Origin of the sequence: Nitrospina gracilis Nb-211 (genome assembly GCF_021845525.1) — a bacterium.
Taxonomy (GTDB): domain Bacteria; phylum Nitrospinota; class Nitrospinia; order Nitrospinales; family Nitrospinaceae; genus Nitrospina; species Nitrospina gracilis_A.
The window spans coordinates 2,298,555-2,355,146 of sequence record NZ_JAKJKD010000001.1 but is presented as its reverse complement, the minus strand read 5'-3'; the positions used below and the strand labels follow the sequence as shown (position 1 = coordinate 2,355,146).

Here is a 56,592-nt window from a genome sequence, read left to right as displayed (position 1 = left end):
TGATGAGCCTCGTGTTTTTGAAGTCGTTCAACCACCTCCACAACTCGTTCAGAAAATAGAAACGGAGACACTCGCATTATGGGATTCACCTGCGGCCTCGTCGGCCTGCCCAACGTCGGCAAATCGGTCATCTTCAACGCCCTCACCAAAACCCAGGCGGAGTCCGGCAGTTACGCCTTCACCACGGTGGAAGCCAACGTCGGTGTGGTGGAGGTGCCCGATCCGCGCCTCGAAACCATCAACCAACTGGTCGAGGCCAAAAAGAAAACGCCGACCACGCTCCAGTTCGTGGACATCGCGGGGCTGGTGAAAGGTTCGTCGCGCGGCGAGGGTCTCGGCAATAAATTCCTCGGCAACATCCGCGAGGTGGACGCCATCGCCCACATCGTGCGTTGTTTCGATGATCCCAACGTCATGCACGTGCATCCCAAGGTGGACCCGGCCTACGACATCGACGTCATCAACATGGAGTTGATCGTCGCCGACATGGAGACGCTGGAGAAGCGCACGGTGAAGTTGGAGAAGACCGCCAAGAGCGGCGACAAGGACGCCAAGTGGCAGTTGGAGTTGATCCAGAAGCTGATGAGTACGCTGGAAGAAGAGAAGCCCGCGCGCTTCCTGCCGCTTGCCACCGTGCAGGAAGAGCGCTTCGTCAAGTCGCTCAACCTGCTCACCACCAAGCCCGTGCTCTACGTGTGCAACATCGACGATCCCGCGAGCGCCGACGACAACCCCCACGTGAAGGCCACGAAAGAGATCGCGCAGAAGGAAGGCGCGCCGGTGGTCGTGCTGGCGGGCAAGCTGGAGATGGAAATCATGGAGATCGACGACCCGGAAGAACAGCGGGTGTTCATGGAAGAGATGGGTCTCAAGGAAACGGGATTGCACCACATGATCAACGAAGGCTACCAGCTTCTGGACCTCTGCACGTTCTTCACCGTCGGCGAAAAGGAAAACCGCGCCTGGACCGTGCGCAAAAATTCGAAGGCGCCGCAGGCGGCGGGCAAGATCCATTCCGACATCGAACGCGGATTCATCCGCGCCGAAGTGTTTCACTTCGACGACCTGGTGAAGTACAAGTCCGAGCACGCCGTCAAGGAAGCGGGCAAGATGCGCCTCGAGGGCAAGGAATACATCGTGAAGGACGGCGACATCCTGCATTTCCGCTTCAACGTTTAAGCGCCGCAAAATCAGCCGTCAAGCCGGTATCTTCCGCTGCGCCGGGCCGAATGCGCTCACCTCACCTGCCTCCTGCGGTATAATCGGGGTGACGTGATGATTCCCCGAAGGAGTCTGCATGCCCCGGTTTCTGAACAAAAAACGAATCGCCCTCTTTTTCGGGTTTTTGATTCTGCTCGGCCTGCCGTTCACCATCATCCGCGACCTGCCTGTCGAGATCGAAACCGACACCCGCGAGCTGAACCCCTACAAGGAACCGGAAGACCCCGCCGCCGCGTATCTGCACAAGGCTTCGGACAATTATTTTTACCGCGAGTTCGACGCCGCCGCCGACAATTACATGAAAGCCATCGCCATCTTCGAAGATCGGCAGGACTGGCCCCGCGTGGCGACCACATACGAGTCGCTGGGCGATCTGTACGTGTGGGCGAACCGTTCCGGTGACGCCGAAAAAAGCTACCTCACCGCCGTCAAGTTCCACACGCAGAACAACGATGTGCTCGGCCAGGCCACGGCGCTCAAGGACATCGCCGACATGTACAGCAAGCTGGAGAATCTGGAGGAATCGGAAAGCTGGTACCTGAAATCGCTCGCGGTGCTGAAGGAGGAGAAGATCAATCGCGTCTTCGGCAACGTGCACGAAAACCTGGGCCAGTTGTATTGGAAGATGGAACGCACCACCGAAGCGATGGAATCCTTCATGCACGCGCGCGACACCTACGGCGCGCTCAATTACCGGATGGGATACGACCACATGGAAAACGTGCTGAAACGCCTGCAACGGGGCGGCGAGTCCACGCACAACCACAACGTGCCCGACAGCGTGAAAAACCCTTACCACAATCCACCCCCGGCACACCCGTGACCGGGACGGCATTCATTTAATAAATTTAAATCAAAAAATCAGGATTCGGCGGTGGGGGGCGTGTCTTCGCTGGCAGCGGCTTCGTCTGCCTGAGCCTCGTCTTCCCCTTCCTCTTCGGCGGGGTCGTCGTGGTCGTCGTGGTCTTCCAGAAACCGGTCTTTAATGGCCTCGATGTCGTGTTTCTGCTTGTGGACTTTTTTGAGCAGGGTTTTGAGTTCCGGTTCGGGAAACAGGTCGTTGAGGTCCTGATTCGCCTCCGGGAACAATTCGTTGAGGTTGATCTCCTCTTCCGTCTTCTGCGGCGCGGCGGGGGCTTCCTGCGTCAAAAATTCCGCCTGCTGGGACGGGGAGGCAGGTTCGGTGGGTTGCGATTCGGTGTCGGTCATGCGAGGCTCCCAAAAAACGTATTTCACCGTCATGGTACTGGAAATGCCGGGGAGTGACAACTAGCTTTTTGGCAGGCGCGCGAGGATGAGCGGGATGGCCTCAACGGCCAGCGCGCGGTCGAAATCGAGCAGGAACCGGATGACGCGCTTGATCTGATCCCAGTCCGGCTGTGGTTTGGAAAGCGCGCGCTCGACGCGTTCGATCTCATCCAGAATTTCCGCCTTGTCGCGCGATGACAGGTCCATGCGCTCCACCACGGCGCGCAACTCGTCGGCGGAATCGGGTGTTGGAGGTGCGGCGCTTTTCGGCGTGGGCTCGGCCGCAGGCGGCGCGGGAGCAGGGCCTGCCTGCTTTCGTGCTTTTTCCTTCTGCGTATTTTCCTGGGCGATCTCGACCACCTGCTCCAGAAGTTCGAAGCACAGGTCGATGTCGCTCACCAGTGCGATGCGGTCGTTGATCTCTTTCTGCGCGTCTTCGGGTTTGGAGAGAAGGAAGTCGGAGGCGAAACGGATTTCGTCGAACGCGGGCAGTTTTTTCGACGCGAACTCCTGGACGAAGCGGCGCGATTTCAAGTGCCACCCGGAGAAGCGCGCGTCGTGGCGGTTCATCGCCGATTGCTTCATCGCTTCGCCTTCGTTGCGAAGCTGCGACACGGTTTCCTGCCAGCGCTCGCTCATGACGTCAAAACCGGGCGAGGTAGATTCCCATGAAAACGGCAAAGACGATGGTGATCAGCGTCACCTGGCTGAGCGTGCGCATGGTATCCAGCGTGGGCCGCACTTCCTTTTTCGCCTCCTCCGGCTTGAGGTCGAGGTTGGAGATGCGCGGGCGCAGGGCGAAGGTGGTGTACACGCTGAGGAAAAACGCGGCGATCACGAAGATCAGCTTGATGCCGAGAATGTTGTAATAGCCGTCCTTCAGGTTCACCTGCTCGGTGTAGTTTTCCATCAGGTAATAGATGCCGGACCCGACGAGCAACAGCACCGACACGAACACCGTCGGCACCAGCACGTCGAGCAGTTTGTAGGTGATGGAGTTTTCGTCCATGGGCTGGCCTGCTTCCTGCTTGTCGAAGCGGGGCAGGATCAGGTACAGGCAGTACACACTGGCCCCCACCCCCACGGCGGCGGACATGAGGTGAACGAAGATGATGATGGAGTCGATCATGTTTCAGAGATTTTTCAGATAGTGCACCAAGAGACGAACGCCCACACCGGAGCCGCCTTTCGGCACATAGGGTTTTTCTTCGGATCCCCAGGCGGTGCCGGCGATGTCGAGGTGCGCCCACGGAAAGTCGCCGACGAACTGTTTGAGGAACGCGGCGGCGGTGATGGTGCCCGCACCGACACCCGCACCGGCGATGTTTTTGAGGTCGGCGATGTCGCTTTTGAGGGCTTTTTCGAATTCATCATACAACGGCAGTTGCCACAGGCGTTCGCCGGTCTCCGTGCCGCTGTCGATGAGGTGCTGGATCAGCTTGTCGTCGGTGCCGACCACGGCGGTGGCGGCGTGCCCCAAGGCCACGATCACCGCACCGGTTAAGGTTGCGAGATCGATCACCGCGCGCGGTTTGTATTTTTGCGCGTACACCAGCGCATCGGACAAAATCAGCCGCCCCTCGGCGTCGGTGTTCAGCACCTCGATGGTCTTGCCGTTGGAAGCGGTGAGGATGTCGCCGGGCTTGATGGCCGAGCCGCCGGGCATGTTTTCCGTTGCCGGCACCAGGCCGATCACGTTGACCGGCAGTTTCAGGCTGGCAACGGCCGCAAGAGTGCCGATGGCCACCGCGCCGCCGGACATGTCGAACTTCATCTCGTCCATGCTGGCCGGCGGTTTCAGCGAGATGCCGCCGGTGTCGAAGGTGATGCCCTTGCCGACGATCACCACCGGGGCCTGGCTTTTTTTACCGCCGAAGTATTCCATGATGATGAACTTCGGCGGTTCGTGACTGCCGCGCGCCACACCCAAGAGCGCGCCCATCTTCTTCTGTTGCATGTCTTTCTTTTCGAGCACGCGGCAGGTGAACCTGTGCTTGCGCGCCAGCTTCTTCGCCTGGTCGGCGAGGTAGCTTGGCGTGGCGGTGTTGCCGGGATGCGTCATGAGGTCGCGCGTGGTCATGACCGCCTCCGCCAGCTTTTCCGCCGACTGCACGCCCTTCTGGAATGCAGGCACTTTCGCCTTGGGCCCGACGAGAAACACGATCTCCTGGATTCTGCTGGGCGGGTCGTCTTCGTCTTTCTGCTTATAAGCGTCGAAGTGATAGAGCGCGAGGTGCGCGCCTTCCGCCAGCGCGTGGCCGACGGGGTTGCCGTACTTGTCCTTTTTGGATTTAGCCAGCTTGCCCGCATCGCCTTCCGGCAGGTGCAGGGCGATTTTTTTGTACCGCGATTTCTCGGCGAGCTTCACGCCGGTTCCCGCCGCCTGGCGCAATTGGTCTTCCTTGATGTCCTTGATCTTGCCGAGACCCACCAGGATCAATTGTTGTGCGCCCAAAAGCCCCATCACGTTGAGCGAGCAGGTCTGGTTGGGTTTGCCTTCAAAGCGCTTGGCCTTGTACGCGGCGGAGATGGCGCCGTTCAGCAGGCTGTCGATCTCTTTCACCACGCCTGCGGGTTTTTTCTCCGGGCAGAGCACGATCAGGCATTCGGTTTTGTGTTTTCGCACATCGTCCGTTTTGACACTGGTTTTGATCATGGTTGGGTCCAATCGGTTTGACGTTTCAAGGATTATGAAGAATCGATTGTATGGAATTTTAAACAGGCAGACAAGGGGAAAACCCGGCGGCTGTGTCCAAAGGGGCACGGTCTCCGTCAGGGGGAAAGCGGCGTCACTGCTGAATCAAATCCAGTGAGACGCCCCACTTTCCGTTCCGTTCCGGGTAGGCGGCTTTCCATTCGAACCCGGGAAAGCGGGGATTGCGCAGATAAAGGGTGTGGTGTTCGCGGTCCAGATAACTGAATACGAAATGCCCCCACCAGGGCAGGGGATCCAGGATGAAGTGTTTTTGAACGTAGCCTCCTTCTACATCGACGACCAATTGAACGGAGGCGGGCGGCGTGTGCGGGCCGCCCACGGACATGCAGGTGTCGCACGGATCCGAATACCGGATGGCCGTGGCTGTGAATGTGCCGTCCGGGGTTTCGGGGACGGGGACCAGCCAGAAATGGGATGGATACAATTTGGACCGGAAGGAAAAATAAACATTCGGTTTATTACGGACGCTTCCCGCGTAGTGAAAGGAGCCGGTTTCCAACCCGATTCCGGTGGACGGTGCAGCCTCCACCACTCTCCAGTTTTTGAGGGACAGCGTCATTCTGAAATTTCCCGGTGCTTTGCTTTCCTTTTCCGCGGGGCCGGGGTGTCCTGATGTTTTGGCGGAGGGGCCTGAATGCAAAGGTGGCTGGCCGGAGGCAGAGTGCAGGCCCTGGCAGGAGGTTAGCAACAGGCAGGCCGCTACCACCGCCGCGCCCGTTGTGGGTGCGGAGAACAGGGGTTCTCCCCGTAAGGCTGGGGTGTCAACCAGGCCCTGTGGACAGTGGACGGGATCGTTTTGGGAAGGTGGTCGCGAACGCATGGGCATCAAAACAGCTTCAGGCCGTTCAGGTTTTTGACCTGGTTTGTGACCGGGGCCTCTGGCTCCAATTGCGTTTCCGCCGGGAAACCGGATTGCCCCGCCGGTCCTTCCGCGTCGCTGGCCGCTGTTTCCGTATTTTCGAGGTATCTCATCAGTTTTTGCATGACGCTCCGGTTTCGAGCTTCCTCATTGATTTTCATGCATTCGGATTTGTCATCGACCCATAACACCAGTTCGTGGAGCGTTCCTTTCTCAAGCGCTTTTCGGCTGAGGGTGGGGGCCGCATCCGGAGGATTGCTTTCGATGCCCGGTTTTTTGATCACGATGTAATTGTTCTTTTTTCCGTCCAGGCACTGTTTTTCCAGACGGCAGAAAAAATATTCGAAGGAAAATCCCTGGGCGGCGTTGTGCGCCTGGATTTCATCACGGGCGTGGGTCAGCAGTCCGTTGTGTTCGATCAGGCCGGGCAGTTCCGGCGAACAGGTGTTCTCGTCAAAATGCGGTCCCCCGATGACCAGCGGCCAGGCCGTTCCGGGCGTACCCAGCAGGAGCGCGGTCAATGCGCATAAAATAAGCGGCTTGGCGGTGGACGGGTTTTGGGAGAGCCGGTTCACGGAATGCCTCAGGTTGGGGTGATGCGGTTGATCTTGTGTATGAACAGGTAGTTGATGGAATTATCGAGGCCGGTGATGATCAGAGACAGAACGCTGACGAGGACCGCGCCGAGGATCAGTCCGTAAATCATTTCCGTCACGATCTTTTTGTTTGAGAAATTCACGAAGGCTTTCAGCAGGCGCAGTGTTTCCGAAAAAAAGTCCAGCGTCCGCACCGAGTCGACTTTGACAAAAAAGTCGATCGCCAAAGCGAGGAGGAACACCGTGGCGACCCCGACCATGAGGGAATGGATCCAGAACGGGTCTTTGTGCAGGACCCGGACAAGGCTCGCCATCTCCAGCGTCTTGAACGCGCCCAGCAATACCGCGAAGAAATAACTGACGGCATTGTGAAACCGGATTTGAACATTGCTCTCCGAAACCAGGCGCCCCCACACGACAAACACAGCGGCCCAACACCCGAACAGAAACAGAAAGACGCCCAGATTGGTCACCAGTAGAAGGTGGATCTTGTTGGGGTCGATTTCCTGTTCCCCGACCACGCCGTGCAGGAAAATGCCGGACACCTCGTACGCCGCCTGCCTGACGAGGATTTCCAGGAGCACAAACACCACGGCCAGCAGGCAGGTCAGCCCCAGCACCCTGAGTACGAACAGGTTGGTCGGTCTTGTCGCGGAGGAAAGCGGCCGGTTGCGCCAGGAGGACAGCACCTCACTGCACAGTTGCCGGTATTGGGCGAAGGTGATCTGGTACTGGTGGCAGAGAAATTCAGGCGAGGTTCCGTTCAGGGCGGCGGCGATCACGGATGCCTTCTCCTCGTCGCTCAAGGTAGGAACGGTTTTGTCTTTCATCTCATTTCCATCAGGAAAAGGACTGGTGAGCCGCGCGTATGAAGACGGCGTTCCCAGTCACGAACCCAGTCCTTGGTGGGGGACGCGGGTGGGGAGCCGTCTTTTAGCTAAAACGAATACTGCTCAAGAATACTGCGGATAGACGGATCATGGGTTCCTGTTTGTTATAATTTTACAAAAATAAAATCATCCCGCCAAACTTTGTGGAAAGGTTCCGGCGGCATTAAATATGGAACAAGACGTTGTTGTGAATGATTCTGCCTGAAAAACGCATGCGTACGCCAAGGAGGCGGCGGTAATGTGTCTAGGAAAACAGGCGCGCGCCCGAAAGGTTCCGGCACGCGGGACACAGACGGAGAGGGACGGGGGTGTGGGTCATGAGTTTTGCCGCTTCCCGGTAAAGGAAGATGTATAATGGGGCCATTCCACAAACGCCAACGACATGGAGGGCCATGTTATGACGCGTTCGAAACGGATCTTATTCTGCCTGAACGCCTGGGCACTCTGCTTGTTGTTTTCAGCAGTGGCGGCGCAGGCGGTCGCCATCGAAGAATGCATCACGCCCTCAAGCGGAAGCAGTCCGGGCGATATCATTATCGCCCCGGACGGCACGGTGTGGTCCACCGAAACAACACCAACAAAATCGGCAAGCTGATTTCTTAACAAACAAAAGCGGCAGATTCAGGAGGTGGTTTTGTTTGCAGTCATAAAACGTATTCATTGGATATTCATTCTGGCGTGGGTTCTGCTCGGATTGGCCGCCTGCGGACAGCCGGAGAATTCCGGCGGCAAGGGTGCGGCAACGGCGGAATCCCTGAAGCAGCACGTCGAGTCGGCCATCGCCAAACTGGATGCGGCGAAGCTGAAAGACCTCGGGTTTGCGACGCCATACAACATGGCCGACAAGCAATTTGAGGCTCAATACGAAGTGAAGGTGGTCCGCCTTGAATCGGCCGGCAACAACGGCAAGCACGCGCAGGCGGAGGTTCAGTTGATCGGGAGCATGCAGGACCCGCGCACGGAGTTGTGGCTGACGGAGATGATCCAACTCAATTTTGCCCGACCGGGCGGGCGCGGGGAATGGAAACTGGTTTTGTACCGGGGGCAGGTCGAGGACTACCTGTCGCAGGTTGTCCCCGGGCAGGAGTTGCGCACGCTGTCCGATCCTTTGCAGGATTACCTTAAGTCCGCGTTCGCCACCGTGGCGGCGGCCGAACTGAAGTCCGAAGCATCCTGATCCATCTGCCGTCCAAGGCAGGTGTTGCTCATCACCCCCGATTTCATTCGGATTGCAGTTGGTGTGTCATTGCCAATCCGCCGTCGGATTGCCAGGCTTGCCCAAGGCAGAAAAGCCCCAATAAATCAGTTGACTATTAGGGGATCGCGGTTGAGAGCCGCAAATTTCGGGCGATGCCGGGCTGATGCAGGCGTCCTTCACCCCAAGGGGGACGAAATTACGGTTTTTCCATGGAGAAACGCCCCCGATCTGGTTGACAATAGGGTGTAGGCTCACTAGAATTTCTGGAAAAATCTCGCGAAATGTGAGATGGTATGAAGTCCTGAAAGCCAAATGGAATCGCCTCTTGGGCTGGATTCCAATCGAATGGATTGCATTGTTTTTTCAAAACTTACGTATATAAAGATTTTACAGGCAACTACAGGTAAAAGGAGATCCCCATGACGGTTGCGGAAGCGACAGAATCTCAGGCCACCGGGCAGGAAAAAGGGACCATCAAGATCACGGTCTGCATGAGCCTCAGTGGTCAGGCCGAGGGGGCCAAGGACGTTTACGCGGAATTTCAGAAACTGATCGACGAGCATCAGGGCTCGGCGGAGTTGTCCGAGCGCGGCGGTTGCGAAATGGGCCAGGTCGGATGCCGTGGTTATTGCAGTCGCGACGTGCTGGTGGACGTGTACGTGCCGGGTCAGCCGCGCGTTACTTACGAACGCGTGAAGGTCGCCAACGTTCCGCAGATTTTCAAGGACCACGTGCTGGGCGGCAAACCGTTTGCCAAGCTCGCGGCCAAGCCGGATTACTATGAAACGCTGGAGAAGCAGGCGCGGGTCGCGTTGAAGAATGGGGGCAACATCGATCCGGAAAGCATCGATGACTATATCAAGGTCGGCGGTTATGAAACCTTGAAAAAAGTGATGACCACCATGACGCCGGAACAGGTGCGCAAGGAAATCCGGCGCTCCGGTCTGCGCGGCAAGGGCGGCGGCGGATTCTTCACCGGCGACAAATGGGAAAAAACGGCAAACGCCCCGGGCGAGCGCAAGTACATCATGGTCAACGGCGACGAGGGCAACCCGGCGTCGTACATGGACCGCAGTATCATGGAAGGCTGTCCGCACCAGGTGCTGGAAGGTCTGCTGATCGGCGCGTACGCCATCGGCGCCACCGACGGCATCATCTACACCCGCTCGGACTACTCGATCGCCGTGCGCCGCCTGAACATGGCGCTGGAAGCGGCGCGCGAGCGCGGGTTCCTCGGCAAAAATATTCTGGGCACGGATTTCAGCATCGACTTTTACGTGCATGAAGGCATGGAAGCGTTTATCGGGGGCGAGTCGACGGCGCTCATGTCTTCCGTCGAAGGCAAACGCCCGTTCCCGAAAGCCCAGCCGCCGCATTCTTCCGAAAAGGGCGTCTTCGGCTACCCGACGAACCTGAACAACGCCGAGACCTGGGCGACGGTCACCGAGATCATGAAGCAGGGCGCGGACTGGTACCTGTCGATGGGTCCGGAGAATTCTCCGGGTTGTAAGGTTTGGGCCATCGCCGGCAACCTGAAATACGCCGGACTGATGGAATTCGACATGAACACCACCGTGGGCGAGATCATCAACGATTACTGCGGCGGCATTCTGAAGAAGAAGGACCTCAAGGTGGTGCACATCGGCGGTGTCACCGGCGGCTTCCTGCCCCCGGAAAAACTCGACACCAAGACCGACTACGAAAGCCTCATCGAGGCGGGCGCCATCATGGGTCAGGCCAGCCTGTCGGCGTACGACAACTCGGCCTGCGTCATCGACCTCACCCGTTTCTCCATCGGCTTCAACGAGTCGGAGACCTGCGGCAAGTGCACGCCGTGCCGTATCGGGCTGACGCTCATCAAGAACATGCTGGACGACATTGCCGAAGGCCGCGGCAAGATGGAGTACCTCGACAAACTGCAGGGCATGTGCGAGGAGATCAACGTCACCTCGCTGTGCGGCCTGGGTGAGACGGCGGTCAAATCGGTTCTCAGCGGACTGCGTTACTTCCGCAAGGAGTACGAGCGGCATATCGTCGATCAGGTGTGCGACGCGGCGATGTGTACCGGGCTGTACCGCTACGTGGTCAAGGAAGACGAGTGTGTGGCCTGCGGCGCGTGCATCAAGCCGTGCCCGACGGGCGCGATCACCGGCGGCACGAAGAAGGTCTCGGCGCACATTGACATGGACCTGTGCATCAACTGCAACGCCTGCTACCAGGCCTGCAACTTCCTGGCGATCGCCTGACCGCACTTCAATCATAAATACAAAACCCCGGAACCTTCGCGGTTCCGGGGTTTTTTTATGCCTGCCTGTTGCCTTGCGCGTTTTACGTTTTTTTAAAAGCGGAATTCTTTCAGACTGCGGAAACGTCCCGATTCCGTAAATAGTTTGAAGCTGTCCACACAGAAGTGGTTGCGCCGGAGGTCGAGGGTGGCGAGCGAAGAAAACCGCGGCGACTCGGCCAGCGCCTTGAAACCGGAATAGCGGATGCCGTTGCTGTTGAGGCGCAACTCGGTGACATTCGCCATGTTCTCCGAACAGGCGAGGGCAATGACGCCGTCGCTTTCCATCCACGTGTTCCACAGCTTGAGGGTTTTGAGTTTGGCGAAGTTGGGTGACTGCGCCAGGATCTTTCCGCCCTGGTTGCTGATGTCGTTGTGGCTGAGGTTCAATGCCTCCAGTTGCGTCAGCACGCGCGACGTGCCGAGCGCCTGCACCCCCGCGACCTTGATGTTCGTCTTCTCCAGGTTGAGCGCGGTGAGTCCCGTAAACGGTGCCTCGGCCAAAGCCAGCATGCCCTTGTCGCCGATCGGGTTGTCCATCAGGTTGAGCGATTTGAGATTTTTCAGGTGCTCCGACTGGCACAGCGCCACCAGTCCCATATGGTCGGCGAAGTTGTTGCGCAAGGACAGGTGTTCGATGGTTGCCATCTCGGGGCAGCGCGCGATGGCCTGAAGTCCCTTATTGCCGAGGCGCTGGCCGTTGAGGTTCAGCGTGCCGTCCCCGCCGTGCGTTTTGATCAATTGCCGGATGCGGAAATCCAGAAGCGTTTCCTCGCCTTCGCGGGTGAATTCGTTTTCGTGCGTGTAGAGGTCCTGCAGGTTGGCGAGGTTTTTGGAGTTTGCCAACGCCTTTGCGCCGTCGTTGTGAATCCAGTTGAAGTCGATCACCAATTTCTTCAGGCGCGCCATCGTGGGCGACTGAGCCAGCAGTTTGGCTCCGGCGTCGTCGATGCGGTTGAACCCGAGATTGAGCACTTCCACCGGGGAGAACACGCCGGTCTGAATCCAGTCGGAGAGCGTGTCGGTATTGATCTTGTTCTTGCGCAGGTTCAGCCAGCGCAGTTGCGGGTTGGCCGCGCCATCCGGAAACCGCGACAGGCGTTCCTCGCCGATGCGGTTGAGCTCCAGTTCGAGGAACTCCAGCTTCGGCAGTTTTTTCGATTTGATCAGGCGCAGTGCGCCGTCGTCGCCGATGCGGTTGTTGGTGAGATTGAGCAGTTTCAACTGCGCGAGGTTTGGCGATTGCGCCAGTGCCGCCGCGCCTTTATCAGTGATGGCATTCGAGTCCAGATGCAGGTGCGTGACGTTGGTCAGTGAAGCGCAATCAGCCAGCGCTTCGATGCCGGTATCGCCGATGTCGTTCCACGCCAGGTTGAGCACGCGCACGTGCGACAGGTCCTTGTGCCGCGCCAGGAACACCACCCCCGCATCGCCCAGCGAATCGTAACTCAAGTCGAGCGTTGCGTGGCGCAGGGCCAGCTTGTCCGCAATGGCCTGCACGGTGCGCAGTCCGTTGTTCTGGGCGTTGGTTTGGGCGTTGGTTTGGGAATCAGTCATCGTCGGCGGGAAAATCGAAACGGAATTCTTTGAGAGCCTGAAGCCGCGGCGATTCGCGCAGGCGTTCGAAGCCTTCTGGAGAAATCATGTTGTACGTCAGGTTGAGGACTTCCAGCTTTTTGAGCCCCGGCGACTCCGCCAGCGCTTCCATGCCTTCTTCGCCGATGCCGTTGGCATCGAGATGCAATGCTTTGAGGCGCGGCAGGTTGCGCGAGTGGGCCAGGGCCACGGCCCCGGCATCGCCGATCTTGTTGAACGACAGGTCCAGTGTTTCCAGCCGCGACAGGTTGGGCGATTCGGCAATCGCTTCCGCGCCTTCGGGACCGATTTTGTTTGAGTACAGGCTGAGATACCGCACGTTGTCCAGCTTGTCGCAGTCGGCCAGGTACTCCACGCCCTGACTTCCGATCCGGTTCTCGTACAGCCACAACTCCTGCACGCCCTGGAACAGGTCGCCCTCCACCAGTTCCTCCAGGTACGTGTCCTTGATCCAGCAGTTGTGCATATACAGAATTTCGACACCCGGCACGGCCAGGTTTTCGGCCACGTCGATGGCGATCTGCAAGTCGAAGCGCTTGTTGGACAGATCGAGCGTTTTCTTGTCCTTGCTCAGGCCCTTTTTGATCCAGCGCCGGATCCAGGTGATGTCGTCAACGTTCTGGTTTTTCGCCATATTCGTGCATGGGTGCGGTGGAAAATCTCAATTCTATAGATGTCCTATGAAAAGTAAAGGCCAAATCCGACGGCGCATTTGCCCGATTTTCCCGGCATGCCGATTCTGGTATGGTAGGCGCATGAACTTTGTACCGGCGCACATGGCCCTTCGGCGGGGCCTTTTGATGGCATGCCTGCTGGCGGTGGGCCTGCTTGCGGGCCCCGGCTGTTCCAACTCGTCAGACGCGGGCGGGGAGGAAAAAATCCTGCGTCTCGCCATCCATTCGGAGCCGCCCACGCTCGACTGGTCGCTCGCCACCGACAACGTGTCCTTCGATGTGTTGACCAACATCATGGAAGGCCTCACTCAGTACAACGAAAACCTGGAGCCGGTGCCGGCCATTGCTCACCGCTGGGAGTTTTCGGACGACGGCACCACCCTCACCTACCACCTGCGCGAGGATGTCTTCTGGACCGATGGCAAGCCCGTCACCGCGCACGATTTCGAATACGCGTGGAAACGTCTGCTGAACCCCGCCACCGCCGCCGAGTACGCCTACTTCCTGTTCGACGTGAAAAACGCCTATGCCTACAACTCCGGCAAGCTGAAGGACCCGGGTCAGGTCGGCGTGCGTGCGCTTTCGGACACGGTGCTGGAAGTGAAACTGGAGCGCCCGGTCATTTACTTCCCCAGCATCACGACCTTCATGGTGACCTTTCCCATGCGCCAGGACATCGTCGAGCGCTACGGCGACCACTGGACCGATCCGGAACACATCGTCACCAACGGGCCGTTCACACTCCACGAATGGCAACACGAATACAAACTGATCCTGAAAGCAAACGACCGTTTTTATGAAGGACGGCCGGCGGTGGACCGCGTCGTGCTCTACGTCGTGCGCGAACCGACGACGGAGCTGACACTCTATGAGACGGGGGAGCTGGAAATGGTGGAACTGCCGCCGGTGGCCATCCCGCATTACAAGAGCAGTCCCGAGTACCGCAACCTGCCGCTCCTGCGCGGGTATTATTACGGCTTCAATGTGAAGAAAGCGCCGTTCGATGATCCCACCGTGCGGCGCGCCCTGGCCCACGCCATTGACCGCTCGCAGATTCCGGTGATCCTGAAAGGCGGTGAGTTGCCGACGGCGTCGTGGATTCCGAAAGGCATATTCGGCTACAACCCGGATATCGGCCCGCATTTCGATCCTGAAAAAGCGCGTCGCCTGCTGGCTTCCGCAGGCTATCCGGGAGGGAAGGGCTTTCCGCCGTTCGCCATCGCCTACAACACCGACGCCACCAACAAACTCATCGCCGAGTTCGTGCAGGCGCAATGGAGGAAGCATCTGTCACTGGACGTGTTGTTGGAGAGCATGGAGTGGAAGGTGTTCTTGAGCAAGCTCCGGCTGGACGCGCCGCCGGTGTACCGGCTGGGATGGGGCGCGGACTTTCCCGACCCGGACAACTTCATGAATCTGTTCACCTCGACCAGCGGCAACAATCACCTGAACTGGGGCAATGATGAATACGACCGGCTGATCCGGCAGGGCGCGGCGGAACGCGATCCCCAAAAGCGCCGGGCCATCTACGACGCGGCGCAGAAGATCCTCACCGAAACCGACGCGCCGCTCATCTCGCTCTTCGGACTCACGCACAACGTGCTGGTCAAGCCCTACGTCAAAGGTCTTCATCTGAACGCGATGGAACTGCTGTACCTGAAGCACGTGCGGTTGGAAAAGGACGCCGCCTGAGGCACGTTGCCTGAGAGGCGCACACTTTCGCCGTGAGCGTGAAAGGGAGAAAAAAGGAGGGAGTCAGGACACCGGATCAGTTGTAACCCGGGTCCTGATCGAACAGTTCGTTGTAATCGTCCAGGGTATCCCCGCCGGAGGAATCCGACCGGTACCAGTCGAACCCGTTGCCGTCGTTATCGTCATCATCCAGTTCAAACGCCCCGGCCTCCTCGGCGTCTTCGGCGATGGTGGAGGGATCGACCTTGAACACGTTGGTGCTGCCGCACCGGCAGGGCGTGTTGCCCTCGTCGAACTCCGTTTCCTTCAACAGGCACACCGAGAAGCCGCAGTCCTCGCAACGGTACTCGTTGTGTGTCTCGTTGAAATCCGGATGAATCAGCCGGTCGCGGCACTGGTTGCAGAACGTCGGTTGATCGGGCGTGTACTCGGAAAACACGTTTTCGATGTTGCAGGCCGCACACTCGATCAACAGGTCTCTGGGTTCATCAAGAGCCATGAATGCCTCTCTGGTTGCCGGAAGTTCTCGATTTATTCGAACGTCGGGGGTTTCATCTGGGAGATGTCGATGCCCATGTCCGCCAACTGCTTCGAGAAGGGACACTTGCTCGCGCCGGACTTTTCGCCTTCGGCGGCCTCGCCGGACTCCGACGGGCTGGTTTCCACCGACCCGGTCTCCGCCATGATGAACCACGACAGTGTGTCGATTTTCTGTTCTTTATCTGAGATGTAGCTTTTGAGTGCGTCGCGGGTTTCCTGATGCGTCGCCGTTTTCAGTGCTTCCTGGTATTTCTCCAGCGCCGACCGTTCGAACTCGATGGCCTGTTTCAATGCCGTGATGGAATCTGCCATTTCCTTGCTCCTCGCTTGGATGTGATCGTTGGATTTCAGTTAAAAAATATAACAAAACCCATTTTAGAAAGTCCATGCCAAATTTGGAATACAATAGGTTGGGGGTGGGGCGGTTTACAATCCCCCAAAACCATTCTATAAAGGGATTATGAAGGACGATCCGAGGTTGGCGGATATCATTCATCCGGGAACGGATGGAAACGTGGTCCTGCTGGGCTTCCCCTACGATGAAGGGGTGGCGAGGAACGGCGGGCGTCCCGGCGCGCGGTTGGGTCCGGAAAAAATGCGGGCCTGGCTCCGTCGTTTCGGCACCGTTTACAACCCCGAGTTGGGGATCGATCTGGCCCCCCTGCGCATCAGCGATGCGGGCGACATCGACCCCGGTCTGCCCCTGGAGCAGGCCCACGCCGCCCTGATAGCCAAAGTGAAAGACATTTTGCAGGCGGGTGGCACTCCCTTCGTGGTGGGCGGCGGCAACGATCAGTCGTGGCCGAACGCGCAGGCTCTCTTGGACGTCCACGAAAGCCGCCCGGTGGGGGCCATCAACGTGGACGCGCATCTGGACGTGCGGCCGCTCATCGACGGCAAGGTGCACAGCGGTTCGCCGTTCCGCCTTCTTCTGGAGGATGCCCGCTTCTCCGGCGAGCACTTCATTGAATTCGCCACGCAGGGAAGCCAGTCCGCAAAAGAGCATGTGGAGTATGTTTGCCGCAGGGATGGACACATCCACTGGTTGTCTGAGATCTACATGAACGACGACGCGCTGGGCTGGTTCAGCGCCGCACTCGGACGCGTGGCCTGGAACTGCGACGCGGTGTTCGTGAGTTTCGACCTCGACTCGGTACGCATGGCGGATGCGCCCGGCGTGTCCGCGCCGTCGGTCATGGGCCTGCGCGGGAGCGAGGCGCTGGAGATCGCGCGCATCGCCGGGCAGAACCCGAAAGTCCAATTGTTCGACCTCTCGGAGTACAACCCGGAGATAGAGGAAGAACGCACCGGACGACTGGCGGCGTCGATGTTCTACTACTTCTGCCTGGGGGTGGCATCCCGAAAGGAGGCATGAATGAACCGGCAACGCGGCTCACCTATAAGACCTGCTGAATCGAAACCCTCCTCCGAACGCCCGCTTTACAGCGAACTGGCTCCGAAAAAAGCGCCGCGCGCCCCCACCTCGCTCACACTCCGCTGTTGCGACTGGGACGCCGAAGCGGCGCTCCGCATGCTGATGAACAACCTCGACGACCGCGTCGCCCTCGACTGGAAGCAGTTGATCGTGTACGGCGGCACCGGCAGGGCGGCGCGCAACTGGAAGGAATACCACCGCCTCGTCGCCGAACTCAAACGCCTGAAGAAAGACGAGACGCTGTGCGTGCAGTCGGGGAAACCCGTTTACATTGCGCGCACGCACCCGGACGCACCGCGCGTCATCATCGCCAACTCCAACCTCGTTCCGCGCTGGGCCACCGACGAGCACTTCGATCACCTCGACCGCCTCGGCCTCATGATGTATGGCCAGATGACGGCGGGAAGCTGGATCTACATCGGCACGCAGGGCATCCTGCAGGGCACCTACGAAACCTTCGGCGCCTGCGGCAAGATCGATTTCAACCAGTCGAGCTTGAAGGGCAAATGGATTTTCACCGCCGGTCTTGGCAACATGGGTGCGGCGCAACCCTTGGCGGGCACGATGAACGACGCCTCGGTGCTGGTGGCGGAGGTCAACCCCGCCCAGGTGGAACGTCGATTGAAGGAGGGTTACCTCGACTGCACCGCCAAAAACCTCAACGAGGCATTGAGCATCATCGAGCGGTCGGTGAAAGAGGGCCAGGCCCTCAGCGTCGGGCTCGTCGCCAACGGCGCGACGGTGGCGCGCCAACTCGCCGAAGGCAGACGCCTGCCGGACATCGTCACCGACCAGACCTCGGCCCACAACCTCATGACCTACGTGCCCGAAGGCGGTGACTACGCCTCGCTCATGAAACTGCGCGACGGCGATCCCGACACCTACCGCAAGCTTTCATTGGAAACCGCGGTCAAACACTGCCAGGCGATGATCGACCTGCAAGCGAAAGGGTGCATCGTGTTCGACTACGGCAACAACCTGCGCGGGCAGGCGGAGCTGGGCGGACTCACCGTGCGCGATGCCGACGGCACGTTCCTCTACCCCGGTTTCGTTCCGGCGTACATCCGGCCGTTGTTCTGCGAGGGACAGGGTCCGTTCCGCTGGGCCCTGCTTTCCGGTAAGAAAAAAGATTTGCACACCGTGGACCAGGCGGTGCTCGACACGTTTCCGGAAAAGAAAGCGTTGGAGCGCTGGATCACCAAAGCGCAGAAGCAGGTGCCGGTGCTGGGCCTGCCGACGCGCGTGTGCTGGCTGGGTTACGGCGAGCGCGCGAAGATGGGGGCGGTGATGAATCAACTGGTTAAAAAGAAAAAGGTGGCCGCGCCCATCGTCATCGGCCGCGACCACCTCGACTGCGGCAGTGTCGCCTCGCCCAACCGCGAAACCGAAGGCATGAAAGACGGCAGTGACGCCGTGGCCGACTGGCCGCTTTTGAACTTCGCGGTCAACGCGGTGTCGGGCGCAAGCTGGGTCAGCTTCCACCACGGCGGCGGCGTGGGCATGGGCAACAGCCTGCACGCGGGGATGGTGATCGTCGCCGACGGCACGAAGAAGAAGGGCGACCGACTCGACCGCGTGCTCACGCACGATCCGGGTCTCGGCGTGGCGCGCCATGTCGATGCCGGGTACGACGAGGCGAAACGCATCGCCAAAAAACGCAAAGTGCATCTTCCCAAACCGTAAAGTTCCAACTGCCGGAGAGAAGGGCCGAACGGAACTCGGGGAAAATGGATTGTTTTTGGAATGAGATGGAAGGCCATCGTTCGCTTTTAAGGGTATTAACCGGTTTGTTGCAAGTCGTACTCGCTCCCTCCCCTGTACCAAGGGGAGGGCCGGGGTGGGGTTTTGGAGCGCAACTCGTGAACACACGGGTTGCGACCACCATTACCTCCCCTCAATCCCCTCCTTGGAAAGGAGGGGACGCTTTGGATGCAAAGGTCTTATTGTCAGACGAGGGGCCATGACCGAAACGCTGTGCTTTCGCAACATCGGGCAGTTGATCCAGGCCGACGCCACGTCCCAGCCCGGCGTGCGTGTGCGCAAGAACTGCGCGCTGGTGGTGAAGGGTGGGCGGATTGATAGAGTCCTGAAAGACTCGGAGGTCAAGGCGTCGGCGAAGTACGAAAAGGTAATCGATGTGAACGGCTGTGCGGTGGTGCCGGGGTTCGTCGATTGCCACACGCATCTGGTGTATGGCGGCGAGCGCAAGGACGAGATGGTGGACCGCATGAGCGGCGTTTCGTATCTCGAAATTCTGGGCAAGGGCGGCGGCATCCACGACACCGTGCGCGCCACCCGGCAGGCGTCCGAGGCGACGCTGTTCGATCAGGCCCGGGCCCGTATGAAACGCATGATGGCTTTGGGCACCACGGCGTTCGAGATCAAATCCGGCTATGGTCTCGACCTCGACACGGAAACGAAGATGCTGAGAGTCGGCCAACGCCTGCGCAAGGCATTGAAAGCGCCGGTGACGCTCACTTACCTTGGCGCGCACGCCATCCCGCCTGAGGTGAAACGCAAGCCGTACGTTGAGTTCGTGCTGGAGAACCTGCCCAGGTTCCGCGGCCTCGCCGACGGCGTCGACATCTTCTGCGAGAAGAACGTGTTCACCGTCGCCGACCTGCGCCTCATTTTCCTGCAGGCAAAACTGCTGGGATTCGACCTGCGCGCGCACGTGGAGGAGTTGTCGCACCAGGGTGGGTCTTACGAGGCGGCCCGGCTGGGGGCGCTGTCGTGCGATCATCTGGAGTATGCCACGCCAAAGGACATCCAGGCCATGCACGCCGCGGGCACCGTGGCGGTGCTGATGCCCGGCGTCACGCTGTTTCTGGGCGGCACCAAGCAACCGCTGGTGCACAGCATGCTGGATGCCAAAGTAACGCTGGCGCTGGCCACCGACTGCAACCCCGGCAGTTGTCCCACCTATAACATGCAGACGGTGATTTACCTCGCGGCGAACCTGTACCGCATCACGCCGGGGCAGGCCCTGGCGGCGGCGACCTACGGCGCGGCGAAGGCCCTGGGCCATCATCGACTGTACGGCGGACTCCTGCCCGGCCAACGCGCCGATTTCAACATCCTCAAGACCGGCGACTACCGCGACCTCGTCTATTACTTCGGCGAGAACTTCGTCGATCAAACCTACCTCGCCGGCAAACGCGTCACCGGCGGCAAGGAACCCGCGGGGTTTTAACCCGGCTGAGCCGGGAGCCAATATAGATTCTTCACCGCCTGCGTTTTCTCAGTCAGAATGACACACGAACATTTCTTAAATGGTAACGACACTCCCCTCTTTACAAGGGAGGACCCATTCTTCTCATACCCTAATCTGTTACTTTGTGAAGGCTTCGTTCCTCACGAAAAATCATGGTATTTCGCCTGATTGCCTCGCCGTGGGAAACCTGTCATAATTAGCGCCATGAAAAAACTGGTCATCATCGGGGGCGGCATCGCCGGGCTGGCGGCGGCGTACCGCATTCAGGAAGAGTTCAACAACGGGCAGGGCGATATCGACTGCACCGTGCTGGAGGGCTCCGACCGCTTGGGCGGCAAGATCTGCACGATCCGTGAAAACGGGTTCATTCTGGAGCGCGGGCCGGACAGCTTCATCACGCAGAAACCGTGGGCGCTGGAGCTGTGCAAAAAGATCGGCCTCGAAGACGAGCTGATGAGCACGCGGCCGGAAACCCCCAAGACCTACGTCTATCTGAACAAAAAGATGGTCACCCTGCCCGACGGGCTGACGCTCATGGTGCCGACCAAGTTTTTGCCGTTCGCGCTCTCTTCCCTGTTCAGCATCCCCGGCAAGGTGCGCATGGCGATGGATTTGTTCATCCCGAAAAAATTCAGCAACCGCGACGAGAGCCTGGCGGCGTTCGTGCGCCGCCGTCTCGGTGAAGAGGCTCTGCAGAGGATGGCGCAACCGCTCATGTGCGGCATCTATTCCAGCGATCCGGAAACGATGAGCCTGCACAGCACGTTTCCCATGTTCGCGCAGACGGAGAAGAAATACCGGTCGCTGATCCTCGGCATGCTGGCGGCGAAACGCCAGCGCATGAAAGCCGCGCCCGCTCCCCAGCCGAAAAAAGGCTACACGCCGTTCACCTTTTTCGTGAGTCTGAAGAACGGACTGGGGTCGATGATCGAGCGCATTATCGAGGAGTCGCCGGACATCACCTTCCGCAAAGAGGCGCGGGTGAAGGCGCTGTTGCGGAAAGACGAGGGCTGGCAGGTGGAACTGGCCACGGGGGAACGGCTGGAGGCCGACGCGGTGCTGGTGACGACGCCCGCGAACGTGACGGCGAAGCTGTTCGAGCCGGTGGCGCCGCGCGCGGCGGAGTTGTTGAACCGCATTCCGTTCGTCTCGACGGCGGCGGTGACGCTGGCGTTCAAGAAAGAGACGTTCAAGCATCCGCTCAACGGCTTCGGTTTTGTGGTGCCGTACAGCGAGGGACGCAAGATCAGCGCCTGCACGTGGGTGACGTCGAAATTTTACGGCCGCGCTCCGGAGGATTACGTTCTGCTCCGCTCCTACGTTGGTGGCGCGTTGAACGAACAGTACGCCGAACAGTCGGAAGAAGACATTTACAAAACCGTGCTGGAGGAGTTGCAGGACATCATGGGTTTTAAAAACGAACCCGAGTTTTACAAAGTGTTCCAGTACAAAAAGGGCAACGTGCAGTACCAGGTCGGTCACGGTCAACTGATCGAGTCTGTGTACAACGAACTGAAACCGTTTCCCGGCCTGTACGTTGCGGGCAGTGCCTACCACGGCGTCGGTATCCCCGACTGCGTGTTGAACGGCACCCGCACGGTGGAGTCAGCGCTCCGCGCCCTGCGTGGAACAGAGGCCGAAGCCTCCGCCGGATGACGTTTTTGGCGGCGGGCCATCTTAAATAGAATTCAGGAGAGTTCCGAATGAAATGGGCCTCTAGCATATCGACGGGCGAGACCATCGAGCAGTGCATCCAGGAGACCGTGAATGCGGTCCGCGAGCAGATGGGCGATAACGAAATCCATCTGACGGTGATGTTTGTCTCGCCGCATTTTAAAGACAAGCTTCCGCAGATCCCGAAGCTGTTGCGCGAGCAGTTGTCGATCGGCACCCTGCTGGGTTGCACGGGCGGCGGCATCATCGGCGGCGGCCAGGAGGTGGAGCAGAGGCACGCGTTCAGCCTGACCTGCGCCCACCTGTCGGGTGTGAAGATTCAGGAAATACAAACCGACACCATGGCTCTGCCCGATCCCGACACCGCGCCCAGCGTGTGGCGCGAATGGCTGGGCGTTCCCGTCGAATCCAACCCGCAGTTCATCCTGCTCGCCGATCCGTTTTCGTTTCATGGCGAAGAGTTCCTGGCCGGCATGGATTTTGCCTACCCCAACTCGGCGAAGGTCGGGGGGCTCGCCAGCGGTTCGCATTTTCAGGGCGGCAATGTTCTGTATATCGGCGACCGTATATTCAACAACGGCCTCGTTGGCGTGGCGCTGAGCGGCAACATCCAGCTCGACACCATCGTTGCGCAGGGGTGCCGGCCGATCGGCCAGCCGATGAGCATCACCAAGTGCAGTGACTACCTGCTACAGGAAGTCGATAACAAACCGCCGCTCCAGGTGCTGGAGGAGATGGTGGAGACGTTGAGCGAAAACGACCGTAAGCTGATGCAGACGTCGCTGTTCCTCGGTATCGAGATGGACCCGCTGAAGGACGATCCGGGGCAGGGCGACTTTCTAATCCGCAATCTGATCGGCGTCGAGCGCGAAACCGGCGCGCTGTCCATCGGTGCGCCGTTGCGCGAGGGGCAACTGGTGCAGTTTCACCTGCGCGACAAGGTGATGTCGGCCGAAGACCTGAATGTCATGCTGAGTCGGTATTCAAAGCAGGGGAGGGGCGACGATGCCTGCGGCGCTCTGTTGTTTTCCTGTCTCGGACGCGGACAGTATTTATACGGCGAAGCCAACCACGACTGCAACGTGTTCAAGGACAAGCTGGGTGCGATCCCGCTTGGAGGATTTTTCTGCAACGGCGAGATCGGGCCGGTCGGGCAGAACACGTTTCTGCACGGCTACACCAGCTCGTTCGGTATTTTCCGTCCGGCGCCCGGCTCCGTGTGACATCCAATCCACAACAATGAATCAGATAATACATATAAATTGAGGAGGAGAAGCATCATGCCTGTCAACATCCAGGTATCCACGACGCCCAATGAAAACGCGTTGAAGTTCACACTCGACAAACCCGCGATCGACAGCGGGCACAAGACCTATCCCAACGCCGACGCGGCGGCGGAGTCGCCGGTGGCCGCGGACCTGTTCGGCATCGAAGGCGTGGTCAGCGTGTTTCTGATGGCGGACTTCATCACCGTCACCAAGCGTCCCGATGTCGGTTGGGACGTCATTCAGCCCGCCGCCGAAGCCGCCATCCAGAAAGCTTATGGATGAGCGACTGATCCATGCGCCGCCCCTGGAGGCGGGAGATTTGCCGTGGTTCAACGCGGTCCGGCCGCTGGACCTGCCGGACCTGAAGGGCAAGATCGTCATCCTCGATTTCTGGACGTTCTGTTGCATCAACTGCATCCACGTCATCCCGACGCTCAAGCGCATCGAGGAAAAGTTCGCCGAGCACGTGGTGGTGATCGGTGTGCACAGCCCGAAGTTTCCCGGCGAGAAGGTGACCGGCAACGTCGAGCGCGCCATCCGGCGGTACGAGATCGTGCACCCGATCGTGCACGACCGCGATTTCAAAATCTGGAACCGTTATGCCATCCGTGCGTGGCCGACGCTTGTGTTCATCGGGCCGGACGGGTACATCCTGGGACAACTGCCCGGCGAGCCGAACGCGGACCTGCTGGAAGAAACCCTTCACAGTCTGGTGAAGGAACTGCGCGAAAAGGGGTTTCTGCAGGGCAACGCGGCAGAGTTGATCCAACCGCTCAAACCGGAAACGAAAAGCGAGCTCAGCTTTCCCGGAAAGATCGCCTACAGCGAAAGCGACCGGCAGTTTGCCGTAGCCGATGCCAACCACAACCAGGTGGTGGTGGCGGATATGGATGGAACGATCCGGCATCGCATCGGTAGCGGGTCGGTGGGCAAGACCGATGGTGGACTCGAAGAGGCTTCATTTTACCGGCCGCAGGGGTTGTGCTTTCAGGACGGCGTCATCTGGGTGGCGGACACGGAAAATCATCTCCTCCGCAAGATCGATTTGCAAGCAAAGCAGGTGACGACGGTTGCCGGAACCGGTGACCAGGGCGGATTCCTGCGCGGCGTGCAGGCGGCGAAACAGACGGCGCTCAGTTCGCCGTGGGACGTGTCCCTGCACGACGGGGCGCTGTATTTCGCCAACGCCGGCACACACCAGATCGGGCGCTACAACATCGCCGACGACACCGTCGAGCAGTTTGCGGGAACAGGTGCGGAGGCGCTCCAGGACGGGCCGCGCCTGCAGGCGCCGTTCGCCCAGCCGAGCGGGTTGACCGTGGGCGACGGCAAACTGTTTCTTGCCGACAGCGAGACCAGCGCCATCCGTTCCATCGAACTGGGCGGGCAGGGCAAGGTGGAGACGTATGTCGGCACGGGGTTGTTCGACTTCGGCGACCGCGACGGCGTCGGCAGGGAAGCCGTGCTTCAGCATCCGCTGGGGGTGCATTACGTCGAGGGCGCGGTGTTCATCGCCGATTCGTACAATCACAAGATCCGTGTGCTGGACCTCGCCACGCACGAGGTGCACACGGTGGAGGCGTCAGTGGACATCGTGTGCGACGACAAGCGGTGCACGCGGTTGTGGGAGCCGGCAGGGGTGCTGTGTCTCGACAAAACCCTGTATGTCTCCGACACCAACAATCACCGCATTCTGAAGATCGACCTCGACACCGAGAAAACCGAAATTTTTATTGGCTGAACGCGGCGGTTGCCCGGCCCGGCAATGCGGTGAACTGTGTTATGATGGCCTCCAATTTATAACCTTCGCTTAACTATTCCATGTCCGATCTCTTTACCTGGTTTGACAATTTTCTCGCGCAACTGCCGCCCCTGTTGCAGTTGGTCGCCGGCCTCCTGGGCGGCATCGCCGTGTTCAAACTGCTCAGCTGGTTCTTCGCCCTGCTCAAAGGCGAAAACAAAACGGAGTGAAGCGCATCGGTTTCTGAAATACTGGATGCGAAGGAAAAGGGCCGGCACCCCCGCATGGAGCCGGCCCTTCCCATTTCAGGCAAGTTACTTGGAGGAGTCTTGCCATAAACACTGCCAGGTGGCAGTGCGAAAATGCTCACCGTGAAACGGTGCCACTTTTTTACCTGTATAAAAGCAATTTACATTCCAAAATAACGCCCGCCTGCCCACCATTTTTCCTTACTTCTGTAATGATTTTATAAGGATTTGATTTTATTTGCGCTATCCCGCAATAAGGTATCGAATCGATTCTAAAAACATTTTTCGAAGTTGAGAATCATTTCAAAATTCTCCAATTTTTGTCTCGAAACGGAGGAAAAACGACAAAATTGGTCAGTCTCACGGTCAAAAAATGGCGCATCCGAAAAAGACGGGAGGCGGATAGGCAGTGGACCTGAAGTGTTAAAAAGGCCAGCCATCCAGAGGTCCGGCGAATGCCCGAACCCGCCGGTTCCAGATGGCTGGTTAGAGAATGAAATGATGGGAATGCAAAGAGGATTCAGTTTTCGTTGACCCGGCTCAGTTGAACCCAGGAAGCGAAGTTCTGTCCAATTTTCATTTGCCGAAGTGTGGTGTGGTGCGGTTCCCATTCACACCATTCCTGTTCCATCGTAGGAATCAGGGAGTTTGCCTGAGTTTCAGCATGGAGGAATGGGTTGCTGAAAATCTCGCCGGTGTTCAGCGCCCTTTCGTGCAACTCCGGTACAACGGCGGGGACCAACAGTTTTTCCCGTGTCCCGGGTTCGATGAATTTTTTGTAATAAATCACGCCCGTCATGAACACCATGGTGATGAGAAGGATCCCTTTAAAAGGTTCCACACCTTCACTCATTCCACCGGCATTGGTATGCACACATAGAGCCAGCGCGTCTTCCACGGAAACGGCGACGCTGAGCAAGCTGAGCAGGAGAGTCAAAATGGAGCGGCGGTGTTTCATGTTCCAATCCTTTCTGAATGACCGATTCATGTTCTGCCGCTATAGAGCAATCCCCGTTCCAAAACTTAAGAAAGTCGATATTTTTTAATTCGATCGTTTTTTGAACTAAGAAAAGCGTTGAAGTTGCCTTGCTTAAATCCGATATCGAAGATGGGAAAAGGCAATCTGGAAGGGGTGGGCGGAATTCATCCATGCAGAGGGATAGGCTGTGGGGACAATTTTCGTCACAAAATTACGGCTTCCGGGCTGGAGCGACATAAATTGTCACAGTCTTGTTACGGCTCACAGGTCAAAGGCAGTGAGGTCCCGGGCCAGCACGATTTCGCCGTCGAACTCCTTCCGGCACTGTTCCAGCACCGTGGCGTCGTCGCAGGGCGGGTAGAAGTGGGTGAGGCACAGGGTGCGGCAGTTGGCTTCCCGCGCCATGCGCCCGCAAATGGAAGGTGTCGAATGCTTTTCTATTTTCAAGTCGTCGGGGGTCGAGCATTCGATGATCATCAAATCGGCCTCGCGTCCCAGCGCCGCCAGGTTGGGATGGTATTCGGTGTCGCCGGAGACGGCGACGCTTTTGCCCTCGGCATTTTCAAAGCGAAACCCCCGGCTTATCTCAATGTGCTGGACCCGGGCGGTGGTGACGCGCAGACCATCGTAAACCCGGGTCTCCTCATCCTGTTCCAGAATGTTGACCTGGTATGTTTTCGGCACCAGCCAGTTGTTGAAGGCGCTCATCAGGCTGTCGAAGTAGGCGCGGAACCCGGGCGCCGCAACGATCGGCAGATCCTTCGTCCGCGGGTCGCCGGGGTACTGACTGCCGAACAGAAAATAGACGAGGTCGCACATGTGGTCGGGGTGGTGGTGGGTGAAGAAGATGCCGTCGATGCCGTGGTAGGTGATGCCGAGGCGAAGCAGTTGGTGTACCGTGCCGTAACCGCAATCGACGAGATAGCGCCTGCCCTCGTTTTCCAGCAAGACGCTCGCGGAGTGGCGCTTCAGATCGGGCACGGCGGTACCGGAGCCGAGGATGGTGACTTTCATGGAAGCCCCTGAAATCATTATAATAAAAAGGGTTTGGTTTGCCGTATCCCGGTAAGTATAATAAAGGAACGTCGCCGTTCAAAAGAATTTCACACTCACTCTAGGTGGATACATGCGTTCAGGTTACTCGTTCTCGCTCCTGCTGATGTTGTGGATGGGTATGATGGTATCCGTCGCCACCGCCGCGGATTCCAACCGCTTTCAGAAAAATGGAAATGGAACGGTGCTGGATACGCAAACCGGCCTGATGTGGCAGGCCTCGGATTCCTACCACGAATTGAAAAAAGGCATGAACTGGTATGACGCCCTGGAATACGTGAATCAGAAAAATGCTGACAAATTTGCCGGATACAGCGACTGGCGTCTGCCCACCATGGACGAACTGAACGCATTGTGGGATTCGAGCCGCCCCTTGGCCAGCAAGGACGGCGAACCCATCGGCCTTCCCGAGGCGTTTGAAGGCGGGGGCAGTTATTATCTGTGGAGCCGTGACGAACGCAATCTGGATCACGCCTGGTATTTCGGACTGGGACAGAGTGAGGACTACTTCAATCTCAAGGACTTGGGAGACTTGGACCAGGGAGTCCGGATGGTCCGGGAACAAAAACCATGATCGGCAATGCAATGGGGGAGACCGACCCAATCAACTAGGGGGCCACAGGCAATGAAAACTTTCATTAAGGGTGGAACGGGATTGTGGAGTGCGTTGACGGCACTGGCTGTCGCCGCCTTGTTTCTCGTTGCGATCACCCCTGCAGGCGTGTTCTCACACGGAGAGCAGAAACACGAACACGACCTGGAAAACCTGCCAGACAAGCCGGAAGGCATGATCCAGTTCCAGGGTGAGGGCCAGGAAACACCCAAGCCCGGATCGGAGTACATGGAACCGGCCCCCAAAGGCGATATGAAGATGGATCACGGCGGCCACGACATGGGTATGGATCATGGCGGCCACGACATGGGTATGGATCATGGCGGCCATGATATGGGGCATGACATGCACGGCGGCGAGCAGGACTCGTTCTTCACCCGCGGCGAGCACGATCTGTCCAACATCCAGCAACCGCAGTCGAAAAGCCAGGCCCTGCTGGCGCGCGGCCGCAACATCTACCTCCACATGTGCGTGTTCTGCCACGGCAAGGATGGCAATGGCGGTGGTGAGGCGGTGGATTACCTCTATCCCTGGCCGCGCGATTTCCGCAAGGGCATCTTTAAATTCCGCTCGACCCCCACCGGCACCCTGCCGCGCGATGAAGACCTGTACCGCACCATCATCAAGGGCGTGCCCAACACTTCCATGCCCGCATGGGAAGCGGCGCTGTCTCCGCAGGACACCTGGGCGCTGGTCAACATGATCAAGAGTTTTTCCGACCGTTTCCGCAAGGAACCGCCCGGGCCCAAGATCGACATCCCCAAACCGCCGGAATCGACGCCCGAAATGATCGCGCGTGGCAAGGAATTGTTCGACGAGCACAAATGCGACGACTGCCACGGCATGTCGCTCAAGGGCGACGGCAAGCTGGCGGGTTCGCTGAAAGACGCGTGGAAGCACGCGGTGTTCGTGCACGACATCACCAATCCCAATTACCTCAAGTCGGGCCGCCGGCCGGAGGATCTTTTTCGAACGCTGTCCACCGGGTTGGACGGCACGCCGATGAACTCCTACGCCCACTTGCCGGAAGAAGACCGCTGGGCGCTGGTGCACTTCATCCGTTCGCAGTTCGCCAAGGAGTTTGAAAAGGGCGAGTTCGAAACCGACGTGTATTCTTTTTACGTGCCTTACGAACTGGACACCGATCCGGAAAGCCCGGTCTGGGAACAGGCGAAAACCACGAACATCGTGCTGAGACCCCTGTCCGCACGGCGCGACGCGGTGGAGGTGATCCGTTTCCAGTCGGTCAACAACGGCAAACAACTGGCCATCCGCCTGCGTTGGAAGGACTCCACCAAGGATGGTTTCGTCGAGAACCGGGGCGATGCGTTCCGTGATGGCTCGGCGGTGCAGTTGGCGCTGGGGGATGTGACGCTCCACACCCACGGCCACAACGAACCGTTTTTTGGCATGGGCAACCGCGGCAAGCCGGTCAACATCTGGCATTGGAAAGCCGGACTGGAAGAAACGCTGGAAGCGACGGAGGATTCCGAGTACTCCACCGGCGGCGTGGACATGGATGCGCTCATCTTCGGCGGCACCATGACCAATCCCGTCGTCAAGCTGGGCACCACCCAGCAAAACACGGTGGAGGAGTTGAACGGGGAAGGCTTCGGCACGCTCACACCACAACCCAAGGACCAGCAGAGCGTGCTGGGTTACGGTGTCTGGGAGGACGGCGAATGGAACGTGGTGTTCCTGCGTGACATGGAAACCTCCGGCAAGTGGGACGCCAACCTCAATAAGGAAGAACCCATCCTGGTGGCCTTTGCGGTTTGGGACGGAAAAAAAGAAGACCGCAACGGACGCAAGGTGGTCAGTGTGTGGCAGAGGCTGAACGTCCTCAAGGAAAACGCCACCCAGCAAGGGGGCTGATTGCGCACCGTGCCGCGAAAGGTTGTGGCGTGGATTGCAGGCGGGGTGTTATGGAGCCTGACGGCTTTCGCCCTGGCCCAGCCACCGGTCGGTGTGGGCGAGTTGAGTTTTCTCATCGACCCGCACCTGCCCAAGCCGGATCCCGCCGGGCGCGTGGATTCGTTGAAATCGTTCCAGATGCAACTGCCTCTGGGCCAATCCGGCGCATCCACCACCTTCCTCATTCCCGGATTTGAAAATTACGAATGCGGCCGCTGTCACCAGCCCGCCGAGCTGGTGGAGAAGGCGCACTCGCGCATGCAGTGGGCTCTGGCCCGCCTGCGGGAAATGATGCCCGAGGTGGGCGAGGTTCCGCTCAAGCAGTACATCATTCAGCCCTACGAAGACACCCTCCTCAAAGAAGGTCAGCTCGCGCACGCGACGTTCGACACCATCCGCATTTTCCCCGCGTCGATTCTGATCGATGAAAAAGCGTACGGACGGGCCACACACGTTCACGAAGCCCTGCACCTGTCGCAACCGTTTCTCGGATACGTCAACGAACTGGAAGCATACGGGTTGAACGTGCGCGCCGATCCGCGGTTTTTGCTCCTCAACTACCCGTACTTCGAGGAAGTCATGCGCGCGTTTTTCGTGCCGGAACTGGACGGTATTTTGAATGCCTACTTTGAGCGCGGCACCAAGGACAAACTGCACGTGCCGCGCGAGGTGCAGTGGTTCCTCGGAGAGTTCGATGAAGATGCACTGGAACGCCTGCGCGCCGGGGTGAAAGGCATGACGCCGGTGTTGAAGGAAACGAGCCGCCTGTACCGTGCGCACCCGCTGGAGGCGGCGTACTGGAGCGAACGCACGGGCATCCGCTCGCTGATTTTGGACATCGCCGCAGCCGCAACGCTGGAGTTACCCCAGGCGGCGGTGGAAGGCGAAACGTTTCAGCAGGCGATGGGCCTGTTCGATCTGCAATTTGAAAAGGACGACAACACCCGGCTTGGTTACATCATCGACCGCAAGAAGGAATCGCAAATGCACCTGAAACACGGCATGAACATTCGGGACGCGCGTGACCGGTCGGTATTGTATTTTCATTACCTCAAACAGCGGTTCGTGGGTGAGGGCGGCGGGGTGAATCTATCGGTGCCGGAACGGGCGCAAACGGATTTTCAGAATTTCGTGAAGGCGAAGCTGAAAGGCATCGAGGACCTGCTTGCCCAGCCCGGAGTGACGGAGGTGGAGCGGCAGGCGGGGCAGAAATGGATGAAGAGCGTCCCGCAAAATAAAAACTCCCGGTGACGGGGTCACCGGGAGTTTATTGAATTCGTCTGCCGCCGGATTCGCATCCGGAGCTTGAATTACATGCGTTCGGTCGGCGTGACCAGGGCGGGACCTTTCACATGGTCCGCCAAAGTCTCCTGCTGAACCTTATCCTGCAATTTGATCAGCGCGTCGATCACCATCTCCGGCCGTGGCGGACATCCGGGGATGTACACGTCCACCGGGATGAGGGTGTCGATGCCCATCACCGTGGCGTAGTTGTCGTAGAACCCGCCGGACACCGTGCATACGCCATACGCGACCACCCATTTCGGCTCCGTCATCTGGTTGTACACCTTGACCAGAATGGGCGCCTGCTTGTGACTGATGGTGCCGACCACCATCAGCAGGTCCGCCTGGCGCGGCGAAAAGCGCGGGAAGGCGGCGCCGAAGCGGTCCAGGTCGTAGCGCGGACCGGCTACAGACATGAACTCCATGCCGCAACACGCTGTAATGAAAGGATATATGAAGAAAGAGTATTTACGTGCCCAGTTCACGGCCTGGGTCATCTGGGTCACGATGACATTATTGCCGAGGCTGAACTCAAGTTCAGACTGACTTAAATTAGCCATTACAAAAAGACTCCTAAAATCGATGCATTCAGGTTAGAATATTGGGCACAATATAGCAGACAATGGCCCGGAACACCAATAAAACAGCCCCTTTTCAGTGAATTTTTGAAGCCGTTCAGGTGGCGCCGGGGGCACCCCCGATTTCAGCGTTTTGTGGCCCTATCTGCTTCAAATTGTGGACTCAACGGGTGCACGGCTCTGGGCCGCCGCACCTCGAAACCATAGATGGAATCTAAGGAGGTCATTTTCCCATGGACATGTCGTTGAACAAGGAAGCCCGGGGGCAGAACCGGGGCTTCGAAGAATCGGTGGAGATCGTCAAGGCGGAGCTCAGCAAGGACGGCAAGACGCTGGACATCACGGCGGTCTACCTGAAGGAGTTCGGCGCCAAGGACCTGGCCAACATGGATTTCCTGGAAGGCTTGACCACGCTGGAGATGGGCACGAACCTGATCGGCCCCAGGGGAATGAAGTACATCGCGCGGTCGCCGTATCTCAAAAATCTCACTTCCCTCAACCTGTTCTACAACAAGATTGGCAACGAAGGGATCAAGTACCTGGCCACTTCCGACAACCTGCTGAGCCTGAAAAACCTCACGCTGTCGGACAATGACATCACAGACGAAGGTGCGAAGTATCTGGCAAAATTCCTGCCGCTGTTCACCAATTTACTGCGGCTGGATGTGCGCCTGAATAAGATCAAGGAAGAGGGCAAGAACGCCCTGCGTGAGATTCAGCCGAAGACCACCATCAAGCAGTTGCTCCTCGACAAAGAGGAAGGCTTCCAGGTCAAAACCAGCGGCCATCTCTAGGACAGGTTTTTTGATCGACCCCACCCAGCCCGACACTCCATGAGTGCCTCTTGGTAAGGGGAGGGTTGAGGTGGGGTTTATTGGTGCAGGACTCCTCTGGTTACACCAGACTTTAGGCCACTACGCCGCGTGCAGAGGCACGCTTTCCGGATCGAACAGCGTCATGCCGTCTTCCAGACGGATACCCGCCAGCGGCAGAGTCGTCTTCAACTGAAGGCCGTTGTACACCACGTTCCACAACCCGCTTCCCAACTCGCCCACGTTTTCCACCAACTGGTGCAACTCATCGTTGCGAATCACCGCGAACAGGTCGAGGCCCGTCGCCGCCCAGCGGATGTTCACCTCCAGGCACCGCCGGTAAAATCCCAGTTCCCACTGCACGTCCTTCAGGTGATTCCGTAACGGATGCGCCTTGCGCGCTTCGGGGAACAGTGCTTCGAATTGTTTCTCGATGCCGCGCGCCTGGATGCCGGTGAACAAAAAGCCCACGCCCCGCCAGTGCAGTCTGCGCAGACGCAGGATGTAATCGTTGACGCGGTCCACGAGGTCGCCGGAGATGGCGGAGCCCAGCAACAGAGCAGGGTGTTCGGTGGTTTTCAACTGGTTGATGCCGGACAGATCGCGGAACAACTCGCGGAGGTACGTGTTGAGGTTGGCGACGGTGACGGGGTCGCCGGGTTGACGCGTGTCTTTCAGGGAATGGCGCTCGACATCGAGGTTGCGGTCGGTGGTCTCGTAGAAATTGATCTCCGGCAGGTCGAGCAGTTTTTCAAACGTGCCGGACGACAGCGCCACTTCGATGCCGGCATGCTCCTTCAGCCAGCCGCGCAAGCGGCGCATCTTCTGCACCTCGCGCAGGGTTTCGATGAGGAGCTCGATCGGCTCGCCCGATGCTTCGAACGGAGTGAGGTCGGTGTCCTTACCAAGGATTTTGCCGAGTACGCGTTTGGGATCTTTCATGATACGGAGTGTGCAGCCAACAGGCTCATGCGTTTGTTGCGAATGAGAGTCGGCGGGGGCAATCCAAAGGCCGTTCGTCTGTGAAGGCCGGCATGGTCCAAATGGGCTGGAGGATCATCGTTCGCCCAAAGGGCACTCCCCTGTTGATCCCAGGCCCTGCCCGATTAAAGGTCGTCGAAGCCGCGAACGACCACGCGCAGGTCCGGGTGGACGCTCCGCTGCAAAATGTTCTGCATTGCCGACAGCGTGCTCGACTGCGACTTGGAGCAACTGCCGCACGCACCCTGGTATTGGATGAAGACCACGTCGCCTTCGACGTCTTTCACGATGATGCCGCCGCCGTCCTGCGCCAGTGCGGGCCGCACGCCTTCGTCCATGAATGCGTCGATGATCTCGCGCTTTGTTTCGTCGTCGTAGTCCATGAACTTCTCCAGGTCCACGTCGTCGAGGATGGATTTCTCCGCCTCGCCGCCTTTCTCCCCGTCCTCGTAAGGCACGAGGTGTTCCTCGATCGTCTGGATGAAGGGGTCGAACATGTCCTCCCACTCATCCGGGGAGATGAGGGTGATGGAGACGAAGCGGTCCTTAATATATAAGAAGTCCACCACGCCGAAATCGAAGATCTCCTTGGCGAAGGGATCGGATTCCGCCTCCTCCGCGTTGTTGAAAGCACGGGAGCCGTCTTTGATGATGACGTTGTTCACCACGAATTTGAACGCCGCCGAATTTGGCGTGGGTTCGGTGGCGATGACGCTGAATTTTTTGGTGTGTGCCATGTCGGGTCGATCTATATGTAAAGTGAATTGAAGTTTGGTTAAAAGGAACGCGCCGGGCGGTTCCGGGTACCCGTCAACCTTATCATACCTGTCGTTTGAAACCCTTTAAAATTCGGGAAAACACGGATGAAACGGATGAAAGGGAGTTGCGGGACCGGCTCCTCCTGTTTCCGTTTAGATGCGAGGTGGGGATGTGCGATTCGGCCCGTGGGCCGATTGTTTGATTTTTGGCCAAAAACTGCTACATTTGATCGCCGCCGGGGGGTGACCCCGGATGCCGGCACACCGTTGAAGCGGAGTCTGTGAGCCGCGCTCCTGCCTGTGTTCCGTAAGGAGTGGATACGGATCGATAGTTGCGAAAATCACATTTCAAAAAAATGCCGGGGTGGTGGAACGGTTTACACAGTGGACTTAAAATCCATGCCCTGAAAAGGGTTGCGGGTTCGAATCCCGCCCCCGGCACCAATTTAAATATGGATATTAATAAATTAAAATTTTCAAAAAAGGAAATTGCAAGAATCCGGCCCATGACCGAGCAAGCATTCTTTTTGTTAATGCTAAACCTTATTACTGAAATCAATGTTTTCCAAAAACTGGTTTTATATTCTGGAAAGTTTCCCAGGAACAGGGTTCAAAGAATAGCCAAGTTGCAAATCAATTTAAATCTTATATTTGTCCTGGCCTCCAAGCTGTATGAGGGGTGGAAGTTAATAGATGAAGTCAGGCACGGCGATAAAAAGCCCAAGAGAGGGCAACCAAAAAAAAGGTTTTCTGAAAACTGGTTTCCAGAAAGATATAAGGATCAGCTTTCTCCAGAAGGAAAGGAAAGCTTAGAATTTCTCGAAAATTATTTTGATCATAAGAACGACCTGAGAACGATAAGAGATCAGTTCACCTTTCATTATGATTTAAAGAAAGCTAGGAAACTTCTTAATAAAACAGACTTTGAACCCGTTGAACTTTATTTGCCGAAACATGCTGGCGAAGTTTTTTCTTCGGCTAATTTTGTTATCTTGAAGGGCTATTCTTCAGAGTTAAGTAGCGGTGAGGTGAACGGACTTCGTTCCCTTTTGAGAGATATTTTAGGTGTATCAAAACACTTCAGTAAGTTGATAAGTGATTATATAAGGATAGTTCATCAAAACTTTTTCCCTGAAGTTGAATTGGAGTTATTAAGTATTCCGGACCCCAAATCGATGGATAAAGTACATTTGACATTTTTTTCCAAGCCATAGGAATTATTGTCACGCAATAAACTTAATCTGATCGTTGGTTTTTGTTGTAAAAATAGCGCAATTTGTTGCGATTTTAAAAGGGCGGAGCCAGTAGGTGTGATGGCTTGGGGCCCTTTTTTAGTAAGGGCTTTAGGGATTCGCTTTAATTTAAAAAATTAGACTTAAAATCCCCTGGTGATAGGTTTGCGGGGTCGAGCCCCCCCCCCGCACCATTTTTTACAGTCCCTGCCAATCCCGGAGTGGGGCATAGTCTAAGAAGGCCAAGCAACGCCCCCCCCCCCGCCGAGCCAGTCTTTCACTCCCTCCCGCGGCAAGCACCGCCCGCCCTTCCTCATGAAGCCAGTCAGGTCATATGGTATGAACCATTAAAAATATAAGCATTTTTAACTCCCCGTTTCGATTTGCACCAACCAGGTTCCCCGGGAAACCTTTGGAACGCTCAGGGGAATTCCCCTGCCAGTCACCTTGGTCATCCAAGTTTTAAAATCTTCAATTTTTGATATTGCACTGATAAGAAACCTTGGATATCATGTCCAAAGATGTCCAAATCTGTCCATAGATTTTAAAATGTAAGAAAAATGCGACTCAATATCCGCGAAACAGCCAAGTTGTTGGGGGTTTCGGAAAAAACTATTTACCGCTGGGTCGGCGATGGAAAAATCCCCCATTACCGGGTCAGCGATCAGTATCGGTTTTCCCGTTCGGAGATTCTGGCCTGGGCAATGGCCAACCGGGTCTCCATCGCGCCGGAAATTTTTCTTGAATCTGAAGAGGAGATCGGTCCATTGCCCTCGCTCACCCAATCTCTGGAAGCAGGGGGCATCGTTTACCGGCTGGAAGGTAAGGACCGCAATGAAGTATTGCGTTCCATGGTCCGCAACCTGCGGCTTCCTTCCGAGATAGACCGGGATTTCGTCTACGAACTTATTTTAGTGCGGGAGACACTGGGCTCCACCGGGATTGGAGACGGCATTGCCTTGCCCCATCCGCGTATTCCCCTGATCCATGAATTGCCCCAGCCCCTGATCACGCTGTGTTTCCTGGATCAGTCGGTCGATTTCCGGGCTCTGGACGGCAAGCCGGTGTACGCATTGTTTTGTATTTTGAGTTCAACGGTCCGCGGGCACATCCATATTCTTTCCCGGATTAGCCATGCCTTGCAGGATCCGGAGTTTCGCACGGCGATCTTGCAGGAAAAGAACCGTGAGGCAATTTTGGCTGAACTCAGTCGTGTAGAAGATAAATTTCAGTTGGCTTAGTTCCGAGCGGCAAACCAGAGTCGGATTTCTAACCCATTGACGAGGTGTGCAACAACAGTTACTGGTTTGGGAAATGAAGTTCATTGAATAATGAGTAGCGCGTTAGTTTTGCTGGCAGGGCCCACGTTGGCGCTTTCCGCATCGTTAGCCGGACTTTTGCCGTCTCGTATGGCAAAAACGAGAAACCTCGCAGGCAACCTCCTGCTTGCCGTCTCCGGCCTGATCACAGCCGCAACAGGTATTACAGGACTGTTGTCCCCACCGAGTGCTATTATCCTCCCCCTGGGTTTGCCTTGGTTGCCAATGCACCTGCGCCTGGATGCGCTGGCCGGATTTTTCCTCGTAGTGATCGGACTGTCGCTCATCTCGGTGGCAGTGTATTCCGTCGGTTATCTCCGCTCCCTTGCGGGCCGGCGGGGTTATCCCATTCTCGCCATCGCCGTATCGGTGTTCGTCGTCGGCATGGATGGCGTCGTGCTGGCTGACGATGCTTTTACCTTCATGGTTTTCTGGGAGGTGATGAGCGTCGCCTCCTACTTCCTTGTTGTCTTCGAGCACGAGAAGGAAGCGAACCGCCGGGCGGGATTCCTATACCTGTTGATGGCGCATTTCGGCGGCCTGTTTATCCTGAGTTGCTTTTCCATCCTGTACGCTGCGGGACATTCGTTCGAGTTCAGCGTCATGCGGGAGGTGGAGTTGTCTCCCGTCTGGGCCTCTCTGGCTTTTTTGTTTGCCAGCCTCGGGTTCGGCATGAAAGCCGGCCTGATCCCCCTGCATGTCTGGTTGCCGGAAGCGCATCCCGTCGCGCCCACCAATGCGTCGGCTCTCATGAGTGGCGTCATGATCAAGGTCGCGATCTTTGGTTTCCTGCGCGTGGTGTGGGACCTGGTGGGACTGGACCACTCTGAAGCGTGGTGGGGCGGGCTGGTGCTGGCGGCAGGTTCGAGTTCTGCCGTCGGGGGCGTTCTGCTGGCTCTGCAACAGCACGACCTGAAACGGCTCCTCGCCTACCACTCCGTTGAGAACATCGGAATCATCACCATCGGTCTGGGACTGGCTATGACGTTTGTCCGCTTCGGGCATCCGGAGCTTGCAGCCCTCGGCCTGGTGGCGGCGTTGTACCACACGATCAATCACGCACTCTTCAAGGGACTGCTGTTCATGGGGGCGGGTGCGATTCTGCACGCCACCCACCAGCGCAACGTGGAGCATCTGGGCGGGCTCATCCACCGCATGCCGGTCACGGCGGCGCTGTTCCTCGTGGGGTGCATTTCCATTTCGGCACTGCCGCCGTTCAATGGATTCGTCTCGGAATGGTTGACCTTTCAGACCGCGCTGATGGCACCCACCCTGGAGACCTCGCCGCTGGCCGCCCTGATCCCGTTTTCGGCGGCGATGCTGGCGCTTGCCGGCGCCTTGACGGCGACGTGTTTCATCAAGGTGTTCGGCGTTGTGTTTCAGGGAACGCCGCGCACCCAAAGCGCCGCCGCGGCGCACGAGGTGGACGGCTGGATGTTGTCCGGCATGGCTCTGCCGGCCGTGTTTTGCCTGCTACTCGGGGTGCTGCCCATGTGGGTGATTCCTCTGATCGATCAGGTGTCCACCGCCCTGCTGCATGTCGAACTGGGTGAGTCCCTGAGCGCCAGCGGCTGGCTGTGGGTGACGCCGCTGTCGCATGAACGTGCGTCTTATTCCCCGTTGATCGTTCTAGGCGCGGCATTGTTGGGAGGCCTGACGGCGTTCCTGTTGTACCGGAGAGGGAAGGCCGTCCGGAGGGCACCGGTGTGGAGCTGCGGTCATCCGCACCTCGACCCGACCATGCAATACACCGCCACCAGTTTTTCCCAGGCCCTGCGCCGCATCCTGTCCCTCGTTTACCGGCCGCACGAGGAAATCACGCGCCTGGACCACGGACACCATTCGCTCGTCCGCGAGGTGAGTCATGCGGTGCATACCAGAGACCTTGCCTGGGATTACCTGTACACGCCCTTCCGTAAAATGGTGGAATGGATCACCCGCCGCGTAGGCTGGTTCCAGGAACGGCACATCCACGGTCACCTTTCGCTGATTTTCATCACGCTACTGATTCTGCTGGGCCTCCTGATATGAAACTCTGGGTTTTCAATTTCCTCCAAGCGCTTTTTCTGATCGGGTTGTCACCCCTGGCGGCCGCCATCCTCAAAAAGATGAAGGCGTATTTGCAGAACAGACGCGGCCCCGGCCTGCTCCAGACCTACCGCGACCTCGCGAAATGGTTTAACAAGGAGCCGATCATGCCTCACGGCGCCTCCTGGATTTTCCGTCTCGCGCCTTACATCATTTTCGCGTCAACGGCCCTGGCCTGCGCCATCGTGCCGGTCATCCTGACCCAGACGCCTCTGTCCGCCGCGGCGGACGTAATCACGCTGGTCGCCCTGTTTGCTCTTGCGCGATTTTTTACCGCTCTGGGAGCCATGGACGTCGGCACCGCGTTCGGGGGAATGGGTGCCAGCCGCGAAATGACGTTCGCGGCTCTCGCCGAGCCCGCTATGCTGATGGGTGTGTTTGTGGCCTCCATGGCGGCGGAAAGCACCAACCTGTCCTCAATGATCGACGCCATGTTGAACGGAAACCTGGGTCTGCGTCCGTCACTCGCCTTCGCCCTGACAGCGTTGCTGTTGGTGGCGATCGCCGAAACCGGGCGCATCCCGGTGGACAATCCGGCGACGCATCTCGAACTCACCATGGTGCATGAAGCGATGATCCTGGAATATTCCGGCCGCTACCTGGCGCTGATCGAATGGGCCAGTCAGATGAAACTGATCCTGTTCGCCACCATTCTGCTCAACCTGTTCGTGCCCTGGGGCATCGCGCAGGAACCGGCAACCGGCGCCCTTCTGGCGGGGCTCGCCGCGTGGCTTCTGAAACTGCTCGTGCTACTCGCGGGGCTGGCCCTGCTTGAGACCCTGCTGGCCAAGATGCGCATTTTCCGCCTGCCGGAATACCTGGGGCTGGCTTTCCTGCTGGCGATTCTTGGCATGCTGACTCATTACATTCTGGAGGGACCCGCGTGATTTCCAAGGAACTGTTGCGACAATTGGTGTCGCTGGCGGCGGCGCTGTTTCTTTTGACCTCGTTCGCCCTGCTGGCCCAGAGGCACATGCAGGCCATGCTGCGCTGGTTCGCGGTCCAGGGGGTGCTGCTGGCGATGACCACCACCCTGGTGGCCTACGCCGCGGGTGTTCCGGACCTGTACATTTCGGCAGTGCTGGCTTTGGTGCTGAAAGGCATTCTGATGCCCTGGTTTTTGTGGCGCATCGTCGTGCGGCTGGGTGTCAACCGCGAGGTCGAGCCAATGGTCAATATATTTATCACTATGCTGATGGGGGCGGGCCTCGTGTTGTTCGCGTTCTACGTCAGCCTGCCCATTCAGGAAATGGCGTTTCCACTCACCCGCAACATCATCGCCATCGCCCTGGCCTGTGTGCTGATCGCGATGCTCATCATGATCACCCGGCGTAAGGCCATCACGCAGGTGGTGGGCTACCTGTCCATGGAAAACGCGTTGTTTTTCGCAGCCACCTCCGCCACCTATGGCATGCCGCTGGTGGTGGAAATCGGGATCGCCTTCGACATCCTGATTGCGGTGCTGATCTTCGGCCTGTTCTTCTTCCAGATCCGGAAGACGTTCGATTCCCTCGATCTGAAACACATGGAAGTGGAACAATGAACCTCATCGATTTCCTTTTGGGAATACCCGTACTGGCCGGCGCGGCCATGGCGTTCCTGAACAGCACCGGGGTGCTGGTGCGGGTGAACGTCGCCGCCAGCGTCCTGACATTCCTGGTGTCGGCGGCCATGGTCGTGGAAGTCTGGGTGGGGGGGCCGCTGGTCCTGCACGGCGATTCCTTTTTCCTGGATGCCTTTAATATTTTCCTGGTCGCGCTGACTGCGTTCGTCGGCGCCACCACCGCCGTGTTTTCCGGACCCTACATGCTGCACGAGGAATCGATCGGACGCGTGACCCCCCGCCATCTTCGCCTGTACCATGTGATGTACCAGCTGTTTGTGTTTGGCATGCTGCTGGCATTGACCACGAACAACCTCGGCGTGTTGTGGATCGCGCTGGAACTGGCCACCCTGGCCACCGTACTCCTGGTATCCCTGTACCGCACACCCGCGGCGATCAGCGCCGCCTGGAAATATTTCATCTTATGCGGCATGGGAATCGCGCTCGCCCTGTTCGGCACGATTCTGATATTTTCCGCATCGTCGGAAGTGATCGGGCACAGTAACGCGGCGTTGCGCTGGACGGTGCTGTATCCCCACGCGGGCGAACTGACGCCCGGCGTGATCACCATTGCCTTCGCCTTCATGATGGTCGGCTACGGCACCAAGGTCGGTCTTTTCCCCATGCACGCCTGGCTTCCGGACGCGCACGGAGAGGGTCCGACTCCCATTTCCGCCGTGCTGTCGGGATTGTTACTGAACGTGGCGCTGTATGCGCTGGTGCGCTGCAAGGCGCTGGTCGACGGTGCCACGCAGAGCAACCTCGCCGGGTACCTGATGATGGGATTCGGACTGTTGTCTTTACTGATAGCGGCGTTGTCACTCCACCGGCAACGCGACATCAAACGGCTGTTCTCGTATTCCTCGATCGAACACATGGGGCTCATGACATTCTCGTTCGGCATCGGTACGCCGCTGGCCATCTTTGCCGCGCTTCTGCACATGACGGTTCACTCCCTGGTGAAGTCTGGAATTTTTTTCACGGTGGGTCATGCCGCGCAGGTCATGCGGACCCAGATCATGGGCAAGATATCGGGATTGATCAACCTTCAACCGGGGATCGGCGTGGGGCTCCTCATTGGAACGGTGGCGATCGCCGGCTTTCCCCCGTTCGGGGTGTTCACCAGTGAATTTCTCCTGGTCACCGCCGCCCTTCAGACCCATCCCTGGACCGTGGTGATCCTGCTTCCCAGCCTCGTGGTGGCGTTTGCGGGATTGTTTCGGCACCTGCAGCCCATGGTGTTTGGCACGGCGCCAAAGGGGGTTCGTTCGATGCGGGTGAACATGTTACCGGTTTATGTCCATTTGGGATTGGCCCTGTTCCTCGGGCTGGCGATTCCGGAATTTTTGTCCGACTGGTTTCAGACCGCGGCGGACCTGCTGCACAGGGAGATGCCATGAACTTCAAGCTGAGTGAGCTTCTGGCGAAACAGCTCCAGGGCGCCGGCCTGGTTGTGGAGCGGCGCAAGGGAGTGCCGCCGCTTCTGGAGGTGGAGCCCAATCAGTGGGCTGATGTGGCACGCGAGGCCCGTGCTGTGGACTGCCGGCTTGTGGCGGAGTGGGCCTCGCAGGAGAATGACGGCTTCACCGTCCATGCCGCCTTCGCCCGCCGGGAGGAGGGTTATGCCTTGGTCGCGGCCCGATTGCATCATGGAAGCAACTTCTTTCGCACACTGGTTCCTCATTATCCGGCGGCGTCCCGGATGGAACGCACGATCCACGATCTGTTCGGCCTCCATGCGAGGGGGCATTCAGACCTGCGGGGCTGGATCAAGCATGAGCACTGGCCGGAAGAGACATTTCCCCTGCGCAAGAATTTCCCGGCAGATTCGAAAATGGAATATCGGGCGGGCGAGTTTCCTTTCATCCCTATGGATGCGGAGGGAGCCTACGCCATTCCCGTCGGCCCTGTGCACGCGGGAATCATTGAGCCGGGACACTTCCGTTTTTCCGCCGTAGGCGAGCAAATCCTCAACCTGGAACAACGCCTCGGATATGTACATAAAGGCATCGAGAAGCAGATGGAAGGGCGGGATGTGGCATCCGGCATTCGCCTCGCAGGACGGATCTCCGGAGATGCCACGGTGGCTCACAGTTGGGCGTTTTGCCTGGCAGCGGAACAGGCCGTCGGGGTGGAAGTCCCCCGGCGGGCGGCCCATTTGCGCGCGGTTTTGTGCGAGCTCGAACGCATCGCCAATCACGTGGGAGACATCGGGGCCATCTGTAACGATGCCGCATGGAGCTTCATGCACATGCAGTGTCAGCGTCTGCGTGAGGATTGTGCCCGTTTGCACCACCGCCTGTTCGGGCATCGGCTCTTAATGGATACAGTGATCCCCGGAGGGATGACGGTGGATCTGGATGCAAAGGGAATTTCCTTGTTGTTGGAACATACCCGGTGCATCGCAAGGGAAATGGAGGAATTGTTCACCATCTACGAAGACCACCCTTCTATCCGGGAGCGCGTAATCGGGTCCGGTACCGTCTCTGCAGAAGATGCACGGGCCCTGGGTCTTGTGGGTTATGCCGCACGCAGTGCGGAACAGGACCTCGACGCGCGGCGGGACGCGGTCTATCCTCCTTACGACCAGCATCCACCGGCGGTGCAGGTATGTCGAGGCGGCGACGTTTCGGCGCGTCTATGGATCCGCTTCCAGGAAATTCAGGCCAGCGCCCGGCTGATTCAGCAATTACTTGAAAATCTGCCGGTGGGTCCCGTGAAAAAAGAAGTTCCTGTGCCCACGACGGAATGTTGGGGATTCGCCGCAGTGGAATCCTGGCGCGGGGAGATTGCGGTCTGGCTCCGGTTCGGCGAAGAGGGTGTGATCGACCGCTATTACGTGCGCGATCCTTCGGTGGTCAACTGGCTCGGGCTGGAACTGGCCGTGCGCGAAGTTCCTGTACCGGATTTTCCACTCAACAACAAATCGTTCAACTGTTCCTATTCCGGGAACGATCTCTGAGAGAGCGATGCGACATCTGTTCGGCAAAATTTTCAAAGTAGGACGGATCACCGAGCCCCTAGCCGCCGGAGAAAACAGGATCGAGGTCCTGGGGCGGGGGTTGGAGCGGAAAATCCGGAAGCATTTCAAGGGTTCCTTGGCCATCCGCGCGGTCGATGCGGGATCGTGCAATGGATGCGAGCTGGAAATCCATGCCATGAACAATCCGTATTACGACCTCGAACAATACGGTGTTCATTTTGTTGCCTCTCCGCGTCACGCCGATATGCTGCTTGTAACCGGGCCGGTAACGCGCAATATGGAAACCGCATTGAAAATGACTTACGATGCGGTTCCCAATCCCAAGCTGGTAGTCGCGGTAGGAGACTGTGCCGCGTGCGGCGGAGAGTTCAACGTGTCTTATGCCAGCCTTGGCCGGGTGGCCGATGTCATCCCTGTGGATATCGTGGTGCACGGATGCCCTCCCAGCCCCACCGATCTGATCCGAGGAATTCTCTCCGCTATGGAGAACCTGCCCGAATGATGCGTTCCTTATAAACCCAGATCTATTTCAGGGCGCGCACGGTGGGCAGAAGCCATTGCGCAGTGGAGGCGGCTGTTTGTAATCGATCACATCGAAACATTGCTTTTCTTCGAGGTAATGGATGGCCCCGTTGTTGCTGGAGAAGTCAAAGCACTTTGCGAATTCGGATTTCTGCCAGTCGAACTCGAAGGACTGGCGGCAGGCCTTTCCCAGACGATCAAATACGGATTGATGCATTTTGAGCTTACCCTTGTTGTGGATCGGCAAGGCATAGGCGGCCAGGTTGCGGTTGCGGTTGCGGTAGATGAATCGGAACCAGCCGCTTTCGGGGTCGTGCGTGCGCCCGTAGGGGTCGGCGTACACTCGCGTGTTTTTGGGAACCAGGCCGTAGGGCCCGATCTGATCCAGCATCCAGTTGAAGGAAACGCCGTTGATGTCGGTGTCGTTGTACCCACCTCCAATATCCGCATGGGCGCCTGCGAACCACACTTCCTCGACCACGTCATTGATGTCTTTTTCTTTGCAGTTTTCGACCAGGTGACCGTGCGTTAACAGGATGGGAGTGAAAATGCGGGCGCGGTCGTCATCGATCGATACCGCGTGCGCGGCTTTGTCCACGTTGCATAATTGATCGACGTAATTGAGATTGGGATCGATGAAGTTTTCCTCATAATCCGGCCAGCCCAAGGCTTCCACGGTATCCCACAGGCCCATGAACCGGACGGTCACGGGTTTTGGCGTCAGGCCCGTTTCCTGTTGCACCTCCCGCCGCCGCTCGGCGACGCTCATGTCTCCCTTGAAAGCCGAGTAGATGTCTTCTATGAAATCCATCTGATCCGCTTCGGGAATGGATTGCAAATCCGGGATGCCCACGGTGTACAGAAGGCCGGCAAGAATGCGCGCGGCGTAAGCGCCCCGGCTGAACCCGAAAAGATGGATTTCATCTCCCCGCTCCGGCCGGTAGTTGCGGGCCAGGAACAGGTAAGCCTCCCGCACGTCTTTTCCGATTCCCCAGCCCATGCCCATGCCGATGACTTTCAGTCCGGTTCCCACGCCGACGATGTAGGTGGTGTGGATGTCGGTCCGGTCCTGCAACGTGACGAGATTGTGAAGCTTGGCGATGTTGGTGTGACTGCTTTCGTCGTTGTGAGTGCCGTCCAGAAACACCACCAGTTTTCGTTTCGCATTGATGTCCGGTTCAACCGGTGTGTGGTTGACGGGGAGCGTGTGAGAACAACCGAAGAAAATGAGAAACGCCAATGCGAGCAGGGTGAAATGGAGCGAACGAGTCAAGGGGCCTCCTGGCGGTGGACATTGAAATCGGGACCAATAAAAATGGGACTAAACAGGCACCTTTATACCATATCTAAAAAGATTGAAGTGCAGCTCAAACAGGCGAACTCCATTTGGATGCCGACTAAGGAAACCGAAAAACGGTATTTTGTTAACTAAAATTAGGTGAGCTCAAGTATGTGAAAAGGCAGAGGGTCTCTTCTAATTCTTTCCTTAAAGTTCTCCAATTGGTTTAGAATTTAGCCATTATTGGGTTTCGGGGGAAAAGCATGGAGGGCAATCGCAGGAACATACTCGTGGTCGGGGGCACGGGCTACATCGGCAGTCGTCTGGTCCCTCGCCTGTGCGAAAAAAACCACCGCATCCGTTGCCTCACCCGGTCCCGCATCGAAAAAAGAAAATCCTCCTTCCACGACGTGGAACTGGTCCGGGGCGATCTGCTTCAGCCCGCCACTCTGCCGAAAGCGCTGGAAGGCATTGACACCGCTTTTTACCTGGCGCACAGCCTGGACGAGAAAACCGACTTCGAGGGAAAAGAACGGCGCGCCGCGGAAAATTTCGGCCTCGCCGCGAAAAGAGCCGGGGTGAAACGCATCATCTACCTCGGCGGGCTCGCCTGCGGCGAAAGCAACAGTTTGTCGCCGCATCTGCGTTCGCGCAAGGTGGTGGGCGACACGCTCCGCGCCTCCGGCGTGCAGGTCATCGAGTTTCAGGCGTCCATCGTGCTGGGCCGGGGCAGTCTGTCGTTCGAGATGATCCGCGCGCTGTCGGAGCGTTTGCCGATCATGATCATGCCGCGCTGGGTGCGGGTGAAGGCGCAACCCATCTGCATCTGCGACGTGGTGCTGTACCTGGTGCAGGCGGTGCACCTGCAAACCGAGTCCAATGAGATTTTCCAGATCGGCGGCGGCGACCAGGTGTCTTACAAGGATTTGATCACGGAGTACTCGCGCCAGCGCAAATTGTGGCGCATGTTGATCCCCGTTCCGGTGCTGACGCCGTATCTCTCCAGCCTGTGGCTGGCGCTGGTGACGCCGGTGTATGCGCGCGTCGGACGCAAGCTGATCGAAAGCATCAAAAGCCCGACCGTAGTCACCGATCACCGCGCGAAGACGGTGTTCCCCGACATTCAGCCGATGGGCATGGCGGCGTCCATCGAGTACGCGCTTCGCGAGATCGAGCTGTTCGGTCCCCCGGCGTGAGGGGGCGGCGTCAGTCGGTGAAGAACACGTCCAGCGTCTGCCGCGCGTTGCCACGGATGGGTTCACCGTCGCCCAGCAGAAGGTCGTCGAACTCGTAATTCAGCAGGACCTTCAAGCCTTCCCTGGCTTTCGTGATGTCGTCGAATTTATCCGGCGGCAGTTGATTGACTTTCCCCGGTACCTTGCCGATCAGCGCGTCGCCCACGAACAGCCATTTCTTTTCCTTCTGCAGAAGAGCGGACTCGCCCGGCGATTTCTGGTTTTGCAGGTGGATCACCCGCAGGCCGCAGGGCAGGGTGTCGCCGTCCTTGAACGTGGCGTCGGGAGAAAATTCCAAAAGCGGCTTGTCGTTTTCGTGGATATGAATCGGCACCTGGAAGACGTCCTTCAACCGCCGGCTGGCGCGGTCGTGGTGTACGTTGGTGAGCAGGATGGCTTTCAACGGATGGCTCCCGGTCCGCGCGACGGTGTCCTTCAGCGCGTGCAGGGTGTCGGCGTCCAGCTCCGGCGGATCGATCAGCACCGCCTCGCCGCCCTGGGCCAGGTAGTAGCCGTTGAAGTTGAGTTGTTTTTCTTCGGAAAACTCGGACCAGCGGTGCAGGCCCGGAGCCAGTTCTTGCAATGCGGACATGGCGCCTCTCCTTGATTGCGTTGACGCAACAATGACTCCCGCCACCGGTTTTTGGAAGCGGCGGATTTTTAAACATTGTGGTGCTTCGGGCACCTGTACTAGACTTGTCCTCGTCGGGCGTATTGTAAAACGAATTGCCGTTCCCCCCAACCCGCAAACTTCTTACCGCCTTTCAGATCCGCGGCCGGGGACGCTATATAAGGAATAGATTTTCATGAGTGAGAATCAGGAAGCCTCCTCGCAGGGGGCCGCCAGCGAGCGGTATATCCTGCAATTCAAAGCCGCCACCGGGTTCACCGTGGTGCTGGAGTTTGGAAGCCGGGAGGAGATGCAAAAGAACCAGAAGAAAATAGAAGAAGCGGGGCTGACCTGCAAGCACCTCAAGCAGTTCACCACGCAGTTCGATCAGGCCGACTTGTACATGGATATGCGCAGTCCCGAGTGCCAGGTGCAGTTCGACCTCGACGACTGGATTTGATTTTTCCCTAAGTCATACCCATTCGACTCCGACCGTCAGTATCCCTTCGCCGCCGCGCCGGGCCGGCGCGGGTCGGACGCTCCGAAAAAGAATTTTCCCTTGCGCATGACTGTCTGCGTGGAGCCGATGGTGTTGGTCACGCGCACGTCGTGTCCCATGTTTTTAAGGATGTCGATGGTGTCCTGGCTCAATCCCTTCTCCACGCGCAGCCGGTCGGGCATCCATTGGTGGTGGATGCGCGGCGCGTTGGTGGCGGCGGCGATGTTCATGCCGAAGTCCATGACATTGATGAGCACCTGCAGCGTCGCCGTGGTCAGGCGCGGTCCGCCGGGACTGCCGGTGGCAAGAAGCGGCTTGCCGTTTTTGAAAACGATGGTCGGACACATGGAACTGAGTGGTTTCTTGCCGGGCTGGATGGCATTGGCGTCGCCGCCCAGGAGTCCATAAGCGTTCTTCGCGCCGGCCTTGGCGGAGAAGTCATCCATTTCATTGTTGAGCAGGATGCCGGTGCCCGGCACCACGATGCCGGAGCCAAAGCTGAAGTTCAGCGTGTACGTGTTGGTCACCACGTTGCCCTCCTCGTCCATCACCGAAAAGTGCGTGGTCTCGTCGCTTTCCTTGTTCATGAACTCGCCCGGCTTCACTTGCCAGGACGGTGTAGCCCGGTCCGTGTTGATGTCCCGGCTCAGTTTGCCGGCGTACGCTTTGGAGACGAGCGTTTCCACCGGCACCGGCCAGTAATCCGCGTCGCCCATGTACTGACCGCGGTCGGCGAACGAACGGCGCATGGCTTCCGCGATCAGGTGCAGAGTCTGCGCTGTGTTGGAGCCGTATTCCTGTAGCGGGTAGTTTTCGAGGATGTTGAGGATCTGGATGATTTGAATGCCCCCGGCGCTGGGCGGCGGCATGCTGACGACCTCAAACCCGCGGTAGGTGCCGCGCACCGGTTCGCGCAGGACGGGTTTGTAATTTTTCAGGTCGTCGAGAGAGATGATGCCACCGTTCGCCTGCATGTCCGCCGCGATTTTTTGCGCGATCTCTCCTTCGTAAAAAGCCGAGGGGCCCTGCTCGGCGATGAGCTTCAGTGAGCCCGCGAGGTCCGGGAATGCGATCCGCTCACCCAGCTTGTACATCGAACCGTCCGCCTTAAAAAACATTTTGCGCGTGGCTTCGAACTCCTTCAGGCGTTTCTTGCCCTTGGTGATGGTGAAGACATGGTCGTTGTTTATAAGGATGCCGCGTTCGGCGAGTTTGATGGCGGGGGCGACGAGATCCTTCCACGGCAGACGGCCGTATTTTTCGTGCGCCATCCACAGGCCCGCCACGGTGCCGGGAATGCCGGAGGCGAGGTGGTGCGCTTCCAGAAGGTGGCGGTTCACCGTACCGTCCGGGTTCAAGTACATGTCGCGATGCGCCTGGGCGGGCGCCTTTTCCCGGTAGTCGATGACCACCGTCTCCCCGGTTTTCGCCAGATGCACCATCATGAATCCGCCGCCGCCGATGTTCCCCGCGCGCGGCAGAGTGACCGCCAGCGCGAAGCCGATGGCGATGGCCGCATCCACCGCGTTGCCGCCTTTCTTCAGAATATCCACGCCGATGTTGCTTGCCGTTTTTTCCTGGCTCACCACCATGCCATGGCTGCCGACCTCCGGATGAAAGCGGTCACGCTGAGAATAAATGTTTTTCAACTGCGCGGTGGCGGTGAGAGGAAGCACGAGAACCAGCAGTCCTGCCGCCAGGATTCGGCCGAATTTCAAACGTTGCATGCAAGCCTCCCGGATGAGTGGGAACGGGAACCATAAACAGTTTTTCTGATTTTACCTCAATCCGGTTGATGCAGGCGGAAACACTTTCTTTAATCGGAAAAATGATTAAAATGGAAACAAGTTGGCGAATGAGTGGAGGATTGAAGCAGGCGTGATCACCGCAGAAGACATCATGACGTCCCGGATTCTGATTGTGGACGACGAGTTGACCAACGTCCAGCTTTTGGAAAAAGTGCTTCAGCATGAAGGTTACGCCAATTTTCAATCCGTCACCGACCCCCGCCGCGCCATCGCCGCTTACCAGTCGTTCAAGCCGGACCTGGTCCTGCTGGACCTGAACATGCCGGAGGTGGACGGGTTCGAGATCATGGAGCAGTTGAAGGAGATCGAAAAGGAATCCTACCTCCCGGTCCTGGTGCTCACCGCGCAGGCCGACCTCAACACCCGCCTGCGGGCGCTTCGTATGGGTGCGCGCGACTACGTGAACAAACCGTTCGACATCTCCGAGATATGTTCGCGCATCCGCAATATTCTGGAAGTACGGCGGCTTCACAATCAGATACGGAAGCAGAACGAAATTCTGGAAGAGAAAGTCAAAGAACGCACGGCGGCGATGATCGCCTACCACCAGCAGTTGATGCACGTGGAAAAACTCTCCGCCGTAGGCAAGCTGGCCGCCTCCATCGCGCATGAGATCAACAACCCCTTGCTTGGTGTGCGCAACATCCTGGAGCAGATTCAGGACGGGGCTCAGCTCAATGAGGACTTGAAAAGTCTGGCCGACCTGGCGGTGCGGGAGACGACGCGGGTGATGGACCTGGCCACGCGGCTCAAGCAGTTTTACCGGCCGTCCACCGGCAAGTCCGTGCCTTTGGACTTACACCAGGTGTTGGATGACATGATGGCGCTTGCCATGAAAAACTTTCAGTCGAAAAAGATCCAGGTGGTCAAGCAATACGCCGAGGAGTTGCCTTCCGTGCTGGGGGTGGAAGACCAGATCAAACAGGTGGCGCTGAACCTTCTGCAGAACGCGGAGGAGTCCATCCACGATGAAAACGGTACAATCCGTATCGTCACCACGACGGATGGCAAGCACGTGACGGTGGAAATAGAAGACACCGGATGCGGCATCGATTCAAAGGACATCCCGAAAATTTTCGAACCGTTTTACACCACCAAGTCGGAAGTGAAGGGGACCGGCCTGGGGCTTTCGGTCAGTTACGGCATCGTGCAGAAACACGGCGGCCGTATCGAGTGCGCCAGCACGCCGGGGAAGGGAACCCGGTTCACCCTGAAATTTCCCGTATCCCAGAACGGACAGGAGGAGGGCGGCGGACCGGCCTGAGTGTGTGCCGGAGACTCCTGGAACTCTATGCAAACTGCCAACAAGATTCTGATTGTGGACGACGAGGAAATCGTCCGCCGCGCTTTCACGCACCAATTGACCCAGCGCGGGTTCGAGGTGGAAGCGAAAGACTCCGCCGAAAAAGCACTGGATGTGCTGACACGGGAATGGCCGGGCATCGTCATCACCGACATGATGATGCCGGGCATGAACGGGCTGGAATTGCTGGCGGCTATCCGTGAAATGGACCCGGATCTTCCGGTGGTGTTGATGACGGGACAGGGCGATGTGCCGATGGCGGTGAAGGCCATTCAGGACGGCGCTTACGATTTTCTCGAAAAGCCGTTCGAGACCGGCCGTTTCATGGACGTCATCAACCGCGCATTGGAGAAACGCCGTCTGGTGATGGAAGTGCGCGAGCTCAAGGCCGCCCGCGAAAGCAGTCGCGGCAAGGTGCAGATCATCGGCAAATCCCCGGCCATTGAAAAACTGCGACAGACCGTAACGAACATTGCCGACTGCGATGTGGATGTGCTGTTGGTTGGAGAAACCGGGGCGGGCAAGGATCTCATCGCGCGCTGTCTGCACGAGCAGAGCAAGCGCGCGGGCAACCACTTCGTGGCCATCAACTGCGGCGCCATACCGGAAGCCATCATCGAAAGCGAACTGTTCGGGCATGAGGCGGGATCGTTCACCGGCGCCAGCAAGCGGCGCATCGGCAAGTTCGAACATGCGCAGGGCGGCACGGTGTTTCTGGATGAAATCGAGAGCATGCCGTTGCACCTGCAGGTCAAGCTGTTGCATGTTTTGCAGGACCGCTATATCCTGCGCGTGGGATCCAACGATCCGGTGAATGTGGATGTGCGTGTGATCGCCGCCACGAAAGAAGACTTGAAACAGGCGTACGCCGAAAACAAGTTCCGCAAGGATTTGTACTACCGCTTGAACGTGGTGCAGATCGAACTGCCGGCTCTCCGCGATCGCCAGGAAGACATACCGCTCCTGTTCCAGCATTTTGCGCTGGAGGCTTGCGCCCGTTACAACATCCAGGCACCCGCGCCTTCCAAAGAAATGATCCAGCGCTTGTTGAGCCGCCAGTGGGAGGGCAACGTGCGCGAGTTGCGCAACGAAGCGGAAAAATTCGTTCTCGGGCTCAACCTCGACCTTGAATCGTCCCTGATGTCCTCTGATGAACCCGCCAGTCCCAATCCGGGAGAGAACGATCAAACATTTAAAGAGCAGGTTGCGAATTTTGAGCGGAACCTGATCGAGCAGGAATTGATCCGACAGAGGGGGGATCTCAAAAAAGCCCAGGAGGCTCTGCAAATTCCGAAGCAGACGTTGTATGACAAAATCAAAACCTTCGGCTTGAACCGCAAGGATTACCAGTAAACCGGAGCCATCCGGCCACCCGTTTCCACGTCATTTTCTCCGTTCCCGCATCCCTTCTCCAAGGGAGAGCTCCGTGACCCGTCCCCGTTCCGGCACGAAATCCAGAACGAAATCCGAAATCCGTGACTCCAGGGCCTCCAAAGCGCCTTCCGTCGACCTCTGGAATAATTATAAATACTTGAAATGTATAAGGTGAGTTGGTTTCTCGCAAATTGGCACATTAATTGCTGATATTGGATAGATGGAAGGAGTTGCGGGTTGGTCAGTCCACCGCCTTTCATCTCGAGGAAATCAATATTTTAAGGAAACCACGATGAATTCCTGGCACGTGAATGGCACTCTGGAGGTCACCAGCGAATTTTTGCGGGAAGTGCTGGAAGCGAGTTCTCAGGGTATGGTCTGTACCAACTCCACCGGCATGGTGGTGTGGGTGAACCGGTCGGCCGAGGCGATGTTGAGCGGTCCCTACGAATCGCTCGAACAGCAGTTGATGGATTCATTTATCGCGGCTGAAGATATGGAGGTGTATCGCGAGGCTCTGGACCGGCAGGTGAAAGCAAAGGTGCCGCCGACAACCGTCTGTTTGCAATTGTCGGGGTATGGGCGGAAAAACTTCGACGCGGTGGTGGGGTTGAGCACCATGGTTTATGGAGGCGCTATTCTGGTGATTCATGCCATCCAGGCAATGGAACACAAAGCAGAAGAGGCGCCGGTAGATATTGGAGATGCTTCCTCCAGCAATGCGGCCGGGTTCGAAAAGCTTATGAACCGGTTGAGCCACCATCTTCCCGGACCGGTGGGAGATGTGGTGGTGCTCAGCTACCAGGCATTGAGACGTTTTGAAGAAGATGGAGACCGGGGAGGAGCGCCCAGCGGGAAGACTTTGGACCGGGCGGTCGGGGAGTTGGCGCGGCTTTTGGCGGAGATGGGATTGAATGAGGCGTTGGTCCCCGGCTGGTCGCCCAAATGTCAAAAGGTGGTTTTGGATCAGGTCGTTTCCCGCGTGGAGCACGAGTTTGGTGATGTTTTTCAAACACCGCCGAACCGGTTGGAAATGGGTTACCTGCCGGTGGTGGAGGGGGACCCGGAAAAGTTGTATCTGTTGTTCCGCAACCTGGTGGCCAATGCGGTGGCGTTTCGCAAAAAGAAAACCCCGCTGGTCGTCACGCTGGACAGTTTTCAGGGGGGCAATGGGGTGTGGCACATTCTGATAAAAGACAACGGAATCGGGTTCAATAATGAGGATTCCGACCGCATTTTTCAGCCGTTTGTGCAACTGGGGCCGGCGGGGGAACGTCTGGGCTCAGGACTGGGTTTGACCGTATGCCAGCGGATCGTTACGGAAATGGGAGGGAAGATATCCGCGCTTTCGGAAAAGGGCGAGGGCACCACGGTGATTCTCACTTTTCCCGGTCGGGCCCAATGATCTTATGGGACAGCGGGAGGTTTTCTCCGTTACGGAATGGATTGCCTAGGGATGGAGATGGAGCTTTAAGCAAAAACAGAATAAGGCGTGGGTCTCCCCTCAGCGAGCTGTGTATCGGAAAGACGAAGTGATGGGGTGGCTGGGGCCCGGTGAGAAGGAAGAATTTAGGCGATCGATTTGTTTCGGATAAACATAAGCGGTAAATCATGAGAAAATAAAAAGCTCTGCTCCAGTGCTAGAGATTTTCATCATTTCCGCTTAAACTGAAAGTATCTTCAAGGAAAAATGGTCTGTTATGTTGACGGAAGACGATATTCTCGACGGTAAAATTTTGATTGTGGACGATGAGGTCTCCAACGTAAAACTGTTGGAGCAGATGCTCCACCAGCGGGGATACAGCTCCATCACCGTATGCACGGATCCGCACGATGGGTTGAAGAAATACCAGGAGTGGGAGCCGGATCTGGTGTTGCTGGACCTGAACATGCCGGGCATGGACGGTTTCCAGTTTTTGAAGGAAATTCAAGTCAATGAGCAGGAAGTCAACCCTCCGCCCATCCTGATCCTCACAGCCAACAACAGCAATGACATCCGGGTGAGGGCCCTGTTGGCCGGAGCGATGGATTTCATCACCAAGCCGTTCAACGTGATCGAGGCTTTGGCCCGCATCAAGAACATGCTGGACGTCCGTCTTCTGCACAACCAGGTTCGTCAGCAAAACCAGATTCTGGATCAGAAGATTCAGGAACGCACTCAGCAGTTGGTGGACACGCGGCTGGAGGTGATCCAGCGTTTGGGCCGCGCTGCGGAATACCGGGACAACGAAACCGGCATGCACGTCATTCGCATGAGCAAGTTTTCCGCACTGCTGGCGGAGGCCATCGGCATGACCCCGGAGGAATGCGATCTGATCCTCAATGCCAGCCCGATGCACGATATTGGAAAAATCGGAATCCCGGACCGGATTCTGCTGAAACCCGGTCGTCTCACCCCGGAGGAGTGGGAAGTGATGAAAACCCACACCACCATCGGGGCGGAAATCCTTTCCGGATCCAGTTCGGAAATGATGAAGATGGCGGAAAGCATTTCCCTCACACACCACGAAAAGTGGGACGGCTCCGGATATCCCGCCGGAACGAAGGGGGAGGAAATCCCGATTGAAGGACGGATTGTTGCGATTTGCGATGTGTTCGATGCGCTCACCTCTGACCGCCCCTACAAGAAGGCATGGACTGTCGAAGAAGCGGTCGAAGAACTTGAAAAATGCGCGAGCCAGCATTTCGATCCGCATCTGGTTGAAAAATTCAAAACCATTTTGTCGGAAGTCAGGGAAATCAAAAATCAGTACGTGGACACACCGGACCAGTTTCCGGACTTGGAAAAATTCCTCACGAATTCATAGGTCGGCAGGCAAACCGGCTGAAAGGGAGTGGAGCATTCCAAGCATTTGCCGGGAAGAACCTTCGATTGAAAAAGGCGATGCATCCAACCCCGTTCTGTTGAACGAAATTTGCAGGGTGCTGTGTGCGGACCGGGCGGATGACAGCCAAGGTGGGCCTGTTTTAGTAGCGCAACCTTCAATCCAGACAGAGATTGAAGTATCAGGACTGGGTTCGATCCAGTTTCTTCCGGGAGTGAAGATGGACGGGGCTACAAAAACTCATTTTGGAATGAACATTCTTATCGTCGATGACATTCCTTCCAACATCGACATTTTAAGAGGCATGTTGGAGAAAGAGGACTATGTCATTTTTGCCACTTCTGCTGGAAACCGGGTTCCCGAAATCCTTGCTCGTTCCTTACCGGACCTCATTCTCCTGGATGCGCATCTGGAAGGAACGAACAGCTTCGAACTCAGCAGGCAGTTGAGATCCAACCCCGTTACTGCAGACATTCCCATTATTTTCCTGCTGGGCCAGACCAGCATCGAAGAAATCGACAATTGTTATCTCTCTGGCGGTGCGGATTACATCACAAAACCGTTTCGCCAGGATGAGGTGTTGGCCCGTACGCAAAACCAGTTGCGCATCCAGCAACTCCAGCGTGAAAAGAAGCTGTTGATCAAGGAGATGTCCCAAAAGCTTGGGGCCAAGCGGTCTCCCGGGGTGCTGGCACGGGACCTGATGATGGAATTGTACCGATGGGAGGCCATCCGCTATCAACGTATTCAGGTGCCGTTCACATTGATGATGGGGCACATCGATGAATGGCGGGAAAAATTTAGCCGCGAAAAGGAAGAAGACCAGAACAAACTGCGTGCCGATCTGGGTGAAAAGCTGAACAGCCACAGCCGAATACTGGATGCCATCGGCCAGTGGAGTCCGCAACGGTATTTTATTTTGTTGCCGGGGACCAAGCTGGAGGGGGCGGTGGTGGTGGCGCGCAAGTTTCAGACCATCCTGAAAAACTCGCTGTACCGGGTGGGAGTGCAGGACATGGCCGTCTCCATGAGTTTTGGGATGTGTCAATATCCCCTCGGTTCTTCGACGGAGCTGGAGGCTCGCATGAAACAGGCCATGGAAGGAACCGAACATCAATTGGACCAGGCGGTCCGGGGCGGAACCAACCAGATTTGTTTTGCCCCTGTCGAAATAGGTCAATGATTTTTCAGGCTCCAACCATCCGGTGGGCCTGAACATCCCTCCTGTTTGAATCGGGCAGGAGCGGGGATTGGCGGTCATGAAAAAAGCCGAAGAAATCATCAATGCCAAGCTTTCCCTCCTGAAAATCATTGATGAGTTTCAGTTGGAGATCAGCCGTGGCGACAACCTTTCCGACGTATTCCAGAACCTGACTCGCAGGGCTTTGGAATTGACGGCGAGCGAATACGGTTTCATCGCCGATGTGAGAAGAAGCCCTGCCGGCGACCCGTACATTTCCATCCTGGCTTATTCGAATATTTCCACCGATGCCGATGTCACCCGGTTCTTTGATCAATACGGCCGCAGTGGCCTGGAGTTTTTCAACCTCAACACCCTGTTCGGCTCCGTTTTGATCACCGGCGATGTGGTGATTTCAAACGATCCCGCCAACGATCCCCGGCGCGGAGGCCTGCCCAAGAGGCATCCTGCCCTGCATGCTTTCATCGGCCTGCCGCTCACTCATGGCGGGGAGGTGCTGGGCGTGCTGTGCCTGGCCAACGGCCGCGAGGGCTATGCGGAAGATATGGCGGAATGGTTCCAGCCTCTGCTCAACGTGTGCAGTCAGGTCCTTCTCGGCCTGCGCAATTCCCGGAAGGAAAAGGAGGTGGAAACGCGCCTGCAACG

At 57.7% G+C, this 56,592-nt stretch carries 54 protein-coding genes and 1 tRNA gene (2 of these 55 running past the window's edge); 36 read left to right on the top strand and 19 right to left on the bottom strand.

The annotated features are described in order from the left end of the window. The 3 genes from J2S31_RS11135 to J2S31_RS11125 all read left to right on the top strand — a co-directional run. A protein-coding gene (locus J2S31_RS11135; RefSeq protein WP_237099162.1) for an MFS transporter crosses the window boundary here: on the top strand, positions 1-59 show its 3' end. The gene continues 1,360 nt to the left of window position 1, outside the view; 59 of the gene's 1,419 nt are visible here — the last part of the coding sequence; its start codon lies off the left edge, out of view; it ends in the stop codon at positions 57-59. 19 nt (positions 60-78) lie between these two features. Continuing rightward, positions 79-1,179 (top strand): redox-regulated ATPase YchF, encoded by a 1,101-nt coding sequence (ychF, locus tag J2S31_RS11130; protein WP_237099161.1) that lies wholly within the window; start codon positions 79-81, stop codon positions 1,177-1,179. Positions 1,180-1,297: 118 nt separating this feature from the next. Further along, positions 1,298-2,044: a tetratricopeptide repeat protein gene (locus tag J2S31_RS11125; protein ID WP_237099160.1), complete on the top strand. Its 747-nt coding sequence runs from the start codon at positions 1,298-1,300 to the stop codon at positions 2,042-2,044. Between the two features lie 38 nt (positions 2,045-2,082). On the opposite strand, the gene J2S31_RS11120 is transcribed toward J2S31_RS11125, so the two are convergent. The 7 genes from J2S31_RS11120 to J2S31_RS11090 all read right to left on the bottom strand — a co-directional run bounded on the left by J2S31_RS11120 (position 2,083) and on the right by J2S31_RS11090 (position 7,470). Next, positions 2,083-2,430 carry a hypothetical protein gene (locus J2S31_RS11120; RefSeq protein WP_237099159.1) on the bottom strand — a complete coding sequence of 116 codons (348 nt, stop codon included), beginning with the start codon at positions 2,428-2,430 and terminating at the stop codon, positions 2,083-2,085. Positions 2,431-2,490: 60 nt separating this feature from the next. Next, the gene (locus J2S31_RS11115; protein WP_237099158.1) at positions 2,491-3,108 is read right to left on the bottom strand and encodes a hypothetical protein; all 618 of its coding nucleotides are present in this window, start codon (positions 3,106-3,108) and stop codon (positions 2,491-2,493) included. A 4-nt stretch (positions 3,109-3,112) separates the two neighbouring features. Further along, positions 3,113-3,598: a hypothetical protein gene (locus J2S31_RS11110; RefSeq protein ID WP_237099157.1), complete on the bottom strand. Its 486-nt coding sequence runs from the start codon at positions 3,596-3,598 to the stop codon at positions 3,113-3,115. Between the two features lie 3 nt (positions 3,599-3,601). Then, positions 3,602-5,125, bottom strand: a complete 1,524-nt coding sequence (locus J2S31_RS11105; RefSeq protein WP_237099156.1) for a leucyl aminopeptidase — start codon at positions 5,123-5,125, stop codon at positions 3,602-3,604. A gap of 133 nt (positions 5,126-5,258) precedes the next feature. After that, entirely contained in the window at positions 5,259-5,744 is a 486-nt protein-coding gene (locus J2S31_RS11100) for a hypothetical protein (protein ID WP_237099155.1), read from the bottom strand. Between the two features lie 266 nt (positions 5,745-6,010). After that, the gene (locus J2S31_RS11095; RefSeq protein ID WP_237099154.1) at positions 6,011-6,619 is read right to left on the bottom strand and encodes a hypothetical protein; all 609 of its coding nucleotides are present in this window, start codon (positions 6,617-6,619) and stop codon (positions 6,011-6,013) included. A gap of 8 nt (positions 6,620-6,627) precedes the next feature. After that, positions 6,628-7,470, bottom strand: coding sequence for a hypothetical protein (locus J2S31_RS11090; protein WP_237099153.1), 843 nt, complete (start codon positions 7,468-7,470; stop codon positions 6,628-6,630). Between the two features lie 457 nt (positions 7,471-7,927). Here J2S31_RS11090 and J2S31_RS11085 point away from each other — a divergent pair, with 457 nt between their 5' ends. The 3 genes from J2S31_RS11085 to J2S31_RS11075 all read left to right on the top strand — a co-directional run bounded on the left by J2S31_RS11085 (position 7,928) and on the right by J2S31_RS11075 (position 10,974). Then, the gene (locus J2S31_RS11085) at positions 7,928-8,125 is read left to right on the top strand and encodes a hypothetical protein (RefSeq protein ID WP_237099152.1); all 198 of its coding nucleotides are present in this window, start codon (positions 7,928-7,930) and stop codon (positions 8,123-8,125) included. 39 nt (positions 8,126-8,164) lie between these two features. Next, positions 8,165-8,707: a hypothetical protein gene (locus J2S31_RS11080; protein ID WP_237099151.1), complete on the top strand. Its 543-nt coding sequence runs from the start codon at positions 8,165-8,167 to the stop codon at positions 8,705-8,707. Between the two features lie 440 nt (positions 8,708-9,147). Next, positions 9,148-10,974, top strand: coding sequence for an NADH-ubiquinone oxidoreductase-F iron-sulfur binding region domain-containing protein (locus J2S31_RS11075; protein ID WP_237099150.1), 1,827 nt, complete (start codon positions 9,148-9,150; stop codon positions 10,972-10,974). A gap of 92 nt (positions 10,975-11,066) precedes the next feature. On the opposite strand, the gene J2S31_RS11070 is transcribed toward J2S31_RS11075, so the two are convergent. Both J2S31_RS11070 and J2S31_RS11065 read right to left on the bottom strand, forming a co-directional pair. Continuing rightward, complete coding sequence (locus J2S31_RS11070) at positions 11,067-12,569, bottom strand: hypothetical protein (protein ID WP_237099149.1); 1,503 nt, start codon at positions 12,567-12,569, stop codon at positions 11,067-11,069. After that, on the bottom strand, positions 12,562-13,242 hold the full coding sequence (locus tag J2S31_RS11065) for a hypothetical protein (RefSeq protein ID WP_237099148.1): 681 nt from the start codon (positions 13,240-13,242) through the stop codon (positions 12,562-12,564). Before J2S31_RS11065 ends, J2S31_RS11070 begins: the two co-directional genes overlap by 8 nt. Before the next feature lie 121 nt (positions 13,243-13,363). Between J2S31_RS11065 and J2S31_RS11060 the strand changes: the two genes are divergently transcribed. Beyond that, on the top strand, positions 13,364-14,974 hold the full coding sequence (locus J2S31_RS11060) for a peptide ABC transporter substrate-binding protein (RefSeq protein ID WP_237099147.1): 1,611 nt from the start codon (positions 13,364-13,366) through the stop codon (positions 14,972-14,974). A gap of 76 nt (positions 14,975-15,050) precedes the next feature. On the opposite strand, the gene J2S31_RS11055 is transcribed toward J2S31_RS11060, so the two are convergent. Then, on the bottom strand, positions 15,051-15,473 hold the full coding sequence (locus J2S31_RS11055; RefSeq protein WP_237099146.1) for a hypothetical protein: 423 nt from the start codon (positions 15,471-15,473) through the stop codon (positions 15,051-15,053). A gap of 32 nt (positions 15,474-15,505) precedes the next feature. Beyond that, positions 15,506-15,826: a hypothetical protein gene (locus J2S31_RS11050; protein WP_237099145.1), complete on the bottom strand. Its 321-nt coding sequence runs from the start codon at positions 15,824-15,826 to the stop codon at positions 15,506-15,508. Between the two features lie 148 nt (positions 15,827-15,974). Between J2S31_RS11050 and J2S31_RS11045 the strand changes: the two genes are divergently transcribed. The 8 genes from J2S31_RS11045 (at position 15,975) to J2S31_RS11010 (ending at position 25,076) form a co-directional block, all read left to right on the top strand. After that, positions 15,975-16,889 (top strand): formimidoylglutamase, encoded by a 915-nt coding sequence (locus J2S31_RS11045; protein ID WP_237099144.1) that lies wholly within the window; start codon positions 15,975-15,977, stop codon positions 16,887-16,889. Further along, positions 16,890-18,632 carry a urocanate hydratase gene (hutU, locus tag J2S31_RS11040; protein WP_237099143.1) on the top strand — a complete coding sequence of 581 codons (1,743 nt, stop codon included), beginning with the start codon at positions 16,890-16,892 and terminating at the stop codon, positions 18,630-18,632. A gap of 277 nt (positions 18,633-18,909) precedes the next feature. After that, positions 18,910-20,142 carry an imidazolonepropionase gene (hutI, locus tag J2S31_RS11035; RefSeq protein ID WP_237099142.1) on the top strand — a complete coding sequence of 411 codons (1,233 nt, stop codon included), beginning with the start codon at positions 18,910-18,912 and terminating at the stop codon, positions 20,140-20,142. 225 nt (positions 20,143-20,367) lie between these two features. Further along, positions 20,368-21,819, top strand: a complete 1,452-nt coding sequence (hemG, locus tag J2S31_RS11030) for a protoporphyrinogen oxidase (protein WP_237099141.1) — start codon at positions 20,368-20,370, stop codon at positions 21,817-21,819. Positions 21,820-21,866: 47 nt separating this feature from the next. Next, positions 21,867-23,060: an FIST signal transduction protein gene (locus J2S31_RS11025; protein WP_237099140.1), complete on the top strand. Its 1,194-nt coding sequence runs from the start codon at positions 21,867-21,869 to the stop codon at positions 23,058-23,060. 57 nt (positions 23,061-23,117) lie between these two features. Continuing rightward, the gene (locus tag J2S31_RS11020) at positions 23,118-23,387 is read left to right on the top strand and encodes a NifU N-terminal domain-containing protein (RefSeq protein ID WP_237099139.1); all 270 of its coding nucleotides are present in this window, start codon (positions 23,118-23,120) and stop codon (positions 23,385-23,387) included. Then, positions 23,380-24,846 carry a thioredoxin-like domain-containing protein gene (locus J2S31_RS11015; protein WP_237099138.1) on the top strand — a complete coding sequence of 489 codons (1,467 nt, stop codon included), beginning with the start codon at positions 23,380-23,382 and terminating at the stop codon, positions 24,844-24,846. Before J2S31_RS11020 ends, J2S31_RS11015 begins: the two co-directional genes overlap by 8 nt. A gap of 80 nt (positions 24,847-24,926) precedes the next feature. After that, complete coding sequence (locus tag J2S31_RS11010; protein WP_237099137.1) at positions 24,927-25,076, top strand: hypothetical protein; 150 nt, start codon at positions 24,927-24,929, stop codon at positions 25,074-25,076. Positions 25,077-25,614: 538 nt separating this feature from the next. On the opposite strand, the gene J2S31_RS11005 is transcribed toward J2S31_RS11010, so the two are convergent. After that, the gene (locus J2S31_RS11005; RefSeq protein ID WP_237099136.1) at positions 25,615-26,052 is read right to left on the bottom strand and encodes a hypothetical protein; all 438 of its coding nucleotides are present in this window, start codon (positions 26,050-26,052) and stop codon (positions 25,615-25,617) included. Between the two features lie 282 nt (positions 26,053-26,334). Continuing rightward, positions 26,335-27,087, bottom strand: coding sequence for an MBL fold metallo-hydrolase (locus tag J2S31_RS11000; RefSeq protein WP_237099135.1), 753 nt, complete (start codon positions 27,085-27,087; stop codon positions 26,335-26,337). A 112-nt stretch (positions 27,088-27,199) separates the two neighbouring features. Between J2S31_RS11000 and J2S31_RS10995 the strand changes: the two genes are divergently transcribed. From J2S31_RS10995 to J2S31_RS10985, 3 genes are read left to right on the top strand one after another with little or no spacing between them, the layout of a single operon-like run. Continuing rightward, a complete protein-coding gene (locus tag J2S31_RS10995; protein WP_237099134.1) occupies positions 27,200-27,700 on the top strand; it encodes an Lcl C-terminal domain-containing protein in 501 nt (166 codons plus the stop codon). Between the two features lie 51 nt (positions 27,701-27,751). Beyond that, on the top strand, positions 27,752-29,614 hold the full coding sequence (locus tag J2S31_RS10990; RefSeq protein WP_237099133.1) for an ethylbenzene dehydrogenase-related protein: 1,863 nt from the start codon (positions 27,752-27,754) through the stop codon (positions 29,612-29,614). A gap of 9 nt (positions 29,615-29,623) precedes the next feature. After that, complete coding sequence (locus J2S31_RS10985; RefSeq protein ID WP_237099132.1) at positions 29,624-30,904, top strand: hypothetical protein; 1,281 nt, start codon at positions 29,624-29,626, stop codon at positions 30,902-30,904. A 59-nt stretch (positions 30,905-30,963) separates the two neighbouring features. On the opposite strand, the gene nuoB is transcribed toward J2S31_RS10985, so the two are convergent. After that, a complete protein-coding gene (nuoB, locus tag J2S31_RS10980; RefSeq protein WP_272908767.1) occupies positions 30,964-31,497 on the bottom strand; it encodes an NADH-quinone oxidoreductase subunit NuoB in 534 nt (177 codons plus the stop codon). Positions 31,498-31,748: 251 nt separating this feature from the next. Between nuoB and J2S31_RS10975 the strand changes: the two genes are divergently transcribed. After that, positions 31,749-32,309 carry a hypothetical protein gene (locus J2S31_RS10975; RefSeq protein ID WP_237099131.1) on the top strand — a complete coding sequence of 187 codons (561 nt, stop codon included), beginning with the start codon at positions 31,749-31,751 and terminating at the stop codon, positions 32,307-32,309. Between the two features lie 120 nt (positions 32,310-32,429). Here the strand turns inward: J2S31_RS10975 and J2S31_RS10970 are convergent, their stop codons facing one another. Together J2S31_RS10970 and J2S31_RS10965 are read right to left on the bottom strand one after the other, a co-directional pair. Then, entirely contained in the window at positions 32,430-33,269 is an 840-nt protein-coding gene (locus J2S31_RS10970; RefSeq protein ID WP_237099130.1) for a hypothetical protein, read from the bottom strand. Positions 33,270-33,433: 164 nt separating this feature from the next. After that, positions 33,434-34,045 (bottom strand): NifU family protein, encoded by a 612-nt coding sequence (locus tag J2S31_RS10965; RefSeq protein ID WP_237099129.1) that lies wholly within the window; start codon positions 34,043-34,045, stop codon positions 33,434-33,436. 379 nt (positions 34,046-34,424) lie between these two features. Between J2S31_RS10965 and J2S31_RS10960 the strand changes: the two genes are divergently transcribed. The 9 genes from J2S31_RS10960 to J2S31_RS10920 all read left to right on the top strand — a co-directional run bounded on the left by J2S31_RS10960 (position 34,425) and on the right by J2S31_RS10920 (position 43,793). Further along, a tRNA-Leu gene (locus J2S31_RS10960) sits at positions 34,425-34,510 on the top strand. 62 nt (positions 34,511-34,572) lie between these two features. Continuing rightward, positions 34,573-35,280: a hypothetical protein gene (locus tag J2S31_RS10955; RefSeq protein WP_237099128.1), complete on the top strand. Its 708-nt coding sequence runs from the start codon at positions 34,573-34,575 to the stop codon at positions 35,278-35,280. Between the two features lie 578 nt (positions 35,281-35,858). Beyond that, a complete protein-coding gene (locus J2S31_RS10950) occupies positions 35,859-36,539 on the top strand; it encodes a PTS sugar transporter subunit IIA (protein ID WP_237099127.1) in 681 nt (226 codons plus the stop codon). A gap of 90 nt (positions 36,540-36,629) precedes the next feature. Further along, a complete protein-coding gene (hyfB, locus tag J2S31_RS10945; RefSeq protein WP_272908764.1) occupies positions 36,630-38,648 on the top strand; it encodes a hydrogenase 4 subunit B in 2,019 nt (672 codons plus the stop codon). Next, a complete protein-coding gene (locus tag J2S31_RS10940; RefSeq protein WP_237099125.1) occupies positions 38,645-39,592 on the top strand; it encodes a respiratory chain complex I subunit 1 family protein in 948 nt (315 codons plus the stop codon). The genes hyfB and J2S31_RS10940 overlap by 4 nt, the downstream gene beginning before the upstream one ends. Beyond that, entirely contained in the window at positions 39,589-40,248 is a 660-nt protein-coding gene (locus tag J2S31_RS10935) for a hypothetical protein (protein WP_237099124.1), read from the top strand. The genes J2S31_RS10940 and J2S31_RS10935 overlap by 4 nt, the downstream gene beginning before the upstream one ends. Beyond that, the gene (locus J2S31_RS10930; protein WP_237099123.1) at positions 40,245-41,708 is read left to right on the top strand and encodes a hydrogenase 4 subunit F; all 1,464 of its coding nucleotides are present in this window, start codon (positions 40,245-40,247) and stop codon (positions 41,706-41,708) included. The genes J2S31_RS10935 and J2S31_RS10930 overlap by 4 nt, the downstream gene beginning before the upstream one ends. Continuing rightward, positions 41,705-43,270 carry a hydrogenase large subunit gene (locus J2S31_RS10925; RefSeq protein WP_237099122.1) on the top strand — a complete coding sequence of 522 codons (1,566 nt, stop codon included), beginning with the start codon at positions 41,705-41,707 and terminating at the stop codon, positions 43,268-43,270. Before J2S31_RS10930 ends, J2S31_RS10925 begins: the two co-directional genes overlap by 4 nt. A 7-nt stretch (positions 43,271-43,277) precedes the next feature. Then, positions 43,278-43,793: an NADH-quinone oxidoreductase subunit B family protein gene (locus tag J2S31_RS10920; protein WP_237099121.1), complete on the top strand. Its 516-nt coding sequence runs from the start codon at positions 43,278-43,280 to the stop codon at positions 43,791-43,793. Between the two features lie 27 nt (positions 43,794-43,820). On the opposite strand, the gene J2S31_RS10915 is transcribed toward J2S31_RS10920, so the two are convergent. Further along, the gene (locus J2S31_RS10915) at positions 43,821-45,086 is read right to left on the bottom strand and encodes a T6SS phospholipase effector Tle1-like catalytic domain-containing protein (RefSeq protein ID WP_237099120.1); all 1,266 of its coding nucleotides are present in this window, start codon (positions 45,084-45,086) and stop codon (positions 43,821-43,823) included. A gap of 269 nt (positions 45,087-45,355) precedes the next feature. On the opposite strand from J2S31_RS10915, the gene J2S31_RS10910 reads away from it, so the two are divergent. Then, a complete protein-coding gene (locus J2S31_RS10910) occupies positions 45,356-46,288 on the top strand; it encodes an NmrA family NAD(P)-binding protein (RefSeq protein ID WP_237099119.1) in 933 nt (310 codons plus the stop codon). Between the two features lie 10 nt (positions 46,289-46,298). On the opposite strand, the gene J2S31_RS10905 is transcribed toward J2S31_RS10910, so the two are convergent. Beyond that, positions 46,299-46,919, bottom strand: a complete 621-nt coding sequence (locus tag J2S31_RS10905) for an MBL fold metallo-hydrolase (protein ID WP_237099118.1) — start codon at positions 46,917-46,919, stop codon at positions 46,299-46,301. Positions 46,920-47,133: 214 nt separating this feature from the next. Between J2S31_RS10905 and J2S31_RS10900 the strand changes: the two genes are divergently transcribed. After that, positions 47,134-47,397, top strand: coding sequence for a hypothetical protein (locus J2S31_RS10900; protein WP_237099117.1), 264 nt, complete (start codon positions 47,134-47,136; stop codon positions 47,395-47,397). Between the two features lie 35 nt (positions 47,398-47,432). Here the strand turns inward: J2S31_RS10900 and ggt are convergent, their stop codons facing one another. Then, complete coding sequence (gene ggt, locus J2S31_RS10895; RefSeq protein WP_237099116.1) at positions 47,433-49,163, bottom strand: gamma-glutamyltransferase; 1,731 nt, start codon at positions 49,161-49,163, stop codon at positions 47,433-47,435. A gap of 151 nt (positions 49,164-49,314) precedes the next feature. Here ggt and J2S31_RS10890 point away from each other — a divergent pair, with 151 nt between their 5' ends. The 6 genes from J2S31_RS10890 to J2S31_RS10865 form a co-directional block, all read left to right on the top strand. Beyond that, positions 49,315-50,508: a sensor histidine kinase gene (locus tag J2S31_RS10890; RefSeq protein WP_237099115.1), complete on the top strand. Its 1,194-nt coding sequence runs from the start codon at positions 49,315-49,317 to the stop codon at positions 50,506-50,508. A gap of 27 nt (positions 50,509-50,535) precedes the next feature. After that, on the top strand, positions 50,536-51,900 hold the full coding sequence (locus J2S31_RS10885; RefSeq protein WP_237099114.1) for a sigma-54-dependent transcriptional regulator: 1,365 nt from the start codon (positions 50,536-50,538) through the stop codon (positions 51,898-51,900). A 313-nt stretch (positions 51,901-52,213) separates the two neighbouring features. After that, on the top strand, positions 52,214-53,326 hold the full coding sequence (locus J2S31_RS10880) for an ATP-binding protein (protein WP_237099113.1): 1,113 nt from the start codon (positions 52,214-52,216) through the stop codon (positions 53,324-53,326). A 295-nt stretch (positions 53,327-53,621) separates the two neighbouring features. Then, positions 53,622-54,728 (top strand): HD domain-containing phosphohydrolase, encoded by a 1,107-nt coding sequence (locus tag J2S31_RS10875; protein WP_237099112.1) that lies wholly within the window; start codon positions 53,622-53,624, stop codon positions 54,726-54,728. 268 nt (positions 54,729-54,996) lie between these two features. Beyond that, positions 54,997-55,929, top strand: a complete 933-nt coding sequence (locus J2S31_RS10870) for a GGDEF domain-containing response regulator (protein ID WP_237099111.1) — start codon at positions 54,997-54,999, stop codon at positions 55,927-55,929. A 76-nt stretch (positions 55,930-56,005) separates the two neighbouring features. Beyond that, positions 56,006-56,592, top strand: partial view of a GAF domain-containing protein gene (locus J2S31_RS10865; RefSeq protein ID WP_237099110.1) — the beginning only. The gene runs 2,311 nt beyond the window's last position; 587 of the gene's 2,898 nt are visible here — the first part of the coding sequence; it begins with the start codon at positions 56,006-56,008; the stop codon falls past the right edge of the window.

Excerpts from the sequence above, each read along its gene's own strand:
- ychF (WP_237099161.1), top strand. The coding sequence starts at position 79 with ATGGGATTCACCTGCGGCCTCGTCGGCCTGCCCAACGTCGGCAAATCG.
- J2S31_RS11125 (WP_237099160.1), top strand. The coding sequence starts at position 1,298 with ATGCCCCGGTTTCTGAACAAAAAACGAATCGCCCTCTTTTTCGGGTTT.
- J2S31_RS11120 (WP_237099159.1), bottom strand. The coding sequence starts at position 2,430 with ATGACCGACACCGAATCGCAACCCACCGAACCTGCCTCCCCGTCCCAG.
- J2S31_RS11115 (WP_237099158.1), bottom strand. The coding sequence starts at position 3,108 with ATGAGCGAGCGCTGGCAGGAAACCGTGTCGCAGCTTCGCAACGAAGGC.
- J2S31_RS11110 (WP_237099157.1), bottom strand. The coding sequence starts at position 3,598 with ATGATCGACTCCATCATCATCTTCGTTCACCTCATGTCCGCCGCCGTG.
- J2S31_RS11105 (WP_237099156.1), bottom strand. The coding sequence starts at position 5,125 with ATGATCAAAACCAGTGTCAAAACGGACGATGTGCGAAAACACAAAACC.
- J2S31_RS11100 (WP_237099155.1), bottom strand. The coding sequence starts at position 5,744 with ATGACGCTGTCCCTCAAAAACTGGAGAGTGGTGGAGGCTGCACCGTCC.
- J2S31_RS11090 (WP_237099153.1), bottom strand. The coding sequence starts at position 7,470 with ATGAAAGACAAAACCGTTCCTACCTTGAGCGACGAGGAGAAGGCATCC.
- J2S31_RS11085 (WP_237099152.1), top strand. The coding sequence starts at position 7,928 with ATGACGCGTTCGAAACGGATCTTATTCTGCCTGAACGCCTGGGCACTC.
- J2S31_RS11075 (WP_237099150.1), top strand. The coding sequence starts at position 9,148 with ATGACGGTTGCGGAAGCGACAGAATCTCAGGCCACCGGGCAGGAAAAA.
- J2S31_RS11070 (WP_237099149.1), bottom strand. The coding sequence starts at position 12,569 with ATGACTGATTCCCAAACCAACGCCCAAACCAACGCCCAGAACAACGGA.
- J2S31_RS11065 (WP_237099148.1), bottom strand. The coding sequence starts at position 13,242 with ATGGCGAAAAACCAGAACGTTGACGACATCACCTGGATCCGGCGCTGG.
- J2S31_RS11060 (WP_237099147.1), top strand. The coding sequence starts at position 13,364 with ATGAACTTTGTACCGGCGCACATGGCCCTTCGGCGGGGCCTTTTGATG.
- J2S31_RS11055 (WP_237099146.1), bottom strand. The coding sequence starts at position 15,473 with ATGGCTCTTGATGAACCCAGAGACCTGTTGATCGAGTGTGCGGCCTGC.
- J2S31_RS11050 (WP_237099145.1), bottom strand. The coding sequence starts at position 15,826 with ATGGCAGATTCCATCACGGCATTGAAACAGGCCATCGAGTTCGAACGG.
- J2S31_RS11045 (WP_237099144.1), top strand. The coding sequence starts at position 15,975 with ATGAAGGACGATCCGAGGTTGGCGGATATCATTCATCCGGGAACGGAT.
- hutU (WP_237099143.1), top strand. The coding sequence starts at position 16,890 with ATGAACCGGCAACGCGGCTCACCTATAAGACCTGCTGAATCGAAACCC.
- hutI (WP_237099142.1), top strand. The coding sequence starts at position 18,910 with ATGACCGAAACGCTGTGCTTTCGCAACATCGGGCAGTTGATCCAGGCC.
- hemG (WP_237099141.1), top strand. The coding sequence starts at position 20,368 with ATGAAAAAACTGGTCATCATCGGGGGCGGCATCGCCGGGCTGGCGGCG.
- J2S31_RS11025 (WP_237099140.1), top strand. The coding sequence starts at position 21,867 with ATGAAATGGGCCTCTAGCATATCGACGGGCGAGACCATCGAGCAGTGC.
- J2S31_RS11020 (WP_237099139.1), top strand. The coding sequence starts at position 23,118 with ATGCCTGTCAACATCCAGGTATCCACGACGCCCAATGAAAACGCGTTG.
- J2S31_RS11015 (WP_237099138.1), top strand. The coding sequence starts at position 23,380 with ATGGATGAGCGACTGATCCATGCGCCGCCCCTGGAGGCGGGAGATTTG.
- J2S31_RS11010 (WP_237099137.1), top strand. The coding sequence starts at position 24,927 with ATGTCCGATCTCTTTACCTGGTTTGACAATTTTCTCGCGCAACTGCCG.
- J2S31_RS11005 (WP_237099136.1), bottom strand. The coding sequence starts at position 26,052 with ATGAAACACCGCCGCTCCATTTTGACTCTCCTGCTCAGCTTGCTCAGC.
- J2S31_RS11000 (WP_237099135.1), bottom strand. The coding sequence starts at position 27,087 with ATGAAAGTCACCATCCTCGGCTCCGGTACCGCCGTGCCCGATCTGAAG.
- J2S31_RS10995 (WP_237099134.1), top strand. The coding sequence starts at position 27,200 with ATGCGTTCAGGTTACTCGTTCTCGCTCCTGCTGATGTTGTGGATGGGT.
- J2S31_RS10990 (WP_237099133.1), top strand. The coding sequence starts at position 27,752 with ATGAAAACTTTCATTAAGGGTGGAACGGGATTGTGGAGTGCGTTGACG.
- nuoB (WP_272908767.1), bottom strand. The coding sequence starts at position 31,497 with ATGGCTAATTTAAGTCAGTCTGAACTTGAGTTCAGCCTCGGCAATAAT.
- J2S31_RS10975 (WP_237099131.1), top strand. The coding sequence starts at position 31,749 with ATGGACATGTCGTTGAACAAGGAAGCCCGGGGGCAGAACCGGGGCTTC.
- J2S31_RS10970 (WP_237099130.1), bottom strand. The coding sequence starts at position 33,269 with ATGAAAGATCCCAAACGCGTACTCGGCAAAATCCTTGGTAAGGACACC.
- J2S31_RS10965 (WP_237099129.1), bottom strand. The coding sequence starts at position 34,045 with ATGGCACACACCAAAAAATTCAGCGTCATCGCCACCGAACCCACGCCA.
- J2S31_RS10955 (WP_237099128.1), top strand. The coding sequence starts at position 34,573 with ATGACCGAGCAAGCATTCTTTTTGTTAATGCTAAACCTTATTACTGAA.
- J2S31_RS10950 (WP_237099127.1), top strand. The coding sequence starts at position 35,859 with ATGCGACTCAATATCCGCGAAACAGCCAAGTTGTTGGGGGTTTCGGAA.
- hyfB (WP_272908764.1), top strand. The coding sequence starts at position 36,630 with ATGAGTAGCGCGTTAGTTTTGCTGGCAGGGCCCACGTTGGCGCTTTCC.
- J2S31_RS10940 (WP_237099125.1), top strand. The coding sequence starts at position 38,645 with ATGAAACTCTGGGTTTTCAATTTCCTCCAAGCGCTTTTTCTGATCGGG.
- J2S31_RS10930 (WP_237099123.1), top strand. The coding sequence starts at position 40,245 with ATGAACCTCATCGATTTCCTTTTGGGAATACCCGTACTGGCCGGCGCG.
- J2S31_RS10925 (WP_237099122.1), top strand. The coding sequence starts at position 41,705 with ATGAACTTCAAGCTGAGTGAGCTTCTGGCGAAACAGCTCCAGGGCGCC.
- J2S31_RS10920 (WP_237099121.1), top strand. The coding sequence starts at position 43,278 with ATGCGACATCTGTTCGGCAAAATTTTCAAAGTAGGACGGATCACCGAG.
- J2S31_RS10910 (WP_237099119.1), top strand. The coding sequence starts at position 45,356 with ATGGAGGGCAATCGCAGGAACATACTCGTGGTCGGGGGCACGGGCTAC.
- J2S31_RS10905 (WP_237099118.1), bottom strand. The coding sequence starts at position 46,919 with ATGTCCGCATTGCAAGAACTGGCTCCGGGCCTGCACCGCTGGTCCGAG.
- J2S31_RS10900 (WP_237099117.1), top strand. The coding sequence starts at position 47,134 with ATGAGTGAGAATCAGGAAGCCTCCTCGCAGGGGGCCGCCAGCGAGCGG.
- ggt (WP_237099116.1), bottom strand. The coding sequence starts at position 49,163 with ATGCAACGTTTGAAATTCGGCCGAATCCTGGCGGCAGGACTGCTGGTT.
- J2S31_RS10885 (WP_237099114.1), top strand. The coding sequence starts at position 50,536 with ATGCAAACTGCCAACAAGATTCTGATTGTGGACGACGAGGAAATCGTC.
- J2S31_RS10880 (WP_237099113.1), top strand. The coding sequence starts at position 52,214 with ATGAATTCCTGGCACGTGAATGGCACTCTGGAGGTCACCAGCGAATTT.
- J2S31_RS10875 (WP_237099112.1), top strand. The coding sequence starts at position 53,622 with ATGTTGACGGAAGACGATATTCTCGACGGTAAAATTTTGATTGTGGAC.
- J2S31_RS10870 (WP_237099111.1), top strand. The coding sequence starts at position 54,997 with ATGAACATTCTTATCGTCGATGACATTCCTTCCAACATCGACATTTTA.